This is a genomic window from Amycolatopsis sp. NPDC104819, assembly GCF_055583145.1.
Genome location: NZ_JBVJON010000021.1, coordinates 28,903 through 84,620, shown reverse-complemented (window position 1 = coordinate 84,620; position 55,718 = coordinate 28,903). Strand labels below are relative to the sequence as shown.

Sequence of the window (55,718 nt, the reverse complement as noted above, 5' to 3'; positions counted from 1 at the left end):
GGCGGGCAACCAGCGCCGCTATTCACGCTCGGTGCTGCGGCGGATCGCGTTCATCCGCGCCGCGCAACGGGTCGGGCTCTCCCTCGAGGACATCAGCTCCGCGCTGGCCACGCTGCCCGCCGACCACGCCCCGACGAAAGCCGACTGGGCGCGCCTGTCCCGCGACTGGCAGCACGAGCTCGACGCGCGCATCGACGCCCTCCAACGTCTTCGCGACCGGCTCACCGGCTGCGTCGGCTGCGGGTGCCTGTCGCTGCGCAGCTGCTCGCTCTACAACAACGACGACGAGCTGGCGCGCTTCGGCCCGGGGGCCGGCAAACTGCGTCCCGCCGTCGAGGGTGGCATCTAAATCGGTTGCCCCGGGCGGGATCCTGGGGAGGAAATGAACGAGAAAGAAATGATCCGCATCTCGAAGCGGCTGGCGCTGCACCTGCGTCACGACCCCGCCGCGATCGGGCTCACCCTCACCCCGGACGGCTGGGCGCCGGTCGACGCGCTGCTGCGCGCGCTGGGGATCACCCGCGAACAGCTCGACGAAGTCGTCGAGACGAACAACAAGCGCCGCTTCGCCTTCGACGAAACCGGCACGCTGATCCGCGCGAGCCAGGGCCACAGCATCGCCGTCGAGCTCGGCCTGCCGGACACACCGCCGCCGGACGTGCTCTACCACGGCACGGTGGCGAAGTTCCTCACCCCGATCCTGCGCGAGGGCCTGCGCCCGATGAAGCGCCACGCGGTCCACCTGTCGGCAACGATCGACACGGCGCGTGTTGTCGCCGCCCGGCGCGGAAAGCCGGTGATCCTGCGGGTGGACGCGGCCGCCATGGCCGCCGCGGGTCACGCATTCCAGGTGAGCGCCAACGGAGTCTGGCTGACGGCCACAGTCCCCCCGAACTACCTCGACCAACTCACCTAACCCGCCCCCAGCCGGACGACACGCGTCCCTGCACGGACGACACGCGTACCCAGCCGGACGACACGTCGTGTCGACCCCACAATCACGCGTGTCGACCCCCTAATCACGCGTGTCGACCCGCCAATCACGCGAGTTCCGCCTTCAGACACACGAGATCCGCCCGAGATCACACGAGATCCGACTCGGATCACACGAGATCCGCTCGGGTCACGTGTGTCATCCGCCTGAGTACGCGTGTCGTCCAGTCAGGTACGCGTGTCGTCCGCCGGGGTTCGCGGAACTCGCGTGACTGGGCCCGGGACTGGCGTGATCAGAGACGGAACTCGCGTGATTGAGCCCGAAACTCGCGTGATTGGGCGCGGAACTCGCGTGATTGAGCGGGCATCTCACGTGATTGGGAGGGCATCTCACGTGATCGGAGGGGCATCTCGTGATTGAGGGGGCATCTCGCGTGATTGAGCGCGGGACACGCGTGATTGGGCGGGCATCTCGCGGGTGATTGGGGGTCGACACGTGGGAGGGGAGGGTCGACACAGGGTGGAGGGGCGAAAGGGGGTTAGGGGGTTGAGAGGGGGGTTAGGGTTCGGCGGCGGGGGCGGCCGAGGAGGCGGCGGCCTACGTCGAGCAGTTCCGTTCGGAGCTCTTCGTCGCCGAGGCGGGCCAGGTCGGGGGAACCGCCGGCCATTGCGATGCCCGTCAGGGTCACCATCGCGTTGACGCGGGCCGCCGCGTCCGGGTCCGGGCCCGCCAGGATGCCGAGCAGCGCCTGGCCGAACCCCTCCATGCCACCGTGCGCGGACTTCTCGATCGCGCGGATCAGCCCCGGGTCGCTCGAGAACAGCGCCACCAGCGCCCGGTGGCGGATCACCAGGTCGATGAACCCCTCCAGCAGCAGGTCCACCTGCGCACCCCGGCGCTTCTGCGCGGCCGCGCGCAGCACCAGCTCGTCCAGGTCGCGGACACCGGGCTCGGCCACCGCCTCGGTGATCTCCGCCTTCGTCTTGAAGTGGTAGTACACCGCCGCCTTCGTGATCCCCAGCGCGTCGGCGATCATCTGCAGCGACGTGCCCTCGACCCCGTGTTCGGTGAACAGCCGCAGCGCGGTGTGCAGCAGTCGGGTCCGGGTGTCCTCGGCCGGGCCGGCGGTCATTCTTCCTCCTCAGCGAGCGGTCGGAGCGTACGTCACTCCCTGTCGATCGGCAAACCGCTTACTTGCCGATCGGCTGGGATAAACCTTGCTGTTCGGCAAGTCACATACTTGCCGATCGGCTTGGAGGTCTCCTTGCCGATCGGCTAGCGTGGGTTGCAACCAGATGGAGTGAACCGACCCCTTTCGGGGGAAACGGAGCTGACGCGTGGCGACCTTCCTGTACCGGCTCGGCCGGTTGTCCTTCCGACGGCGAGCGCTGGTCGCCGCCGTCTGGGCGGCCGTCCTCGTGGCGCTCGGGCTGGGCGCCCTCACGCTTTCGGGCCAGCTGTCGAACTCGGTGACGATCCCCGGCACCGAGTCGCAGCGGGCCATCGACCAGCTGACCGAGAAGTTCCCGCAGGCCAACGCCGGAGGCGCGACCGCGCGCGTCGTGATCGAGGCCCCGGCCGGCACCTCGGTGACCGACACGAAGGGCAAGGCCGCCGTCGAGGCCCTGGTCGGGCAGCTGAAGACCGCGCCCAAGGTCGCCGGCGTCGTGGACCCGTTCCAGGCGCAGTCGATCTCCCCCGACAAGCGCGTCGCGCTCGCCCAGGTCAGCTACGGCGCGAAGGCCTTCGAGCTCACCGACGGTGACCGCGAAGCCCTCCTGAAAACCGCCAACGCGGCCCGCGACGCCGGGTTCACCGTCGAGTTCGGCGGTGACGCCGTGCAGGGCGTCCCGGCCACCGGCGCCACCGAAGGCCTCGGGGTCGCGGTCGCCGCCATCGTGCTGATCATCACCTTCGGCTCGCTGATCGCGGCCGGGATCCCGCTGCTCACCGCCCTCGTCGGCGTCGGCATCGGGATGGCGGGCATCCTGCTCGCCTCCGGCGTCACCGAGCTGAACTCGAACACGCCGATCCTGGCGCTGATGATCGGCCTGGCCGTCGGCATCGACTACGCGCTGTTCATCGTCTCGCGCTACCGGCACGAGCTCAGCATCGGCCGCGAACCCGAGGAGGCCGCCGGACGCGCCGCGGGCACCGCCGGCTCGGCCGTCGTCTTCGCCGGGCTCACCGTCATCATCGCGCTGGCCGGGCTCACCATCATCGGCATCCCGTTCCTCGGCCAGATGGGCGTCGCGGCCGCGGTCACCGTCGCGATCGCCGTGCTCATCGCGTTGACGCTGCTGCCCGCGATCCTCGGTTTCGCCGGCGCGAAGGTCGCCGGGAACCGCATCCGGCTGCGTCGCAAGCCGGTCGAACCGACGCACGGTGAGCGTTGGGCGCGGTTCGTCGCGCGCCACCGCATCCCGGTGCTGCTCGTCGCGCTGGCCGGGATGGCCGTGGTCGCGCTGCCCGCGCTCGGCATGCAGCTCGGCCTGCCCAACGACAGCACCGCCGCGCCGGAGTCCACGCAGCACAAGGCGTACGAGATCGCGAGCCGCAGCTTCGGCGAGGGCTCGAACGGGCCGCTGCTGGTCGTCGTCGACGTCGGCTCGAGCACGAACCGCCAGGCCGCGCTCGGCCAGGCCGCGGCCGACATCCAGAAGCTGCCCGACGTCGCCGCCGTCACCCCACCGAAGGTCAACCAGACCGGTGACACGGCGTTGCTCACGGTGATCCCGAAGAGCGGCCCGAGCAGCACCCAGACCGAGGACCTGGTCGCGGCGATCCGCACCGAGTCGGGCACGCTGGAGAACGCGACGGGCGCGAAGCTGGCCGTCACCGGGCAGACCGCGGCGAACATCGACGTCTCCGCGAAGCTCTCGGACGCGATGCTGCCGTACCTCGCGCTGATCGTCGGGCTGGCATTCGTGCTGCTGATGCTGGTGTTCCGCTCGGTCGTCGTCCCGTTGAAGGCGACGATCGGCTTCCTCGGCTCGGTCGCGGCGACGTTCGGCGCGGTGGTCGCGGTGTTCCAGTGGGGCTGGCTGACCGACCTGCTCGGTGTGGAATCGACCGGGCCGATCATGAGCATGCTGCCGATCCTGCTGATCGGTGTCCTCTTCGGACTCGCGATGGACTACCAGGTGTTCCTGGTGACGCGGATGCGCGAGGAGCACGTCCACGGCGCGGAGCCGCAGGAGGCGATGGTCACCGGCTTCCGCCACGGCGCGCGGGTGGTCGTCGCGGCGGCGCTGATCATGATCAGCGTGTTCGCCGGGTTCGTGCTCGCGGAGTCGTCGCTGATCCAGTCGATCGGCTTCGCGCTGGCGTTCGGGGTGCTGGTGGACGCGTTCGTGGTCCGCATGACGCTGGTGCCGGCGGTGATGTCCCTGCTCGGCCGCGGCGCCTGGTGGCTGCCGAAGTGGCTCGACCGCATCCTGCCGGACGTCGACGTCGAGGGCGAAAAGCTCACGAAGCAGCTCGACGCCGCTCCGGACGACGATGAGCGCGAACTGGTGGGCGCGAACCGCTAGCCGAAAGGCCCCTCCGCACCCGGAGGGGCCTTTTTCGGTTGCCGGCCGGGGGATTTCCGCGAGGATGACGTAGATGACGGGTCACCGCCTCCTCGACCTCCTTCGCGAGCTCCGGGCCACCGGCGCCGGACCGAGGTGGCAGCTCGCCGGACGGACGTGGCGGGCCACTGTGGTCGTCGATCCGCAGCGCTGGCTGGGGTTGGAGTTCGAGGCGTGGGACCCGGTGTCCGGCCGGCGCACCACCTACGACATCGACACGGACCTCTACGACATCACGCGGGACGATCAGCGCGAGTTCGCGGCGGAGATCGAGCGCGACATCGTCGAGTTCCTCGACAACCTGCGGAAGGGGCTCGTGCTGCGCGGAAACGACGGGCGGAAGTTCGTGCTCGTCTTCCCTCTCGACGGGTCCTTCGTCCGGGTCGTCCAGGGCCGCTTCATGACCAGCGCGTCGACGCACCCCGATCTCGCCACGACTCGGGCCGGGGGCGACTACGTTCCGCTGGAGTGACCGGCCGGGGCGGGGACGCCGTCGAGGATGATCACCGGGAACACCCGGGCGAAGGGTGGGGGCTGTTCGAGGCGGACCGTTAGCTGGCAAACCAGAAGATCGCGCCGCCGATGGCGAGCAGGGCCGCGATGCCGAGGACCACCGCCATGAACTTGGCCGTCTTCCACGCCGAGTAGACCCCGCCCACCAGGAAACCGCCCAGGGCCAGCAGCAGGACGCCAACGACTTCTTTGCTCACGCCGGTTAGGGTGCCACATGCCGTTCGACGTGCTCGTGCTGGGCAGCGCCAGCCCCTACCCGCGCCCCGGCGAACCGTGCTCCGGTTACCTCGTGCGCGGTGCCGGCACCACAGTCTGGCTCGACGCCGGGCCCGGCACCCTGGCCGCGCTGCAGGAGCACACCACGCTGACCGATGTCGACGCGATCTGGGTCTCGCACCTGCACGCCGATCACGTCGCCGACCTGCTGCCCGCCGTGTACGCGCTGCTGTTCGCCGACCTGCGGCCGGTGCGGCCGATTCCGCTGTACGGGCCGCCCGGCGTCGGCGAGCGGCTCGGCGCTTTCCTCACCAACGCCGCGGCGGCGCCGATCGGGGAAGCGTTCGAGGTGCACGAACTGCACGATGGTCACGTCACCGCCGCCGGCGGGCTCACGCTGGCGACAACCGCGGTGGAGCACGGCTTTCCGGCGTTCGGCGTGCGCGTGACCGACGGCGACCGGGTGCTGGCCTACTCCGGGGACACCGGCCCGTGCGCCGCGCTCACCGGACTGGCCACCGGCGCCGACCTGTTCCTCTGCGAGGCCGATGGGCCCGAGCCGTCGGAAGTCCACCTGACGCCCGAGGACGCCGCACGGGCCGCCCGTGGCTCCGGGCGGCTCGTGCTGACCCATCTCGGCCCGTTCCTCACCGCCGGGGACGCCGTCGCGCGCGCCTCGGCCGTCCACTCCGGACAGGTCGACGTCGCGACGCCCGGCGCGGTGTTCGCGGTTTAGAGCACGCCCTTCGTGGAAGGGATGCCGCCCGCGCGCGGGTCGGGCTCGGTCGCCGCGCGCAACGCTCGTGCCACCGCCTTGTACTCCGCCTCCGCGATGTGGTGCGGGTCGCGGCCGTGGATCACCCGGACGTGCAGCGCGATCTGCGCGTGGAACGCCAGCGAGTCGAACACGTGCCGCGTCAGCACGAACGGGTAGTTGTTACCGATCGTGAAGGTGGTGAACTGCTCCGGCTCCCCCACGTGCACGCAGTACGGCCGCCCGGAGACGTCGATCGCCGCGTGGGCCAGGGTTTCGTCCATCGGGATCCACGCGTCGCCGAAGCGGCGGATGCCGCTCTTGTCGCCCAGGGCCTGGCGGATCGCCTGGCCGAGCACGATCGCCGTGTCCTCCACCGTGTGGTGCGCGTCGATGTGGACGTCGCCGGTGGCCTCGACCTTGAGGTCCAGCGAGCCGTGCACGCCGAACGCCGTCAGCATGTGGTCGTAGAACGGCACGCCGGTCGAGATGTCGACCTCGCCCGTGCCGTCGAGGTCCAGCTGCACGAAGATCGAGGACTCCTTGGTGGTCCGTTCGACCTTGCCGATGCGGCTCATCGGGCCACTTCCTTACTCGCCTCGAGAAAGGCGTCGTTCTCTTCCGGGGTGCCGATGCTCACGCGCAGGTGTCCGGGAATACCCGGGTCGCGGATCAGCACGCCCTTGTCCAAATAGGATTTCCACGCCGCCGAGGGCGACGCGAACCGTCCGAAGAGGACGAAGTTCGAGTCGCTCGGCACCGGGTCGAACCCCAGGCCCGCCAACGCCTCCACGACGCGGTCGCGTTCGGCGGCCAGCTTGTGCACACTGTCCAAAGTGGCGTCCGCGTGCCGCAGCGCCGCCCGCGCCGCCGCCTGCGTCAGCCGCGAGAGGTGGTATGGCAGGCGCACCAACTGCAGCGCGTCGACAACCGCCGGAGCCGCCGCCAGGTAGCCCAACCGGCCGCCCGCGAAGGCGAACGCCTTGCTCATCGTGCGGGAGACGATCAGCGAAGCCGGGTAGTCGGCCAGCAGCTCGACCGCGCTGGGCTGCGACGAAAACTCCGCGTACGCCTCGTCGACCACGACGATTCCGGTGGCCGCGTCCAGGATCGCCCGGAGCTCGGAAAGCGGGATCGAGCCGCCGGTCGGGTTGTTCGGGCTGGTGACGAACACGATGTCCGGACGCCGCTCCGAGATGACCGCCGCCGCCGCGGCCGTGTCGAGCGTGAAGTCGTCCCGGCGCGGCGCTGGGACCCACTCAGTGCGGGTGCCGGATGCGATGATCGGGTGCATCGAGTACGACGGCTCGAACCCGAGCGCGCTGCGCCCGGGACCGCCGAACGCCTGCAGGATCTGCTGCAGCACTTCGTTGGACCCGTTGGCGGCCCAGACGTTCCGCTCGGTCAGCACCACGCGCGTCGACACGCTGAGGTAGTCGGCCAGGTCGTGCCGCAGGGCGAGCGCGTCGCGGTCCGGGTAGCGGTGCAGCTCGGCCGCCTCCGCACGGACCGCCTCCGCGACGTCCGCCACCAGCGAAGGCGGCGGCGGGTACGGGTTTTCGTTGGTGTTGAGCCGGACCGGGACGTCCAGCTGCGGCGCGCCGTAGGGCGACTTGCCGCGCAGGTCGTCCCGCAGCGGCAGCTCGTCCAGGGTCACCTCTTCGCCGATGGTCATCGGACCGAACCTCCGAAACGCGCCGTCACGGCCTCGCCGTGCGCGGGCAGGTCCTCGGCGTTCGCCAGCGCGACGACGCGGCCGGCGACCTCCCGCAGCGCGTTCTCGCTGTAGTCCACGACGTGGATGCCCTTGAGGAAGCTCTGCACGGACAGGCCCGAGGAGTGGCGGGCGAACCCGCCGGTGGGCAGGACGTGGTTGGAGCCGGCGCAGTAGTCGCCCAGCGACACCGGGGCGTACGCCCCGACGAAGATCGCGCCCGCGTTGCGGACCCGGGCGGCGACCTCGCGCGCGTCCGCCGTCTGGATCTCCAGGTGCTCGGCGGCGTACGCGTCGACCACACGCAGGCCGTCGTCCACTGTGGACACCAGGATGACGCCGGACTGCTTGCCGCCCAGCGCTTCGGTGACGCGCTCGGTGTGCTTGGTCGCCGAGACGCGGCCCACCAGCTCCTTGTCAACGGCGTCGGCCAGCTCGACCGAAGTCGTCACCAGGACGCTCGCGGCGAGCGGGTCGTGCTCGGCCTGGCTGATCAGGTCGGCGGCGACGTGCACCGGGTCGGCCGTCTCGTCGGCGAGGATGGCGATCTCGGTCGGGCCGGCCTCGGAGTCGATGCCGATCAGGCCGCGCAGCAGCCGCTTCGCCGCGGTCAGGTAGATGTTGCCCGGCCCGGTGACGACGTCGACCGGGGTGAGCTCGGTGCCGTCGGTGTCCGTGCCGCCGTAGGCCAGCAGCGCGACGGCCTGCGCGCCGCCGACCGCCCACACCTCGTCGACGCCGAGCAGTTCGGCCGCGGCGAGGATGGTCGGGTGCGGCAGCCCGGCGAACCCGGCCTGCGGCGGTGAGCAGACGACCAGGGAGCCGACCCCGGCGAGCTGCGCCGGGACGACGTTCATCACCACGGTCGAGGGGTACACCGCGAGCCCGCCCGGCGCGTACAGCCCGACGCGCTCGACCGGCACCCACTTCTCGGTGACCGTGCCGCCGTCGACGACCGTCGTGGTCACGTCGGTGCGGCGCTGCTCCGCGTGCACCTTGCGCGCGCGGGTGATCGACTCCTCCAGCGCGGCGCGCACGGCCGGGTCGAGCTGCGCGAGGGCCTGCGTGAGCCGCTCCCGCGGCACGCGCACGCTCATCGGGCGGACCTTGTCGAACTTCTCCGTGTACTCGAGGACGGCTTCGACACCGCGGTCACGGACCGCCTCGACCACCGGGCGCACGTGATGCAGCGCCGCGTCCACGTCGTATTCGGCACGCGGCAGCGTGGCGCGCAGTTCGGCGGCGGTCGGGACCTGCCCGCGCAGGTCGGTGCGGTTCAACATGCCCCCAGGGTACGAGGTCACGCCGAGCGGGTTTTCAGCGATACTCCCCGGTGACGGCGGATCCCAGCATGCAGGAGGCAGCGGTGGCGCGAATCGCGTTGTGCCAGGTCAACTCGGGTGACGAACCGGAGGCGAACCTGAAGCTGGTTCGCTCCGGGGTCGAGGCGGCCGCGGCCGAGGGCGCGCGGATCGTCGTCTTCCCCGAAGCGACCATGGCCCGCTTCGGCCGTCCGCTGGAGCCGGTCGCGGAGCCCCTCGACGGGCCGTGGGCGTCCGCGGTCGCCGCGGTGGCCGCCGAGCACGACGTCGTGGTCGTCGCCGGGATGTTCACCCCGGCCGACGCCGGGCGCGTGCACAACACGCTGCTGATCACCGGCGGCGGGCACCACCGCGGCTACGACAAGATCCACCTCTACGACGCGTTCGGCTTCGCCGAGTCCGACACGGTGGCGCCCGGCGCCACCTTGGCGACGTTCGAGCTGGACGACGTCGTCTACGGCGTCGCGACCTGCTACGACGTCCGCTTCCCGGAGCTGTTCCGCGCGCTGGCCGACGACGGCGCCGACGTCGTGCTGCTCCCGACGTCGTGGGGCGCCGGCGAGGGCAAGCGCGAGCAGTGGGAGGTGCTGGTGCGGGCGCGGGCCCTGGACTCCGGCTGCTGGGTGCTGGGCTGCGGCCAGGCCGACCCGGCGGCGACGGGCGTCACGGTGAACCCGAAGGCGCCGACCGGGATCGGCCACTCGCTGGCCGCGGACGGCTTCGGCCGGGTGCACGCCGCCGCGGGCGCGGCCCCGGAGATGCTGCTGGTGGACGTCGACCCGGCGCTCGCCGCCCGGGCCCGCGCCGCCACCGGAGCCCTCGCCAACCGCAGGCTCTGACCCGAGCGCGAGCTAGCGGAGCAGGCCTTCGCGGATCGCGACCCGGACGAAGCCCGCCCGGCGCCGTTCGCCCGTCTTGTCGCGGATGCGGTCCAGGTAGGACCGCACCGTGCGGACGCTGATGTTGAGGATCTCCGCGACGTCGACGTCCCGCTCGCCCGCCGCCACCAGCCGGAGCACCTGCTTTTCCCGCTCCGACAACACGATCTTCGGGCCCGCGTGGCGCTCTTCGCTGTCCTGGATGATCATCCCGGCCAGCGTCGGCGACACGTACGCGTTGTCGTCGGCGATCGTGCGGATCGCGCGCAGCAGCTCGTCGCCGTCGACGTCCTTCGACAGGAAGCCCTTCGCGCCCGCCTGCATCGCGCCGAGGACCTCCGGCTGCTCCGCGTGCGCGGACACCACCAGCACCTTGTGCCCCATGTGCCCCACCTCCAGGACCGCGGCCGCGTCCTGGACCCCGCGGAGCTTGAGGTCGAGCACGACCACGCTGCCGGCCGGCTGGTCCTGGACCGCGAACCGGGCCACCGAGTCGGCGACCGCGCCGAGCTCGATGTCCGGGGCCTCGGTCAGCACGCGGGTGAGCGCGTACCGGTAGAGCGGGTGGTCCTCGATCACGCCGACGCGGATCGACCGCGGCCGGCTCATTTGCGGCCGCCGCGCCGGGGGCCCGCGCCGCCGATGAGGCCGCGCCGGATGGCCTCCTTGACCAGGCCCGGGCGCCGCCGCTCGCCCGTCTTGTCGCGGATGCGGTCGAGGTACCCGCGCACCGTGCGGACGCCGATCCCGAGGATCAGGGCGATGTCGACGTCCCGCTCCCCCGCCGCCACCAGCCGCAGCACCTGTTCCTCGCGCGGCGAGAGCTCGACCTCGGCCGACGGCGCCGGCCGGTCGGCGTTGTCCTTCATGATCATCCCGGCGACCACCGCCGAGACGTACGCGCCGCCGCCGGCGACCGTCTTGATCGCGATCAGCAGCTCGTCGGCGTCGACGTCCTTCGACAGGAAACCGCGCGCGCCGGCGGCGATCGCGCCGAGCACGACCTCCGGCTCGGCCTGCGCCGACACCACGAGCACGTGGTGGCCGAGCTCGCAGACCTCCAGCACCGCCGCCGCGCCCGCCACCCCGGGCAGGCCCAGGTCGAGCAGGACCACGCTGCCCGGCGGCTGCCGGTGCACGTGGAACCGGGCGACCGAGTCGACCACCGCGCCGAGCTCGACGAAGTCGGCTTCGGCCAGCACGCGCTCCACCGAAACGCGGTACAGCGGGTGGTCTTCGATGACGGCGACCCGGACGCGCCCCTGGCCCAAGTCGTCTTCGGTCGAACGCTCTTCTGTCATGTGCACGACTTTCACCCCGTTCCACCCGACGGAGCCGGCTGCCCGGCCGTGGCCGGGTCCAGCGCGGGGCCCGTCGGCACCAATGCCAGCAAACTACCTGTGACCGGTGACTTGGCCACGCTTCCGTAGCCGAGCGACGCCAACGCCTGGGCGTTCACCACCGGGTACTTCCGGCCTGAGTCGGTCACCAGGTAAGTGGTGGCCGAGCCGGACTCGACGACGACGGCGCCCCCCGACGGAGGCACGAACACCTCGTCCGCCACCCGTGCTTCGGTCCGCGTCGGGACCTGGATTGCCTTGGCGCCGGCGGGAAGCGGGAATTCGGCCGAAACGAGCAACCGGTTGCCCTGGATGCACAAAACCACCGAGTTCCCGGTGATCGGCGCCTTCCCCGGGATGCGGTCGGGGAAGGCCGCCGGGTCCGCTCCGCCCGCGCGAGGCGCCCCGGCCTTCGGCGCGGCGGCGACGTCGGCCGCGCGCACCTCGACCGGCGCCGGCGGGCCCGGGTAGGCGGCGGCGTTGGCTTCGGTCGTCACCAGCAGGCTCGCCTCGGTCTGGCCGACCGGCTCGAGGCCGTCGCGGCGGACGACGTAGTACGAAGCCGCGGCGCCGGGCGCGGCCATGGCGTCCACGACGGCGAGCACCTGGCCGACGCGGGAGTCGTGGCCGCCGATCGACGGGCCCCGGTCACCGGCGCCGTCGACCGGCAGCGCGGTGAGGTCACGCCCGGCCGGGACGGTGTCGATCCAGCGCGCGGACACCGCGATCGTCGGGTAGCTGTCGAACTGCAACGCCGTCGCGGCTTCGTCGGACAGCTTGTACCGGCGGCCGCCGGCGAGCAGGAACCGGTCGCCCTTCGGCAGCCGGACGATCACACCCTGGTCCCGCGGCAGCTCGACCCCGGACGCGGGCGCGGCGAGCAGCACGGCGGTGCGCGGCTCGGCCGACGCGGGCGCGTCCTGCGTGGTGCGGCTGCAGCTCGTCCACGGCGTGGTGACCAGCGCGGCCGCCACCGGCACCGAGTCGGGCGCGCCCGGGATGCCGATCTGGGCGCCGCGGCCGGCCTTGCCGAGGTTCTCCGACGAGACGGACACGGTCGCGTCGCCGGCGCCACCGGCCAGCAGCCGCGCGGAGGCGTAGTTGAGGACCGGGTGCAGCACGCCGTCGGCGCCGAGCACGAACCGCGCGCCGGTGCCCTCCTCGACGATCACCTTGCCGCCTTCCAGCCAGTCCTTACCGCCGGAGGGGTTCAGCAGGCCGATGATGCCGAAGACGGCGGTGACCAGCAGCGCGGCCACGAGCCCCAGCACGGTGCCGAGCACGAGCCGGCGGCTGGGCGAGACGGGGTGGTTGGCGTCGGCGGCGACGAGCGCCGAAACGAGCCTGCGGCGGAGGAACTGGTACGCCTGGATCTGGTCCCGCTGCGTCCACACGCTGCTTAGCCCCCGGCTGTGTGCGTCGTCCCTGCTCGGCCCTCAGAGGCCTCGATGCTAGGCACCCGGTTGGCCGAAGGGGAGGGTAATTTTTACGCCCACGCGACATCTGGGGAGGCAGTAGCGTCGGAGACCCGGGGAAAGGGGAGCCCGTGTCCGTCCAAACCGCCGGCGCCGTCCGCCCGGCCCCGGCCCGGCCCGCGTCGGCGCCGCTGCCCTGGCTGCTGCCGGTCCGGCCGCTGCAGGCCGCGCTGTGGGAGATCGCCGCGATCGCCGTCCTGCTCGTGTGGACGGTCGACACCGCCGGCCAGCCGGTGCGGATCGGCGTGAGCGTCGCCGCCGGGCTGCTCGTGCTGCTGACGTCGGTGCGTTTCGCCGGGCGGCACCTGGCCGGCTGGGCGCTGACCTGGACGGCGTACCGGCTCCGGCGTCACGACACGCGCCGCGAGAGCCCGGACCCGCTGATGTGCGTGGCCGGGCCGGTGAAGGTGCGCCAGCACGTCGACCGCGCGGGCAACCGCTTCGGCGTCGCGGAGGTCGACGGCGGCTGGAGCGCGCTGGTGCGCCTGACCCCCGGCACGGGCGCCCCGACGGCGCTGGTGGACATCCTGCGCGAGGCGTACCGCCGCACGGACGTCCCGCTGGCGTCGGCCCAGCTGCTGACGTGGGCGATCCCGCGCGGTGAGCAGGTGCTGCGGGTCCGCTGGCTGGCCGTCCGCTACCGCCCGGACCAGGCCCCGATAGCGGCCCTCGCCCGCGGCGGCGGCGACCTGGGCGCGCTGCGGAGCACGGCGTCGGCGGCGTTGAGCTTGATGGGCTCGCTGGCCGAGGCGGGGTACCAGAGCACGGTGCTCGAAGCCGGCGAGCTGGCACAGGAGCTGCGGGTGGCGCTCGGTGTCCAGGGTGAGGCTTCGGGTGCGCCGGACCGGTGGAAGTCGTGGACGTGGGGCGAGGCGGCGCAGATGTGCTTCACGCCGCGGTCGTCGCGGGTGCTGGACGCGTCAGTGGCGGGGGCGGCGTTCACGGCGACGTCTTACACGCTGACGCGGACTCCGGGTGGGCGGGAGAAGGCTGAAGTGACGATCCGGGTGGGGGGCCGGCCGGGGGCCGCGGTGCCGGTGCCGGGGGCGGCGGTTCCGCTGCACGGGCGGCACGGGGCCGCGGTGCGGAAGACTCTTCCGCTGGCGCTGGACAGCTGAGCAGCGCCCCAAGGTGGCCTTGGGGCGCTCGGCGTCAGCCGCGGACGGCTTCGTAAACCCCCGCGATCATCCCCACAAAAGGCACCAGCGACAGCAGCACCAGGAACTCCGAGACGTCCAAAAGCCGCGACCAGTAAGGCGAACGCAACCCGCGCGCCACCCGCGTCGCGTAAACCAAACACACCGCCGCGGCCAACACCACCGCGCAGCCGGCCGCGAAGATCGCCGTGCGCTGGCCCGAAGCCACCAGCCACACTCCCGCGGTCACCAGGCCGACGATCCCGAAACCGATGAGCACCAGCCGTTGCGCTCGGCGCGCGTACGAGCGGGACCGCAGGATCCACGCCACCCCCAGCAGCGCCGCCAGGCCCGCTTCCCACGGACCACCCGTGGAAAGCACCACCGACGCCGCCAGGACGACCAGGCCCAGGCCCACCAGCAACCCCGTCAGCACACCCTGCGCGTGGGACGTCCGGCCGAACATCTCCGTGCCGAGGGACGGCTGTTCGTCCGCGCGGAACGCCTCCATGTCGTCCGGGACGCGGGGCAGCGGCAAGCGGGCCAGGCGCAGGGCCAGCATCGGGGCCACCGCCGCCAGCGCCGTGGCCAGCACTGCCACCACCGACGCCGCCGCCACCGGGCGGACGCCCGACAGGAGCACCACGCCCGTGGTCACCGCGCCGAAGCCGGCCGCGACCGTGATCGCCACGAACCACGGCAGGCGGTCGGCCACCGAGACCGCCGCCAGGACGCCGTACACCGTCACCGCCGCGAGCCCCGCCGCCAGCGGGCCCGCCGACAGCGAGAACAGCGGGTGCGGCGGCAGGATCGACATCCCCGCCAGCAGCGCCACGCCGACCCCGGCCAGCGACCCGGCCGCGCCCGCTTCGGCGTCGCCGTACGCGCGGCTCAGCGCGCCGCCGCCCAGGAGCAGCACCAGCGCCAGCAATCCCGTCCCCACCGGGGCCAGCACACTGCCGGACGCCGCCGACTGCACCAGCAGCCCGCCCGCCAGCAGCAGGACCACCGCCGCCACCAGGCCGGAACGCCGTGCCACCGAAGGACTCCAGCCCCCGGACGAGTCGGCGACGCTGGCGATCGAGTCGACGACGTCGTCGAACAGCAGCGGACCCCGCGGGCGTTCCCGCGGGGTCAGGTGGAGGACTTCGCCGTCGCGGATCTGGGCCGCGGCGACGCTCAGGCCGAGCGCCAGTGGCGCGCCGCCGAGGCGGGAGAGCACCCAGCCCGGATGCTCGGCCGACGCCTGCCCGGCGGCGCCGGCCAGGCGGACCAGCTGCGGCACCAGCTCGGCGAACGTCGACTGCTGCGGCAGCGCGACGTCGACGCGGGCCCGGGGCGTGACCACCGTGACCCGGCGCGTCGTCCCCGTGAGAGACGCGGTGGTCATCAGACGTTCTTCGCGGCCGAGATCACCGGAGCGAACTTCGCGTTCGAGGCTTCGGCGAGCTTCGAGAGCCCGGCGTTCACCGCCTCCAGCACGATCTCCGAGAGGTTGCGGGCGTCGTACTCGCGGATCGCGCGGGGGTCGATGTCGATGGCGGTGAACCGCCCGTCGCCGCGGAGGGTGACGGTGACCTCGTTCTGCCGCGAGTGCGCCTTGATCTCCATCGCCTCGACCGTGCGCTGGATGCGCTGGACCTCTTCGGTCTGCTTGCGCACCTGCGCCAGCAGTTCGTCCATGTCCGGCACCGCGTACGGATCGGTCATCGCGTCTTCCCTTCGTGCTGGCGGACGTGGACGCTGCCCACGAACCGCTGGAAACCGGGTGAGAGCGCCCGCGCGGTCGCGGGCGCGGCCGTGCAGGCGAGCTCGAGCACCAGCCGCTCTTCCGGCGTCGCGCCGGGGACCGTCAGGTGCACCTGCGTCTGGATCAGCTCGTCGCCTTCGCCGGTGCGCAGGTGCAGCAGCTGCATGACCCCCGGCGCGGCCGGGGCGCCGACGTCGCGGCGGCTCAGCACGTCGAGCCCGGCCGTCGTGCGCGAAAGGCGTTCGACGGCTTCGGCGGCGATGGCGTCGATCGAGGCGTCGTCCGGCCGCTGCTGCACGCTCACCGTGATGTTCGGGACGAACTCGCCCGGCGAAGCGTCGTGCACGGCGACAAAAACCGCGCCGGAGTCACCCGGGTCGACGGCGGTCCAGCCGTCCGGGATGACGAAGTCGAGGGGAAGGGTCATCAGAGCCCCACGTAGGAAACGGCGTCGTCCCAAGCGGATCCGACGGCGTTCGCCGCGTCGGAAGCCGCGGTGCCGACGTAGTCGACGGCCGCGCCGCCGTACTCGCCGATGGTGTGGCCGAGCTTCGGCAGGTCGATGTCGATCTTCGCGCCGACTCCCGCGCCGAGGCCCAGCGCCGCGCCCGCCTTGAAGTTCACCTTGAGGTGCCCGGCGTCGTAGACGGCCTGGGCGTCGAGCTGCGCGCCGACGCCGTACTGCAGCGTGCCGTTCGCGCCGACGCCGATGCCCGCGACGTCCGCCGCGACCTCGCCTTCGACCTTCCCGCCGGCGAAGGCGTTCAGGTGCGCGCCGACCCCGTGCGCGCCGATCGTGCCGGACGCGCTCGCCTCGCCGCCGGCGAAGACCGTGCCCTTGGCGTGCGCCGAAGAGACCCCCCAGTCGCCCTTGAGCTCGGCCTCTTCCTTCACCGCGGCCAGCTCGGTGTGCCCGGACGCGCCGACGTCCCAGCCCTTCGACGTGATCTTGCCGTCGTACTCCGGGGTGAGCCCGTCCTGCTCGTGCTTGAACTTGTAGTACGTGATCTCGGTGTTGTTGCCCAGCTTGTCCTTGAGACTCTCCGGCTTCGGCTGCCCGAACGGCGTGTCCGCCTTCTTCGGCGCGCGCGTGCCTTCGAGGCCGTCCCAGGTGAGCTTCTTCCAGCCCGAGTTCTTGAACCACGACGGCGCGTCGCGCGGCCGCTTGCGCCCGTCGAGCGGGCTGCCGTTGAGCCAGCCCAGCGGACCGCCGGTCTTCTTGCCCAGCTTGTACTCCAGCCGCTGGGTGCCCTCGGGCGGGAACAGCTCGGCGAGCGCCTCGGAGAACTCGTCGACGACCTGACGAGCCGCCTGCACGCTCTGTTCGCCGAGCTGGCGCGCGGCCTGGATGAACGCGCCGACCGAGCCGGAGTTCACCGCGCGGGCCTGCGCGGTCAGCTGCTGGGCGTACTGGTCGAACTGCGCGATGACGGAGTCGACCGCGGCCTTCGCCGACTGCACCAGCTGGGACGCCGTCGCGAGCCGCTTCGCCTGGTCGTCGAGCTTCGTGGCGGCGTCCGTGAGCTCCTCGCCGAGCTTCTGGGCCGCCGTCGCGAACGCGGTGTAGGCGTCGCCGTCCCAGTCCGCGTGCAGGCTCTTCGCGGAGTCGCCGATCTCGCGGGCCTTGCCCGAGACCGTCGACGCCTGGGTGCCGACGCGCTGCGAGGCCGCGCTCAGGGCGCCGGGGTCACCGGTCACCCGTCTCTGGCATTCGACGAGCACCTGCCGGTACCCGGACAGCACGGAGCTGACCACCCCGGACGCGTCGGCGACCCCCGAGCCCCACACGGGTCAGTTCCCGGCCGCGTCGTAGCCGACGTGCTGGCTGAAGTGCTTCCCGTTGTAGTCCAAGGCGATGTCGAGGTCGAAGTCCTGGCCGCCCGGAGCCTCCACAGTGGACTCACCGGTGGTCAGGTTCGTGTGGATGGTGACCTCGTTCGCGCCGCCGCCGCCGACCGGGGCGGGCTGGGTGACCGGCTGGGTGACCGGCGCCGGCTGGGTCGGCACGGTGGCGCCGTGCTGCGCCGGGTCCACGGCGATCCAGCTGTTCGACGGGTCGAGCGGGGTGCCGTTGGCCGTCACCGGGACGGTCGCGCCGGTGCCGCTGGAACCGCCGCCGGTGGCGAGCGCGGGCGGGGTGTAGTCGGTGAACGAAGGCTGCTGCTGCGGGATCCCCCCGCCGCTCCCGCCCGCCACCGCCTGCTGCCCGGCCGGGCTTGCCACCGACGGCGGGGCCTGGGGCGCCGTGACCGGGGTGTTCCCGATCGACGGCGTCGTCGCGCCCGCGCTGCCGGAGTCGTGGTGGAACAGCTTCTCGATCGCGCCGATCACCTGCGCCAGCTGGGTGACCTGCTGGGCGAGGTCGACCGCGCCGAGGGCCTTGAGCAGCGCGCCGATCGCGGTGATGAACGCCCGCAGCGACGCGCTCGTCGCGGTCGACAAAGCGACCGCCGCGCCGTAGGTCCACGGGTTCGACATCAGCGACGCGACCGTCGGGTTCACCGCGGCCACGACCGAGCGGTAGGCCTGCTGCGCCGTCTTGATCAGCGTGCCGGACACCCCGAGCAGCTCGGCGCCCTTCTGCACGACGGTGATGATCGTCTCGAGCTGCTTCAAGGAGTCGGAGATCTTCTTCAGCGCCGACTCGCTCGCCGCGCCCGACCAGATCTTGCCGAGCTGGTCGGCGGCCTTGGTGAGCTCGGTGTACATGCTCAGGAACTGCTCGGCCTTCTTCACCAGGTCGAGCACGTGCTGCGCGATCTGCTCCGGCTGGCCGGTGACGATCTGCGGCAGGATGGTGATCGGCCCGCCCGAGGACGCGGTCGCGTCCATCGCGCTGGAGTTCGGGAAAGTCAGCATCGGACCTCGCAAGTTCTCAAGGAGCGGACGATCAGACGACGGACGCGGGCCGGTAAACGCTGACCTTCGCCAGCCCGCTGATGCGGGCGTCGAGGAGCCCGTGGTTGTAGAGGCGGCCGCCGTCCCCGGCGACCCCGATGACCGGCTGGCGGTCGGAGAACAGCAGCGGCTCCACGACCACGACGTCACCGCTGTGCACGCCGCCTGGGACGTCGGAGAACGCGCGGGCGGTGCCGGCGTAGACCTCGATCAGCCCGACCCGCGCCTGGTTGCCGGCGTCCCCGGCGAGCCAGTCGTTGAAGTCGGCGACCCCGTGGAAACGGGCGTCGGTGATCGGGTGGTCGCCGAGCCTGCCGAAGCTCGCGTCGCCGAGGTAGCGCAGCACGTTGCCGACCGACGACGGCTCGCCGTGGGCGCCCGCGCTGTCGTTGATGGCCACGGTGGCCAGCTCGGACGCGTGCGAACTCCCCCAGATCGACGACGCGGGGGGCGTCGACCCGCTCCCGGTGCCTCCGCCGTACCCGGCGGCGGCGTCCTGGTCGGCCGCCTGGTAGGCGTCGGCACTGGCCTTGACGAGCCCGTTGACCTGCTGCAGCAGCTGCAGGAGCGTGCGGACGGCGGTCACCTGGCTGGAGTGCAGCGCGGCGTTGGCGGCCGCGACCGCGGTGCCGAAGCCGGCGAACGACGTCGGTTGCACGATGAGCCGTTCGAGGTCGGCCACGGCGTTGATGCCGTTCGCGATGATGCCGCCGACGTTGCCGACGGACGAGCGCATCGCCTCGGGCTCAGCCCGGTACTCGCCGACCATGGCTCTCCTTCCGCGGGTGGCTGCTCGGCAGAGCGTAAGTTCGCGCCAGGAAGCGGGCGGACGGCAAAAGTACCCACCGCGAGCGGGCGGTGAGTGGCCAAAATACCGGTCAGAGCATCCCCGAGTCCGGAGCATGTCCCGATGAGCCTGTCGCCCGAACGACCGAGCGAGATCGTGCTGCAGTCCCCGCCGATGCTCCCGAAGAGCTCGTCCGGCGGGATGATGCAGCTGATGATGTTCCTGCCGATGATGCTCGGCATGGGCGCGATGTCGTTCGTCTACATCGGACGCGACGGCGGCGTGATGACCTACATCTTCGGCGCGCTGTTCATCTGCGCCATGGGCGGCATGGTCGTGATGTCGCTGGGCCGCGGCGGCATGGCGAAGAAAGCGCAGATCAACGACGAGCGCCGCGACTACCAGCGGTACCTTTCCGGGCTGCGGGCCCAGGTCCGCGACATCGCCGACGGCCAGCGCGCGGCCATGGTCGCCGTCCAGCCCGACCCGGCGGACCTCTGGGCCTACGTCGAAACCGGGAAGCTGTGGGACCGCCGGCGCACCGACGCGCAGTTCTTGCAGGTGCGCGCGGGGTCCGGGCCGCAGCGGCTGGCGACCCCGCTCAAGGCGCCGCAGACCGTGCCGCTGGAGGACCTGGACCCGGTGTCCTCCACCAGCCTCAAGCACTTCATCCGCACCTACTCGACGGTCGACGGCCTGCCGGTGGCGTTGTCGCTGCGCTCGTTCGCCGCGGTCACCGTGGCCGGCCGGCGCCCGGCCGTGCTCGGCCTGGTGCGGGCGCTGGTGTGCCAGCTCGTCACGTTCCACTCCCCCGGCGACCTGCGTGTCGCGCTGTGCGTGCCGCCGGACCGGCAGCACGACTGGGAGTGGGCGAAGTGGCTGCCGCACGCGACCGCGGCCGGCGCCACGGACGCCGTCGGCTCGCGGCGGCTGGCGGCCGACTCGGCGGCGGGCCTGGCCGAGCTGCTCGGCCCGGACCTCGGCGAACGCCCCGCGTTCAGCCGCCGCGCCGCGGCCGAGCTGGACCTCCCGCACCTGGTGGTCGTCGTCGACGGCGGCAACGCGCACGGCGAACCGCGGCTGATCGGCGAGGACGGGCGGCTCGGCGTCACGGTGATCGAGATCGGGCAGGAGCACCCGCGGACGTACTCGACCGAGCGGCTGCTGAGCCTGCAGACGTCGGCCGACTCCCTCGGGATGGTCGTCGGCGACGCCAGTGAGCAGCGCCTCGGGTTCCTCGGCCGCCCCGACGTCCTCGACCGCGGCGCCGCCGAAGCGCTGGCCCGGATGCTGACGCCGTTGCACACGCCGGCCGCGATCGTCGGCGAGAAGCCGATGTCGGCGACCTTCGGCCTGTCCGGGCTCCTCGGCATCGGCGACCCGCGCGACACCGACACGACCGTGACGTGGGCGCCGCGCGCGGCCCGCGACCGGCTGCGGATCCCGCTCGGCATCAACCCGGAGGGCCGGCCGGTGGAGCTGGACCTCAAGGAGTCGGCCGAAGGCGGGATGGGCCCGCACGGCCTGGTGATCGGCGCGACCGGGTCCGGCAAGTCCGAGCTGCTGCGGACGCTGGTGACCGCGCTGGCCGTGATGCACTCGTCGGAGACGCTGAACCTGGCGCTGATCGACTTCAAGGGCGGCGCGACCTTCGCCGGCATGACGGACCTGCCGCACACCTGCGCCGTGATCACGAACCTGTCCGACGACCTCGCGCTCGTCGACCGCATGGCGGACGCGCTCAACGGCGAGCTGCTGCGGCGGCAGGAGCTCCTGCACGCGGCCGGGAACTACGCGTCGGTGCGGGACTACGAGAAAGCGCGCGCGGACGGCGTCGCGCTCGAGCCGCTGCCGTCGCTGCTGGTGATCATCGACGAGTTCAGCGAGCTGCTGTCGGCGCGGCCGGAGTTCATCGACCTGTTCGTCGCGATCGGCCGGCTGGGGCGCTCGCTCGGCATCCACCTCCTGCTGGCGTCACAACGGCTCGAAGAAGGACGGCTGCGCGGGCTGGACTCCCACCTGTCGTACCGGATCGGCCTGCGGACGTTCTCGGCGTCGGAAAGCCGGACCGTGCTGGGCGTCGCCGACGCCTACCACCTGCCGCCGGTGCCGGGGTCGGCGTACCTGAAGTCCGACACCGACACGCTGATCCGGCTCAAGGCCGCCTACGTTTCGGGTGAGCTGCCGCCGCGCAGCACGGTCGTGCGCGAGGACGGGCAGGAGCTCGGCGTGCTGCCGTTCTCCCTGGCGCCGGTGGAGATCCCGGTGACGACCGAGATCTCGGACGCCCCTGTGGCGCCCGACGGCACCGGCGAGACGATCATCCACGCGATGCTGTCCCGGCTGGAGGGCCGCGGGCCGTCCGCGCACCAGATCTGGCTGCCGCCGCTGAACGAGCCGCCGACCCTGGACCAGCTCCTGCCGCCGCTGGGCGAGGACGCCGCGCGCGGCCTGTGCCCGCTCGGCTGGGGCGGCAACGGCAAGCTGACCGTGCCGGTCGCCCTGGTGGACAAGCCGTTCGAGCAGCGCCGCGACATGCTGTGGGCCGACTTCTCCGGCGCGGGCGGGCACGCGTTGATCGTCGGCGCCCCGCAGACCGGCAAGTCGACGCTGATGAAGGACATCGCGGGCATGCTCGCGCTGACCCACACCCCGGCCGAGGTGCAGTTCTTCGTGCTGGACATGGGCGGTGGCGCGCTGGCGCCGATCTCCGGCCTGCCGCACACGTCCGGCTACGCGACCCGCCGCGACGCGCAGCGCTGCCGCCGGGTCGTCGCCGAGCTGACGACGTTGCTCGAACAGCGTGAGGAGTTCTTCTCCGCCAACGGGATCGAGTCGGTGACGACGTTCCGCCAGCGGCGGGCGGAGTTCACCGAGAGCACCGACGGCCGCGAGTTCGGCGACGTGTTTCTGTTCGTGGACAACTGGACCACGATCCGGCAGGAGTACGAGCAGCTGGAGGAGCAGATCACCGGGCTGGCCGCGCGCGGGCTCGGGTTCGGCATCCACGTGATCGTCTCGCTCAACCAGTGGATCGGCGTCCGCGCGCAGCTGCGTGACGCCATCGGCACCCGCTTCGAGCTGCGGCTCGGCGACCCGATGGACTCCTCCATCGACCGCAAGGTCGCGGTGAACGTCCCGGCCGACCGGCCCGGGCGCGGCATCACCGCGGAGAAGCTCCACTTCCTGGCAGCGCTGCCGCGCATCGACGGCGACCAGCGTCCGGAGACGATCGGCGCCGGCGGCGTCGACCTGACGCGCCGGATCTCCGACGCGTGGAAGGGCCCGCGCGCGCCGAAGGTGCGGCTGCTGCCGCCGGAGGTCCCGCTGGACACGCTGCCCGCGGCCCCGTCCCGGCAGGTCACCCTGGGCATCGCGGAGTCGACGTTGCGCCCGGTGTGCCTGGACTTCGCGGCGGACCCGCACTTCGTGGCCTTCGGCGACGTCGAGTCCGGGAAGTCTTCGCTGCTGCGGGCGATCGCTCGCGGCATCACCTCGGCGTACACGCCGGAGGAGGCGGCGATCATCGTCGCGGACTACCGCCGCGGCCTGCTCGGCGCGGTCTCCGAAGACCACCTGCTGGGCTACGCGGGCGCGGAAGGCAAGCTGACCGAGCTGATCACCGAGTGCGCCACGGCGATGCGCAACCGCCTGCCGGGCCCGTCGGTGACGCCGGAGCAGCTGCGCAACCGCTCGTGGTGGCGCGGCCCGGAGCTGTTCGTGCTGGTGGACGACTACGAGCTGGTGGCCACGGTCGGGCGCAACCCGCTGCAGCCGCTGCTGGAGTTCCTGCCGCAGGCGCGTGACATCGGCCTGCACGTGATCATCGTCCGCGGTTCCGGCGGCGCCGGGCGCGCACTGTTCGAGCCGGTGCTGCAGCGGCTGCGGGAGCTGGGCTCACCGGGGTTGATCATGTCGGGCACGAAGGACGAGGGCGCGCTGCTGGCGGACGTCAAGCCGTCCCCGCAGCCGCCGGGCCGCGGAACGCTGGTGTCGCGGCGGCACGGGACCGGGCTGGTCCAGGTGGCGTGGACCAAACCGGCGGAGTCCTGAGGGGTCAGCCCCGCGCGAGGTCCCTCAGCCCGGCGACGAACTCCTGCGCGGCAGCGCTGTCCGGGAACGCGGCCGCCACGGCCGGCAGCAGCGGGCCGAGGATCAGGTCGAGCACTTCCTGCCGCCGATCGGGTTCGAGGGTGCCGAGGTCGAAGGTGCGGAAGCCGTGCACCGACACGGCACGCAGCTCCTCGGCCAGCTCCCGGTCGGTGACCGCGGCCGCGAGGTAGTCGACGACCCAGTAGTAGACGCCGCTGGAGGCGGACCACAGCCGTCCGTCCGGCAGCACGAGGTTCCCGGACACGGCTCAGCGCACGGGCGCGGTCAGCTCGGCCGCGAAGTGGTAGTAGCAGACCGCGCGGTGCTTGCCCTCGGCCCACCACTGCGACGTCAGCGTCACGACCTGGACGCGGACCTCGGGGACCGGCCGGGCGTCGGCCTGGCAGCGGGCCAGCGTGCGCTGGTAGACCTCGACGATGTCGGGCATCGGGCCGTCGCCGAGCGGGAGCACCTCGAACGCCTCGGCGGTGTGCCGCTCGGTGCAGGACGCCCGCAGCACGTCGACGCCGCCCGAAGCCGCCGGGGACCAGAAGCAGTCGCCGGCCGCGAGGTCGCTGCCGTGGGCCACTCCCTCGGGCAGCCGCTCGCCGGACGCGAGCGCGGCGCGTTGCTGCCACCACGTCGTCCCGGTCGAGATCTGGTAGGTGAGCACGCCCATCCACCCGGCGAAGGCGACCAGGCCACAGATCACCAGCACGCGCCCGCGCTGCCGGTGCTTCCGGATCCGCACGAGCGCGACGACACCGAAGACCGGCGCGAGCAGCCCGCCGAGCAGCCCCGCCACGAGCGTGGCGATGGCGTAACGACTGATCGGCTGACGGCGCAGCTCGGTGCGCATCAGCTCGTCGAAGAGCACAGGATCGTGCTCGGGTGCGGCCATGGTTCCCCCGGGATGAAGTCAGCGGGCAGCGTATACCCGCCCCGGCGCTTCGGGCTCAAGCGGGAGCCTGAACCTCGACATCCTGGCCGAGCTCACTGTCGAAGTACGTGACTCGCCAGTCAGGGCTCACCTGCGCGCGCACCTCTTCCGCCAGGCGGCGGCCCTGGGCGACGAACTCCCGCTTCCGCGCTGCGGACGGAAAGCCGGAGTCTGCCGGGTCGTCACGGTTCAAGGTCGCGGTGTACTCGTCCGCCCAGCGGTTCAGCTCGCCCACCAGAGCCGGGCTCAGCTCCAGCCTCGGATCCGCGGGATCGAGGTTCTCCATTCTCGGTGGAGCGAACGCCCACAACGCCCAGCAGTCGTAGTCCGCCAGCACTCTGAGTGTCTTCTCTACTGTCACCACGAACCCACCGGGTTCGATGCGACAACGAATCCATTGCTCCCGACCACGATACTCAACCGGTACTCCTTGCCCTTGTAGGTGAATTGGTAGATAGGCCGCCCTGTCCCCTTGCCCTGATAGCCGACTATACGACCGGTTGCGGCACCGGTCAGAACGAAGTCACCGACCTGGTCCGGCGCGAAGCCGAGCTGCGCGAAATCGCGGCCGTGGCGAACCAGGATGTGGATCAGGCCGGCATTCGCATTGCCGATCTCGAGAAAAATCAGCTTTCCGTTCGCGTCGAGCTGCATCCCCCAGCAAATCCTCGCGCGAGAAGTTGACACCGCTGAATCGTCAGCTGCTCCAGCAGCCCCGCGTCGAGCAGCGACTGCGGCCGGGACAAAATACCGGTCAACGCCGCCTGAGTCGTCTGGGCGGTAATGCCGGCCTCCTCCATCAGCCCGGCCACCCTGGACGTGATCAACGCATCCCCCGCGGCCAGTGCTATCCATGCAGTGGAGGCGGTGCCTTCGGGAACGATGGAGGCGGCCAGAAGAGCGCAGGGCTCGAAGGCCGCGCACAGAGCGCCACCGACAACCGCAGCCTCTGTGGTAGCCAGCGCGCCGTAGATCACGCCGAGCTCATTGAGGGCCTGAGCCGCCGCCGTGAAGGCCAGGTCGGTGGCGAAAGTCGGACTCGTCTCGGCGGCGAAGCACTGCTGCTGGAATCCGCGCCCCATGTTCTCGGTGTGCCGGCAGAGCCAGTCGTTCTCCAGGACACGCATCGCCTTGTCGGCGTCGGACATCTGCGCGAACTGGATGCATTCGTCATAGCCGATGCCGCCGGGAAGTTTCTTACAGTGATCCAACAGGATCGCGTTGGCTTCTTGCTGCTTCCGCTTGACTGTGGCGAGCGGAAGCAGCCTCGTTCGCAGCGCCTTGTCAGCGCCACCTCCGGCCGCGAAAGCCCTGCTGATCCCGCAGAACGAGGACTTCCGCTGCGGCAGCGATGGATGCGAGCCCGATCAGTGCGCTTGCGCCACGGTGCTGGCGTCGAGACGACGGGCCCCGTGCCGGACACGCGGCGCCAAACGCCGTGTCCCGGCGATCTCGGCCGACGCGCGACGCGTTCACCATACGCCTTAGACAAACAACAGATTATCCCGAACTTCCACTTTAGGCGCCAGCTTTAGTTCCATGTGACCGGCCAACGAATCCGTTTCAAATCGAATACCAATCGACTTGCGATCGCCGCCTCGTTGAAATTCGATCGACGTTGCACCTTCCCGAAACAGATCGAGAATAACCTCCCCCTGCACCTTCCATCGAATTCTGATCGATCGTCCGGCCACATCGTAGGAGAAGTCGACCGAGTTCCGGTCGTCGACTTCGAGCGAAAGCAACCAGGCAGTGGACCCCGGTTCCGCCACGACAGGTTCAGCGCCGAATTTTTCTACAACGTCTTGCACACTCGGCACAACAAGCTCGCGATACACCACTACCTTAACCTCTCCTGTCGCTTACCCACGCAGGATAGCACTCACGAACCGATACGTCCCATCCGGCAGGATCTCCCACGTGCTTTCAACGCCGCGCATTCCATACGGTCCATAAAGAACAGAATTCGCAACGCCGAACCTTCCGAAATCATCGACGTAGGTTCGATCAAACCCTCGGACCGTGGCAGCTTGAAGCTGCTCAGCAACGTAAGCTCGCATCTCGGGAGAGTCTTCGATGCCAATCTTGAGCAACTGCAACATGTTCTGCATAGCGCGCGGGGAATTGTGATCGTCGGCCTTGATGTTCACGTTGAACAGATAGTCAAGCTTTCGCGGGTCCACCAAGCAGTTTGTGTTGTGCACAAGCACAGCACCCGCATTGCCACCGACGTAGTAGGTGTGCAGGTCGGCGACCGAAATATTATACACCTTGGCCTGCTCTTGATGTTCACGAACATCCGAGTCGACGACAGCTTCACCGTTCGTCGTTCGAAGCCGATCTCCGCGCCGGAGGTCCTTCGCATCGACCCACCTTCCGAGGTTCTGAACCCAGAACGGATGATTCGAAGTCGCTTGGATTACTGTCGACGATTCTTGTGCGTCGACAGTAATCGGCGCGATGTTCTTGATCCCCTCGCCGGTGATCAGCCGGGTGACCTGCTCGGGCGAGGGCCTGCCGTCGTGCGGATCCGCCGCGAGGACCAGGTCGCCGACAACAACGTCCTTGATCGGCTTCGCACCACCGTTGGCGAGACGGACCGGAGTATCGCCGGAGAAGCTGTTGGGCGCACACCATGTGAAAGGTTTGTTGAACTCGTTCAGGAAGTTCGGCCCCGACGCCCGCTGCTCGACCAGTTCGTTCTCGACGAAACCACCAACTCGCGCCGTGACGAGAGCGTCACCGGTGGCGATCGCCATCCAGGACGTGAATGCCGTCCCCTCCGGGATGATGGATGCGGCGAGCAACCCACACGGCTCGAACGCAGCGCACAACGCACCACCGAGCAACGCCGTTTCGGTGGTGGCCAGCGCGCCGTAGATCGCGCCGAGCTCGTTGAGGGCCTGAGCCGCCGCGGTGAAGGCCAGGTCGGTGGCGAAAGTCGGACTCGTCTCGGCGGCGAAGCACTGCTGCTGGAATCCGCGGCCCATGTTCTCGGTGTGCCGGCAGAGCCAGTCGTTCTCCAGGACACGCATCGCCTTGTCGGCGTCGGACATCTGCGCGAACTGGATGCATTCGTCGTAGCCGATGCCGCCGGGGAGGCTCTTGCAGTGCAGCAGCAGGATCCCGTTCGCTTCCTCCTGCTTCCGCTTCACGGTGGCCAGCGCCGCGGACACTGCGTCGTTCGCCGCCGTCTTCGCCTTCTCGACGCTGTCTCCCGCCGCCAAGGCGCTCTTGAACGCGTCGCGCGCCGAGCCGTAGGCGTCCGCGGCCATGCGTGCGGCGAAGTTCGCCGAGGAGTTCGCCCACGCCGCCGACAGCGCGGCACTGCGTGACGACTTCTGTGCGTTCGCCGCGGCGGTGTTGGCGGTCGCTGCGGAATGCGCCGCGCGGGTGGCGGCGTCCTGGGCGGCCAGAGCCGATTCGTGAGCCTGCTGTGCGCTGGCCGCAGCCCGCTGCCGATCGGTTTCGGCTTGCGTGGCGTAGCCGGCGGCTTCGGCAGCGGCGCCGCGCGCCGTGGCGGCCACCTGCTGTGCGAGATCGGCGTTCTGCGTCGCGGTCTGCGCGGACTGCATCGCCTGGGCGAGGTAGCCGGTGACCTGGGCGTCATGGGCGGCGGCGTCCTGGTCCTGCTGGGCCGCGGTGTACTGCCCGGACACCAGGAAGTCGCTGACCATGGCCGGGGTGCCGTCGAGCGCGATCTGCGCCGCTGCCTTCAGCTGGGGGCCGCTGGTGGCGGCGGCCAGGATCTGGTTGGCCTTGATCCGGTCGTCGTTGACCGCGGCGCCGGTCTTTCCGGAGTCGAGGAACTGCCGCAGCGCCTGGTCGGTGTCGGCGTCCAGGGCCTTCTGCGCGGCAGCCTGCGTCGCGAAGTTCCCGGCCTGCTGAGCGGCGGCGAGGATGCGGTCCACCGCGATCCGGTCGTCGAGCTCGCGGTTCGGGTAGTCCTGGCTGCGCAGGAAGGCCTGGACGTCGGCATCGGTTCCGGCGAGAGCGGCGTCTGCGGCCTTCTTGAACCCGTCGGTTCCCGTCCGTTCGAGGTTGGCCAAGGTGACGCGGTCGTCCTGGCCGGCGGCAAGGACCAGGCCGGTGCGGACGAAGTCCATCGCGATGACGTCAGGACCCGCGAGCGCGTTCTGCGCCGCGGCTTGCGTCCACGAGCCACCGCTGGTGGCCAGAGCCAGAGCTGCCTTGCGGGCGTAGGCCAAGGCGAGAGCGGCGTTGGTGCCGGGGGCGTTCGCTTCGGTGATCAGCCGGTTCGTCTCGGCCGTCCGGAGATCGGTCTGGGTCTTGTTCCAGCGGTCGGCGACCGACATCTGGTCGGCAACGGCGCCCAGGCGCAGCGCGAGTTCGTCGTCGCGGTCGGTTTCGGCGGCGAGGCGGGCCGCGTCGGCGGTCCGGGCGGCGTCGTAGACGGTCTTGGCCTGGTTGGCCGCGGTGATGGCCGCCTGCGCCGCCTGGGTCGCCGCGTTCGCGTGGGTCGTGGCGAGGTTGGCGGCCTCGGTGGCGTTGTGGGAGTGGTTTGCGGCGTCGAGGGCGGCCGCTGCGGCGGCGTCCGCGTCGGTGGCGGCCCGCTCCGCGGCGGCTTGCGCCGAGTAGGCGGCAGTGGCCGCAGTGTCGGCGAACGCCGAGGCAGCCTGGGCGGCGCGGGTCGCGCGAGCGGCGTTCGCGGCCGCACTGGCCGCGGCCTGCCGCGCCCGGGCGGCTTCGGCCTTAGCGACCGAGGAGTTCTTGCTGGCGGCTTCGGCCGCGCGAGCCGCGGCCGCGGCGTTGTTCCCCGCCGACCCGGCCGCGGAGATCGCGTTCTTGGCCGCGGTGACGGCGTCGCCGGCGGATTTGGCCGCCGCGGCGGCGTCACGGGCACCTCGAGCGGCGTCGCGCGCCGTCTCAGCGGCCTGGCGAGCGGTGTCCGCGTTCTTCGCGTCGGTGGCCGCGGCGGAAGCGGAGTTGTACGCCTGGGACGCTGCCTGTCCCGCCTTGGTCGCCGCGGTCGCCGCGCGGGTGGCCGCACCGGACGCGACACGCGCGGCGACGCTGGCGGCGTTCGCCGCGCCGACCGCCTCCCGAGCGGCCGAGGCGGCCTTGTCGGCGGCGTCGGCCGCCTGCACGGCCGCGGCGGAGGCGGCGGTCGCGTCGTTGTGCGCGTTCGCGCTCGCGGTGGCCGCCGCCTCGGCTGCCTGCTTGGCCAGCTGCGCCTCGGTGACCGCGCGGGCCGAGGCGTCCTTGGACGCTTGAGTTTCCCGTGCCGCCTCTTCACCGGCGTCCTTGGCCGCGCCGGCCAGCTGCGCGATCGTGGACGTCTCCAGGTCGCGCGCTTCGGCGATCTCGCGATCGTGGGTGAGGAACTGGGCGTAAGCCTGCGTGGTGTCGGCGTCGAGCGCCCGCTGGGCGGCCGCGCGGGTCTCGGGTCCTCCGACCGCGAGAGCCTGGTCCACCCGGATCCGCTGGTCCAGCGCGTACGGCTGCTTCCACCCGGTGTCGAGGAAGTCGTCCAGAGCCTCGTCGGTGTCGGCGTCCAAGGCCACCTGCGCGGCCTTCTGCAGCTGAGGCCCGCCGACGGCGAACATCTGGTCGACGCGGATCCGCCGGTCCTGGCTCGACGGGAGCTGCCAGCCCGACGCCAGGAAAGCGCCGATCGCCGTGTCATCGGTCGCGTCGAGCGCCTGCTGGGCGGCGTGCTGGACGGTCGGACCGCCGGAGGCCAGCATCTGGTTCACGCTGATCCGGTCGTCGACCTTCCGGTCCTGCGGCAGTTTCACGGTCAGGAACGCCGTGATGTCCGTGTCGGTGCCGACCAGCGCGCTCGCCGCGTCGGCCTTCACCGTCGGGCCACCCAGGCGCCACAGCTGCACGACCCGGTCCCGGTCGGTCATCGGCTGAGGCGGCGTGCCCGGCGGCTCGGAGTCGGCCAGGGCGGCCGGCGCGGTCAGCATGGCCGCGAAGAGCGTGATGACCAGCACGACCAGACTGACGGCTGTCCGGCCGGTTTCTCGGCGCACGAACATCACCCAGTTCCCCCTCAATCGAATGCGGTTCATGCCGCCGAATGGCGTACTCGACCCCCGACGCGGCTACGCAAGAAAGCGACCGCGTCGTACACGCTATCCACCCGTCTACGGCCGGAAAATATGGTCTAGATCACTTCCGTTTCTGGTAAAGAATCGACCTTTGTGCCCGATAGGTCTGGCGGTGCATGCTGCGAAAAGTCGCACGTAACAGACAGATCGGACATCGATGAGAACGCGATCGAAGGCCCTGCCGACTATCGTTGCCGCGCTCGTGGCCACGACGTTCATCGGCACAGCGGTTCCCGCCGCGGCAGCGGATCAGCAGACCGCCCCGCTGGAGGACTTCGCCTATCCCGGCGCGGCCGACATCCTCGCGAACAAGGGAATCACCCTGATTTCGGGGGACGGACACCTGATTTTGGTGGATTGCACAACACCACCCGACGGAAATCTCGGTTTGATCCGCGTGCGGACGACCGACGACCCGGTGACCACTCCGAACAAGACCATCTGTTTCAAGGCTTTGGCGCCCACCGCGCAGCTTTCGCTGAAGGTGCCCGCCGTCTTCGAGATTCGCGGCGACGGCCAAGTCTCGGGAGCGGGACACCAAGCGACCGCGGACCTGACCACGGACACGGGCCAGCACTCCACCGTGACGGTGAACCCGAGCGGGAACACCCCCGTCGGAGTCGGCGCGAACCCCACGGGCCAGCCGACGACCCTGCTCCAGCTCGTCGTCACCGGCGTCCTGCCCGGCTCGTCGGAGCCCACGGACCCCGGCGGCGACGGCACGCCCGGCTCGGCCGCGAAGATCTCCGCTGACGGCCGCGCGTGCAGCGGAGTGCTCGTCGAGCCCACGCTCGTCCTGACCGCGGCGAGCTGCTTTCCCGAGAACCCCCAGGGCGGGACGCCGGCCAAGCCGGCCACCGTCACCGTCGGGCGCCCCGATCTGTCCGGGACCGGCGGACACGTCGCCAAGGTGACCAGCCTGACCACCCGGTCGGACCGCGATGTCGCGCTGGCCCGCATCGACACCACGATCACGGACGTGACGCCGCCGGCCCTGCCGGCGACCGCGGGAGCCCCTGGCACGGCGGAGAACCTGTCAGTCGCAGGGTGGGGACGCACGGCGGACGAATGGGTCCCCAACCATGTCCACGTCGCGGCCTTCACCGCGCCGTCCAGCACCTCGAGCACCCTGGCATTGACCGGCGCCAACGGCGCGGACGCTTGCCGGGGTGACGCCGGCGCGCCGGTCTTCCGCCCCAACGGCACGGTGGCCGGTGTGGTCAGCACGTCCTGGCAGCACGGCTGCCTCGCCGAGACCGAAACCCGGCAGGGCACGACCGCCGCCCGGGTCGACGACCTCAGCGGCTGGATCCGCGGCCAGGCGATCATCGGCACCGCCAAGGCTGTCGGGCACGGCGTCACGCTCTCCTGGACTCCGCTGGCCGCCTCCGACGATGCCACCTACTCCATCTATGCCAGCTCGGCCGGCCCCGCGACCGCCAGCGCGACCCAGCTGATCGGCACGACGAAGGCCGCCACGTTCGTCCATTCGGCCACCGCCCGCAAGACGTGGTCGTACCTCGTCGTCGCCTCGGGCGGCGCAGCCGGCCCGCAGTTCTCCGCCACCACCGGCGCGCGGTCGCTGACCGACTTCACCGGTGACGGCAAGGCCGACATAGCCACCTTCACCCGCGGCTCGGCCGGAGACGTCTTCGTGGCGGCCTCGGACGGCACGAAGTTCAACGGCACCAGCGCCCTGTGGCACGACCGGTTCTCCGTGGGCAGCGAAATCCCGCTGTCGGGCGACTTCAACGGTGACGGCAAGGCGGACGTCGCGACGTTCAGCCGTGGGAGCACCGGCGACGTCTACGTCGCCCTTTCCGACGGAACGAAGTTCGACGGCAACGGCGTGCTGTGGCACGACTACTTCGCCGCCAACAGTGAGATCCCCGCGGTCGGCGACTTCAACGGCGACGGCAAGGACGACATCGCCACCTTCACCCTGGGCACCGCGGGCGACGTGTATGTGGCACTTTCCGACGGAACCAAGTTCGGCGCGAGCTCGATCTGGCACGGCGACTTCGGCTACGGCAGCGAACAGCCCTACGTCGGGGACTTCAACGGCGACGGCAAGGACGACATCGCCGTGTTCACCCGCGGCAGCGGCGGCGACGTCTACGTGGCTCTTTCGGACGGCACCAAGTTCGTCGGCAACGGCGTGAAGTGGCACGACAACTTCGCCTTCAACAGCGAGATCCCCGCCATCGGGGACTTCAACGGCGACGGCAAGGACGACGTCGCGGTCTTCACCCGAGGCACCGCCGGCGACGTCTTCGTCGCGCTGTCCGACGGCACCAAGTTCACCGGCGTCTCGGTGAAGTGGCACGAGTACCTGGCGGCCAACGACGAGATCCCCGCCACCGGGGACTTCAACGGCGACGGCAAAGCGGACATAGCCACCTTTACGCGCGGCACCGCCGGTGACGTCTACGTGGCGCTCTCCGACGGCGCCAAGTTCGGAACCAGCTCGCCTTGGCACGCGAACTTCGCGTTCAACACCGAGGTCCCGCTGCCGAGAGCGATCGCGATCCTGTAGCCGACGGTCGGACGGGCCCGGCGCCGGGGAACTCCCCGGAACCGGGCCCGTTTGCGGTTGCTAGGCTCCAGGACCGGCAGATGATCACCGTCGGCCCCGTTACCAGCTGATCCCCGCCTCCGGCGCAGCGCCGATGGTGCCCCCGGCCACGAGGAGCCTTCCCGAGATGAGCACGGCCGTCGCCGGCGGAGCAGCCACCCCGCTCGTCGAGCGTTCCGCCGGCAGCCGCGCGCGGTTCGCGAACTGGCTGGCGCTCGGGATCACGGTCGCGGTGTTCGCCGTCCTGGCCTGGAACCGGCGCTGGATGAGCGACGACGGCATGATCGTCCTGCGGACCGTCCGGCAGATCCTCGCCGGGAACGGGCCCGTTTTCAACGCCGGCGAACGTGTCGAGTCCAACACCAGCACCCTGTGGACCTACCTGCTGGTCGCGTTCGGCTGGATCCCCGGGATCCGGCTCGAATGGCTCGCGGTGATCCTGGGTCTGCTCTGCTCCGTCGGCGGTCTGCTGCTCGCCGTCGACGGCACCCGCCGCCTGGTCGCCGCCACACGCACCACGCTCGTGGCCCCCGCCGGGGTCCTCGTGCTCATCGCGCTGCCGCCGTTTCGCGACTTCGCGACCTCCGGCCTGGAGACCGGCCTGATCACCCTGTGGCTGGGCACGGCCTGGTGGCTGCTCGTCCGCCACGCGCGTCGCATGCCCGCCTGTCCGGTGCCGGTCACCGCGCTCGTGATCGGCCTTGGTGTGCTGGTCCGGCCCGATCTGGCTTTGTTCAGCGTCTTCGCCGGAGCCGGCCTGCTGATGCTGGAGTGGCAGAACTGGCGCCGAGCCCTGCTGTGGGTTGCCGCCGCCGCGGCCCTGCCGATCGCCTACCAGCTCTTCCGGATGGGCTACTACGGCCTGCTCACCCCCAACACGGCCCTGGTCAAGGAGGCTTCCGACGCGCTGTGGAGCCGCGGCTGGGCCTACCTGACCGACCTCGCGACGCCCTACCACCTGTGGATTCCCGCGCTCCTGTGCGCGGTGCTCGGCGGGTTCGGCCTCTGGCGGACCCGGGCAGATCGGGCGACCACGATCGTCGTGGCCGTGCCTCTGTGCGGCGCGATCGCCCTGGCCCTCTACGTCGTTCGTGTCGGGGGCGACTTCATGCACGGCCGGATGTTGCTGCCCGCGCTCTTCAGCTTGCTGCTCCCGGTCATGGTCGTCCGGCTCACCAAGGCCACCGTGCTGCCCGTTGTCGCTCTCGCCGTCTGGGCTGTGGTCGCCGCCGGCTGGCTACGCACCGGATACGCCGGTCTGGCCGATCCCATGGACCAGACCTCGGGCATCAACGACGAACGGGCCTCCTACGTCATCGCCAGTCATCACGAGCACCCCATCCTCGCCGAAGACTTCGACGAGTTCACCGCGTTCGCCGACCCGATCAACGCCATGATCGCCACCGGCCAGGAACCGGCTGTCCTCGTCCAGAACAAGGAAGGCGTCTGGCACCGGTACCCGACGACCAACCACCGCACCGTCGCGAACTTCTTCAACATCGGCGGCCCCGGGCTGCTCCTGCCGTTGGACATGTGGGTCCACGACCCGATCGGCCTGGCCAACCCGGTCGCCGCCCACACCACGCCCTACCCCGGCCGCCGCGTCGGCCACAGCAAGTACGCCGGCAACCCGTGGGAAGTCGCTGAACTGAGCAGCGAAACGCCCGCCGAGCTGGCCAGGAACGGCGACTTCACCGTACCCAGCATCGAGGCCATCCGCGGCATCTTCGCCTGCCCGCCCAACCGGGAAATGCTCGACTCGGTCCGCGCGCCCCTGACCGCCGGACGCTTCTGGCAGAACGTCGTCCACGCTGCCGCCCGCACCGGCCTGCGCTACGACTACGACCCGCGCCACGCCCAGCGCTGCGGCTGACCCACGATCAGAAATGCGTGGCCACGCCGAAGGCCTCACGGAGGTGCCCCATGTCCGCGAGGTCGTGCGGCCGCGGCTCGTACCCCTGGTGGAAGAAGACCTGCTGCGCCACGGACACGCACGGCACCTCGGCGCCGTCGATCCGCCCGGTGACAAAACAGTCCGCGGGATAGGGGAAAGCCGCGCCGTTGTCGTCGGCTGCCTGCGTGGCGGAACCGTCGTGAGCGAAGACGAGCGGGTGCAGGTCCAGCTCGGTGCGGCCGTCGGAGAGGACGAACCGGACCGGGCGCAGGTCGAGGGTTTCGCGGTAGCCCAGCGCGCCGAGCCGCGTCAGGACGGCGGGCTCTTCCTCGAGGCGGTGCAGCAGGTCCAGGTCGCGGTGTTCGCGCGTCTGACGTCCCAGCAGGGCGTCGACGCCCCAGCCGCCGGCCAGCCACACCCGGGCCGGGGCCAGTGCCGCGAGCACCCGCCGGACCGTGCGGGCGTCCATCACTTCCCGGCGCGCAGGTCCGTGATCACCTTGGCGACCCGGCGCTGCCGCGTCTCCTCGGTCTTCGCCTGGCCGATCGGCAGCACGAACCGCTGTTTCCCGCTGTAGGACAGGCTTTCGAACCGGGCCTGGGCGGCCGGGTCGGCGGCGAGGGCCGCCGCCAGGTCGGGCGGGATCTCCAGCTCGCGCGGCGCGGTGTCGAGGACGATCGCCACGTCGACGTCGTCCCCGGCGGCAACCCCGGCCTTCTCGCGGTTCTCGGCGCTCAAGGGGACGAGGTACTGCCCGCCGCGGCTCGCGACCGTCGTGCGGTAGCTGTGGCCGCCGAGTGTCACCGTGACGGCGGGCTTCTTGCCGGCTCCGAGCGCCTCGACGACGTTGTCCGGCACCGGCAGGCCGGTCGCCGTCTTGCCGCCGAGCAGGACCGTCGTGCGGAACTCCATGGGGCGAGTATGCCCCGTGCCGGCCTCCCGGGCGGTGAGGCCGGCACGGGACGCGCGTCAGACGCCCGCGGTCGTGCGGATCCAGCTGCGGCTCGACGCGACGCTCGCGTAGTTCTGCGTGCCCTGCGGGTTCGAACCGGAGTTGTTGCCCGTGGAGCAGACGCCGACCTGGACGCCGCCCGAGAGCTGCGGGCCGCCCGAGTCGCCGTGCCACGCCGAGCCGTTGACGCCCTGGCTGGCGATGGCCGTGCCGCCGAACGCGTCCGTGCTGGTGCCGGTGACGCGGACGTTGGCGGTCTTGAGGGTGCTCGACGGCGGGCTGGTGCCCTGCGTGCGGCCCCAGCCGTAGATCTGGTTGGTGGACCCGGTCGGCGGGTTGCCGGTGCCGAGCTTCATGTAGGTCGTGTTCACCGCCGTGGACAGGTGCAGCAGCGCGATGTCGCCGTTGGGCGACGCCTTCTGCTGGTCGACGTTGGCGTTCGTGCCCTGCTGGAGGGTCACGTTGCCGACCTTGACGTGCATGCCCGGCGAGTTCAGGCAGTGCTGGGCGGTGAGCACCCACTGCGGGGCGATGATCGTCCCGGAGCACTCGAAACCGCCGTAGGTGGTGACGTTGTTCCAGTAGATCTGGGCGCCCCACGGAGCGGAGGAGACGGTGCTCCCGCCGATGATGTCCTCCTGGGCGTCCGCAACCCCCACCGAGACCATGCTCAGTACCGCGGCGGCGGCGCCGACCGCGGTGACAGCCCTCGACATTCGCATGAAAATGCCCTTCGGCCAGGTGATCCGGATGTCCGTCCCGAATTCGGGCGACGAGCCCAAAGTAGGTTCGTGAGAGGTTTGTCGGAACCTACCGAAGTCGGTAACTTGCCGACCGTGACCGGCGGTACTGCTAGTCCAGTAGGGACGCCCGCAGCGCCGCCTTGTCCGGCTTCCCCGACGGCGCGACCGGAACCGACGCCACCACGGCGAACCGCGCGGGCACCGCGGCCTCCCCCAGCTCGGCCGCCACGCCCTTGCGCACTTCGTCGAGGTCCGGCGAGCGCCCGGATGACGGCACCACGAACGCGACCGCGGCCTCGCCGGTCCGCGCGTCCGGCACCGCCACGACGTAGGCCTGGTCGACGTCCGGGTGCGCCGCGATCGCCCGCTCGATCGGGCCGGTGTAGTGGATGATCGCGTTGACGATCACCACGTCCCGCGCCCGCCCGGACAGGTGCAGGTACCCCGCGTCGTCCAGGTGCCCGAGGTCCTGGGTGCGCACCCAGCCGCCGTCCAGCACCTCGGCCGTCGTCACTTCGTCGCGCCAGTAGCCCGCGAAGGCCGACGGCGTCCGCACCCAGATCTCGCCTTCGGTCCCGGCCGGGAGCGGCACGCCCGAAGCGTCGCGAACCTCGATCTCGACGGTGTCGCAGGCCTTCCCGACGGAACCGGGCCCCTCGGCCGCGCCGGAGATCGTCAGCATCCCGGTCTCGGTCTGGCCGTAGGCGTGGTGCATCGCCGGCCCGACCAGCTCGGCCGCCTCGGCCAGCTTGTGCGGCGGCACCGGCGAGCCGGCCACGATCAGCGCCCGCAGGTCGCTCAGGTCGACGTCCTCGGCGCGCAGCACGTCCAGCACCTGGTGCAGCCGCGGCACGGTCATCAGCGCCGCGCTCACCCGCAGCCGCGGCAGCACCCACGGGAAGTCCGGCAGCTCCTCCGGGATCACCGCCGTGCCGCCGGCGAACAGGCACAATGCCAGCTGTTCGAGCATCACCGCGCTGGTGAGCGTGCCGAACAGCAGGAACCGGCCGAACCCCGCGCCGAGCCGCTCGTGCGCCGAGCCGGGGACCGGGGCCCGCCAGACGCGGCCTTCGGTCAGGGCGCGGTAGCTGAAGGCGACCCCCTTCGGGACGCCGGTGCTGCCGCTGGTGAACACGACCGTCGCGGTGTCGTCCGGCCGCCCGCACGGCTCCGGCTCTTCGTACGCCGCGAGCAGCTCCGGCCCGATCCGCAGGATCACCGCCCCGGCGACGGTGCCGAGCAGCTCCGGTGACTCGGAAGCCTCGTCGACGACCAGCGCCCGGACGTCCCCGACGACGTGCCGCAGCTGCGGCACCGGCAGGCCCGGCCGCACCCCGACGACCCGGCAGCCGAGCACCTGCGCGGCGATGATCGCGGCGAACCCCTCGGCGGTGACGGCGGTGGCGATCCCGACGCCGTCCCCCGGCGACAGCCCGGCCGCCCGCAGGCCCGCGGTGAACCGGCCGACCAGCTCCCGCAGCTCGCGGCGCGACGTGACGCGCGAGCCGTGTTCGAACGCGGGAACGCCGGGGGCGCGCCCCAGCTCGTCCAGCAGAGCCTGCGGGTGGACCATCTCGACCGCCTTTCGCCCGGGGCTCCCGGTCTACCGGGCGGATCTCAGAATTTCGGCAGAGGCGGGTTGACCGAGGTGCGATCATCAACGGGCAGCGACCCGGCGGCGCGACATGGCCGGTGCGTGAACAGCGGCTTTCCGTTGTCCGCCAGGGTTTGCCCCGGGCCGGAACCGCGACCGCGGACACTGCCGCGCGCCCCCGTCCGGCGGCTCGGTGTCCTCTGTGGGTATAAAAGCCGTCACCGCGACCGGCAGTTGTGCCGTTTGACCACACCGCCCTTCTTTCTAGCGTGACTTTCACACCGCGCGGACCACCGCGCCAGGGGAACTCGCTTGAGGAAGGGAGGTGGCCCGTCGATGTCCAGTCCGGGATTCCAGGCAGATTCCGCTGCCATGACGCGCGCCGTCCAGGGTTTCGAGGAAACCGCGACGAACGCCAAGTCCACGATGGCCAGCTTGGAGTCCGAGCTGACCGAGGCGCTCCGCAACTACAAGGGTGACCAGGCCGTCGCGTTCTGGGACCTGCAGCGCCGGCTCCAGGAGAAGATGACCGTGGCCGTGAAGGAGCTCGACACCATGTCGCAGCTCGTCCACACCAGCCACCAGAACTACGGCCGCGGCGACGCCGACGTCCACCAGAGCTTCCAGGGGGTCGGCAACACCCTCGAGGGCTCGGGCGTGATCCCCCGCCTCAACCCCTGACCCGAGAGGACGCCCACGATGGCCGACGTCGTCGAAATCAACTTCGCCGCGCTGCAGCACAGCTCGGCTTCCCTGGCCGCCAAGGCCAAGGCGCTCACCTCGCAGCTGGAGCAGCTGCACCAGAACCTCCAGCCCATCACCGCGACCTGGTACGCCTCCGGCAGCTCCGCCGGTGACGCCGCTCGCCAGTCGGAGACCCGGCTGCGCCAGGCCACCGCGGACATCGTCGCCATCATCGCGCAGTTCGGCGGCAAGGTCGGCGAGGCCCACGACCTCCAGCAGAGCCTGGAGAACCGCAACCAGGGGCTGTTCGCGGGCTGATCCGCGCCCAGACGTCGGTCGGCCGGTGCGGGAAACCCCCCGCTCGCACCGGCCGACCGGCTTGCCTTCTTCACGTGCGACGAGAGAGCCGGGACCCGATGCACGACCAGTCGTACTACGTCCACCTGGAATCGCTGAAGGACTTCGTGCGGGAGCTGGAGACCCAGATCCACGCGATGGCCAAACCGAACGACTTCCTGCTCACGCTCGGCGAAGAGCCGCTGCTGTTCGGCGAGTTCGGCGAGGCCGGGTCGCTGGCCGACGCCCACCGCGCCGCCGTCTCGGAGATGCAGGGCCTGCTCGACCAGGTCCGCAGCGCGATCGGGTTCGCCCAGGACGTCACCACCACGGTCGCCGACGGGTACCAGAACGCCGACCAGACGGTGGCCGGGGACCTGCACAGCTCCGGTGCGGTCACCGGGCTGCTCGACCCCGTGCTCGGCCTGCTGGGCCTCGGTGACTCGAACGGGAGCCGCAAGGGATGACGAACACCGCGCACACCAACTTCGCCGCGTACAGCCACCAGCAGCTCTACGCGATGCTGCAGGCGGGCGACCCGAACAGCGCGCGGCACGCCGCCGACAAGTGGAAGTCCGCCGCGCTGCACCTGCACGAGCAGGCCCACAACCTCAACTCCGAGCTCACCGAGTTCAAGGACGAGTGGACCGGCGGCGCGGCCGACCAGTACCAGCACATGATCGTCGACCTGGCGAACGGCATCTCCAAGGTGGCGCAGACCGCCGAGGCGATGAACGTGATGCTCGACGACGCCGCCGACGCGCTGGTCAAGGCCAAGAAGGAGATGCCGCCGCCGGTTTCGGTGCCGGACGTCTCCCCCGCCGACGTCGCGCTCGCGGTGAACCCGCCGCTGCTGCCGCCGGACGCCTCGCCCGCCGTCATACAGGCCGCCGCGCAGCAGCGGCAGCAGGCCATCTCGAACGTCGAGGCGCAGCAGTCCGCGGCCAACGCCGCCGGGTCCGCGCACGGCAAGGCGATCGTCGTGATGACCCAGCTGGCCGGCGACTACACCACCGCCGAGGACTCGATCCCGGCGTCCCCCAACGCCGTGCAGACGCCGACGGCCCCGCCCGCCGGCGGTGGCGCGGGCACCGTGGGCTCGCCCGGTCTGGTCGGCAACGGCGGCACCGACCCCGGCGTCGTCGTCACCCCGACCGACGGGCACCCGCTGCCCGGCGGGGGCACGACGCAGCAGCCGGGGACGACCGTGCCGACGTCCAACCCGCTCTTCGGCGACATGTTCACCGCCGGGCTCGCCGCGGCCTCGGCCGCCGCGTTCGGGCGGTTCGGCTCGATCATGCCGAAGGTGCCGTCGTGGGCCAGCGGCAAGGATCCCAAGGACGGCAAGGAAGAAGCGCCCGGCACGAAGCTCGGTGGCGGCGCGGGTGTCGAAGGCGGCGCCGGCGGCGGCATCCCGATCGGCGGGGGTGACGCGCCGTCGATCGGCGGCGGTGTCCCCGGCGGGGCCGGGATCGGCGGGGGCGGCGACGGCCCCGCGGCGCACTCCGGCCTGGCCGGTGACGGCGGCGCGGGCAACGCGCTGTCCGGGCTCGCCGGCGGCGCGGCCGGGGCCGTGGGCGCGGCGGCCGCCAAGGGCGCGATGCCGATGATGCCCATGATGCCGATGGGCATGGGCGGCGGCGGGGACATGGGGTCCGGGCGCCGGATCCCGGCCTGGCTGGTGGAGACGGAGAACGTCTGGGGTCAGTCGGCCCCGGTCGCGCCGCCGGTGATCGGCGAAGAGCCGGAAGCGTACTGAGCAACTTCTGACCATGGAGGCGGGCCGTGACGGCTGCTGGATACCGCGTCGCCCCGGCCCGCCTCGACACCGTGGCGGGCGAGTTCGGCACGAGAGCGGACGCACTCGCTTCGGCGCAGTCCGCGGTGGCGGGTGAGAAGGTGCCGGCGGCCGCGTTCGGCAAGGTCGACGCGTCGGCCGCCGCCGCGAAGACGTTCGAGAAGACCATGACGGAGCTGGGGTCGAAGCTCTCTTCGGAGGTCTCCCGGCTGCGGACGCTCCAAAGTGGACTGACGTCGTCGGCCGCCGGGTACCGCCGGGCCGACGCTCAGGTGGCGGCGATGTACCGCTCACTGCTTCCCGAGGATCCGTTGCCGGCGGCGGGAAACCCCGCGGGGATCGGCGGCGCGGCCGACACCGGCGCGTGGGGCCAGGCGATCGCGGCCAACCGCACGAAGGTGTCCGACGCGTTGACGGCCGAGCGTTCCCGGCTGGCTTCGTTGACCGACGCCGACGAGATCAAACGCTCCCAGGCGCGGATTTCGCTGTACGAAGACATTCTCGCGAACAACCGGCAGATCCTGAAGTTCGACCCGGCGGGCAACGGCCGGATCGCCGAGCTCGTCGGGCACATCGAACCGGGGACCCGCAACGTCGGGCTGTTCGTGCCCGGCGTCAACACGCAGATGTCCAACTTCGACTCCTACGCCGGCCTCGGGCGCAGCCTGGTGGCCGCGGACCCGACCGGGCGCACCGCGATAGTCGTCTGGGCCGACGGGGTGTTCCCGCAGAACCCGGTGGTGCAGGGGCCGTCCGCGAGCTACGCGGAGGCGATGGCGCCGGACCTCAAGCACTTCACCGACGACCTGCGCGGCGAGATCGGGAGCCACGCCGGCTCCGACGTCACGCTGACCGCGATCGGGCACAGCTACGGCGGCGCGACGGTCGGGCTGGCCGAGACGCAGGGTCTCGACGTCGACCGCGTCCTGCACGTCGAGTCGGCGGGCATGGGCCACGGCGTCTGGTCGCCCGCGGACCTGCCGGCGAGCCAGGCGGGCGTCCAGCGGTTCTCGATGACGGCGCCGCTCGACCCGATCGAGATCGCGCAGGGCAACGCGTGGGGTCTCGAGTGGACCGGCATCGGCCACGGCGCGGACCCGGACACCTTCCCCGGCGTCACCGAGCTGGAGACAGGCCGCTCCGCGTCCGGGGACCAGCTGTGGGGGCTCTCGTCGCACAGTGACGTGCTCAAGCCGGGTTCGGAGTCGTGGACGAACATGTACCGCGTCATCACCTCCGGGCCGACCACGCCGAACGGCTCCTTCCAGCCGGATGGCATCCTGGAGCACGGCGTCGAGTTCCTCAACGACGGAGGCGTGCTGCGGTGACTTCTTCGGACCTGGACCGCCTGGCGGCCGAGCTGACGGACGTGATCAACAGCGTCGCGGCGGTGTTCGGCCCTTCGGCGGACCCCACGGTGAACGGCGAGCTGGACTGCGACCCCACCCAGCCCGGGAACCTGCTCTGCTGGCAGTACGGCGTCCGGCTCGACCACCCCGGCGAGCCGGAACGCCGGCTCGCCGAGGTCGTCCTCCCGACGTTGGAGCAGAGTGGCTGGCAGGCCCACGACCGCAGCACCCCGCGTGAGCTGATCGCCCGCTTCAGCCGGGAAGGCGCGGACTTCACGGTGCACGTCGCCCGGGCGAGCCACGCGGTGGCCATCATCGGCTCCACCCGCCCCGTCCCCGCCTGACCCCTCCCTCCCGCGTGATGCCCCTCCAATCACGCGTGATGCCCTTCCAATCACGCGAGATCGCTCCCCAATCACGCGAGTTCCGCCTCCAGACACGCGAGTCCCGCGTCTGATCACGCGTGTCGTCCATCCAGGTGCGCGTGTCGTCCGGCTGAGTACGCGTGTCGTCCGGTCCGGTACTCCGAACTCGTGTGATCAGGGACGTAACTCGCGTGATTGGGCGCGTATCTCGCGTGATTGAAGGGACGACACGCGTACACCGGCGGACGACACGCGTGCCTGGACGGACGACACGTGGGTTAGGGGGTGAAGCGGGAGGGGCGCCAGTTGCGGCGGCGAGCCCGGCGGACCGCGGCGACCGTCAGGCCGGCGGCGGCCGCGAGAGCCACGCCGGCCAGCGCGATCGTGCCCGCCGCGAGGTCCGACGGCGCGGGGGCCGGGGCCGCGGCCGGGACCACCGCGGGTCCCGCCGCCGGCTGGACGACCGAGCCCGGCGGGGCCGCGTCGGCCGGCAGGGTCGAGGACACCGCCGCGTAGGCGTCCAGGACTCCCCAGCCCAGACGCGGGTCGTGGCCGCCCGAAGCCGGGCGGTGCGCGGTGAGCGTGAGGCGGGTGAGGACCTGGTCGCCGGTGAGGTCCGGGTGGTACGCGCGGACCAGCGCCGCGACGCCGGCGACGTACGCCGCCGCCAGTCCCGGGTCGGTCACCGGGAAGCGGTGCGCGACCGCGCCGCCCGCGCCCGCCGACGTGCTGACCAGCTCCGCGCCGGGCGCGGCGATCCCGACGTAGTCCCCGGCTTCGGTCTGCACCGGCTCGCCCGCGGGGTTCACCGACCCGACGGCCAGCACACCGGAGGTCGCCGTCGGGTACGTCCGCGCGCCCTGCTGGGTCGCCGACGCCGCCGAGACGACCACCGCGCCTGCCGACCGCGCCCGCGCCACCGCCCCGGACAGCGCCGGGTTGTCGAACGCCGCGGGCACCGCCACGAGGATGACGCCCGCCCGCCGGTCGAGCGCCGTGTCGATCGCGCCGGCCAGCGCGCCCGGGTCGCCGCCGTCCTTCGCCGAGCTGTCGGTGTACCGGATCGGCAGGAGACGCGCGCCCGGTGCGACACCGGCGAACGTCGTCGACGGATCCGGTTGCGCCGCGACGATCCCGGCCGCGATCGTGCCGCGGCCGTCGCAGTCCGAGGATTCCGTGCCGGCGCCGCCTTCGAGCTGCCCGGGCGCGAACTGGCCGTTGAGCCCGTCGACGCCGGTGCCGATGACGGCGACCAGCTGCCCGTCACCCCGGGTCAGCGGCCAGAGCCGCGCCGGGTCGACCAGGCGCTGGCCCCAGGGGACCGCGCCGGTGTAGGTGCCGGATGGGTTCGCGCACTGCGCTTCGGGCGCCGCGTCGGCCACTGCGGGCAAGGCGGCGAGCACGAGGCCCGCGACCGCCAGCGCTGCCGGAAACCGCACCCGATCCCTCCCGAAAGACGGTGGCGGGAAAGAACTTCCCACCACCGCCAGTCTAGCTCGGAAAGCCCGTTCAGCGAAGGTCCATGCCCAGATCCAACGCCGGTGACGAATGTGTCAGGCCGCCCACCGACAGATAGTCCACACCGGACTCCGCGTAGGCCTTACCACGGTCGAGGGTGAGCCCACCAGAGGATTCCAGCCGCGTCTTCGGGGAGACGTCGTCGCGGCGCGCCACCGCCTGCCGGCACTGCTCCGGCGTGAAGTTGTCCAGCAGCACCTCGTCGGCGGCCGCAGCCAGCGCCTCCTCCAGCTGGGAAAGCGTGTCGACCTCCACCTCGCACGGCAGCTCCGGCGCGTGCTCCCGGGCCGCGGCCAGCGCGGCCGTCACCGACCCCGCCGCGACGACGTGGTTGTCCTTGATCAGCACCGCGTCGCCCAGCCCCAGCCGGTGGTTCACCCCGCCGCCGCAGCGGACGGCGTACTTCTGCAGCAGCCGCAGCCCCGGCAACGTCTTGCGGGAGTCCCGGATCGCGCAGCCGGTTCCGTCCACTTCGGACACCCAGGCGGCGGTCGCGGTGGCGACGCCGGAAAGGTGACACAGCAGGTTCAGCGCCGTGCGCTCGGCGGTGAGCAGCCCGCGGACCGGCCCGCGCAGCACCAGCGCGGGCTCCCCCGCCACCAGCCGCTCGCCGTCCTCGCGCCCGGCCAGCACCTCGACGGAAGAACCGAGCACCATGTCGAACACGGCCAGCGCGACCGGCAGCCCGGCCACCACCCCGTCGACCCGCGGGGTCAGCTCGGCCACCGCGGAAGCGGACGCGGGCACCGTCGACGCGGTCGTCGCGTCCGGCCCGTACCGCAGGTCTTCGCCCAGCGCCGTGGTGACCACGCGCCGCACGTCTTCGACGTCGAGACCGGACGCCGCGACCAGGCGCAGGACCGGTTCGGAGATCGGGAACGTCATGCCACGCCCTCCAAGGGGATCGGGTCGGCCAGCACCGGCTGGCCGGACGGGCTGAGCCGGATCAGCTGGCTGCGCCGCCAGGTCTCCGACGGCGCCGGGAAGTCGGTGCGCACGTGGCAGCCGCGCGACTCGGTGCGCCGGACGGCCGCGGCGAGCAGCGCCTGCGCCACCACGGTCAGCGCCGCGTCCTCCACTGCCACGTGCGTCCACAAGGGACTGTCCTGGACGGACAGGTCGAGCACGGAACCGGCCGCTGCCAAGCCATCGGCGTCTCGGCCGATCGCCGCGTACCGGCTCATCACCCGCTGCAATGAGTCGCGGTCGGCGGCCGGCGCGGTCGTCCACGAGGGCAGCCGTCCCCGCGACGGGTCCGCCAGCAGCCCCGCGGCGAGGTCCGCCGCGACGGCCTCGGCGACGCGCTGCCCGACGACCAGGCCTTCGAGCAAACTGTTGGACGCCAACCGGTTCGCGCCGTGCAGGCCGGTCCGCGCGACCTCGCCGGCCGCGTAGAGCCCGGGCACCGACGAGCGTCCGTCCACAGTGGTCACCACGCCGCCGCACGAGAAGTGCGCCGCCGGGGTCACCGGGATCGGGTCGCGGGCCGGGTCCAGCCCCAGCACGCCGCAGGCCGCGAAGACCGTCGGGAACCGCTGGGCGAACCCGGCGATCGACGTCGCGTCGAGGAAGACGTGGTCGTCGACGCCGCCCGGCGCCGTCCCCATCCGGCGGGTGATCGCCGCGGAGACGACGTCCCGCGGCGCGAGGTCGCCGAGCGGGTGCACCCCCGCCATGACCGAAGCGCCGGCGCCGTCGATGAGGGTCGCCCCCTCGCCGCGCACCGCCTCGGTGACCAGCGGGCAGCGGCCGCGCGCGCCCGGGGTGTAGAGCACGGTCGGGTGGAACTGGACGAACTCGACGTCCGCGACGGTCGCCCCGGCCCGCAGCGCGAGCGCGAGCCCGTCTCCGGTCGCGATCTCCGGGTTCGACGTCGCCTGGTAGAGCTGCCCGATCCCGCCGCTGGCCAGCAGCACGGCCGAAGCGCGGACGACGCCGAGAACGCCGCCCGAGTCGAGCACGGTGACCCCCGCGACGCGCCCGCCCGGGGTGCGCAGCGCGTCGACGGCGATGTGGTGCTCCAGCACCGGCACCCGCGCCTGCCCGGCCTGCGCGACCAGGGCCCGCTCGACCTCGGCGCCGGTGGCGTCGCCGCCCGCGTGGATGACGCGGAACGCGCTGTGCCCGCCCTCGCGGGCCCGGGCCAGCAGGCCGTCTCCGGCCGAGTCGAACCGCGCGCCGTCCGCCCGGAGCTGGGCGATCGCGGCCGGGCCGCCCTCGAGGATCGACCGGGCGGCCGCCTCGTCGACCAGCCCGGCGCCCGCGGTGAAGGTGTCCTCCGCGTGCTTCGCGACCGAGTCGTCGAGGTCGTGCTGGTCTTCCAGGACCACGGCGACGCCGCCCTGGGCCCAGCGGGTGTTGCCGTCCGCGACCGTCGCCTTGGTGACCACCAGGACGTGCAGCCCGAGGGCCTGCGCGCGCAGTGCCGCCGTCAGCCCGGCGACACCGCTGCCGACCACGACCAGATCCGCACGGGCTTCCCAAACCGGGGTTTTCGCCCGTAAGTCATTAACCGGCGTGGTCATTCTCCGCCGCCAGGCTGCCCGATTTCGATCATCCGCTGCACCGACGCCTTCGCGCGGGCGGCGGTTTCGAGGTCGACGTGGACCTCGTCGAGACCCTCACGCAGGCACCTCAGCAGCGCCGCCGGCGTGATCATCTTCATGTACCGGCAGGACGCGCGGTCGTTCACCGCGCGGAAGTCGATGCCCGGCGCGGCCTTGCGCAGCTGGTGGATCATGCCGATCTCGGTGGCCACCAGGACGGTCTTGGCCTTCGTGTCGCGGGCCTCGTGGACCATATCGCCGGTCGACAGGATCTTGACCCGCTCCGGCGCCACGGCACCCTCGCCGGCCAGGTAGAGCGCCGACGTCGCGCATCCGCACTCGGGGTGGATGAACAGGTCCGCGTCGGGGTTCGAAGCCGCGCGCTCGGCGAGCTCGGCGCCGTTGATCCCGGCGTGGACGTGGCATTCGCCGGCCCAGATGTGCATGTTCTCCCGGCCGGTGACGCGCTTGACGTGCGCGCCGAGGAACTGGTCCGGCAGGAAGAGAACCTCCTGGTCAGCAGGAATGGAGGCGACGACGTCGACCGCGTTGGACGAGGTGCAGCAGATGTCGGTCTCGGCCTTCACCTCGGCCGTGGTGTTGACGTAGGAGACGACGACGGCGCCCGGGTGCTCGGCCTTCCAGGCCCGCAGCTCCACGCCGGTGATGGAGTCGGCGAGCGAGCAGCCGGCCCGCGCGTCCGGGATCAAGACGGTCTTCTCCGGGGCCAGGATCTTCGCGGTCTCGGCCATGAAGTGCACACCGCAGAAGACGATGGTGGACGCGTCGCTGCTCGCCGCGATGCGGCTGAGCGCGAGCGAGTCGCCGGTGTGGTCGGCGATGTCCTGGATCTCCGGGACCTGGTAGTTGTGCGCGAGCAGGACCGCGTCGCGCTCCTTCGCCAGGCGCCGCACCTCCTCCGCCCAGGCCGCGTTCGCCTCGACCCCGCCGAACGGGGTGAGACCTTCCGGAACCAACGTGGTGGTCATGTGGCCCTCCTGGACCGGTCGCGGGTTTTCGCCTTATAATCGAAAACCGTGCGAAGTCATCTTAACACCCAGGCCCCCCTGGCCCACGAGGTTTTGGGAGCGGTCCTTCAAGTGCGCTCGGACACACTCCGGGTGCTCCTGTGGCGCCGCGCGCTCGACCCGCACCTCGGCCGCTGGTCACTGCCGGGCGGCCGGCTGCGGCCCGACGAGGACGTCGAGACGTCGATCCGCCGCCAGCTCGCCGAGAAGGTCGACGTCGGGCGGCTCAAGCACGTCGAGCAGCTCGCGGTGTTCAGCGACCCGCACCGCGTCCCCGGCCCGCGCGTGGTCGCGACGGCGTTCCTCGCCCTGGTCCCCTCCGACGTCGACCCGGAGGTGCCCGAGGACACCGAATGGCACGACGTCGCGAAGCTGCCGCGCACGGCGTTCGACCACGAGGCGATCGGGCTGCGGGCGCGCGACCGGCTGCGCGCGAAGCTCTCCTACACCAACGTCGGGTTCGCCCTGGCCCCCGACGAGTTCACGATTTCCGCGTTGCGCGGGCTTTATTCGGCGGCACTGGGCTACCGCGTCTCGGCGACCAACCTGCAGCGGGTGCTTTCCCGGCGCGGGCTGCTGGTTCCCACTGGTCACACGGCCGCGCCGGGCCGCGCGGGCGGGCGTCCGGCGGCCCTGTTCTCCTTCGCCGGCAAGGGCATGCAGATCACCGATCCGTTCGCGGTGTTCAAGCCGCCGAACCGGTGACCATCCTGCGCCGAACCGGTTCTCCCCTTACGGTTGACCCGTGACCGAGCCGGAACCGGAAAGCAGCGCGACGACGACGATCCTGCCGTTGTTCCCGTTGCAGACGGTGCTGCTCCCGGGCACCCGGCTCCCGCTGCACATCTTCGAACCGCGGTACCGGCAGCTGACGGCGGACCTCGTCAGCGGCACGGTGCCGGGCCGCGAGTTCGGCGTGGTCGCGCTGCGGTCGTCCCTCACGCGGGAGGTCCGTGGTCTGGACCAGCTGTACGACATCGGCTGCAGCACGATCCTGCGCGAGGCGCAACGCCTGCCGGACGGCCGTTTCGACGTCGTGACGCAGGCCCAGCGCCGCTTCCGGCTGACCGACCTCGACTGCGTCTCGGCGCCGTACCTGATCGCGTCGGTGGAGTGGGTCGACGACGACCCGGTGGCCCCGGCCGGCGACATGGCCGAGCGCCTGGCGACGGTCGCGCGCGGAGCGCACCAGCGCTACTGCGAAACGGCGTGGCGCAGCGACGACTGGACCGCCCCGGCGGCCGACACCGAGCTGGCGGAGCTGGCCTACCAGCTGGCCGCGGACTGCCTGCTGCCCCTGGAGGACCGCCAGCGCCTGCTCGAGGAGCGGCATCCGCTACGCCGGCTGCGCATCGCCTGCCGCCTGCTGACGCGTGAGGCGGGGTTCCTGAACACGCTCGGCGCGGTGCCCCTGCCGCCGAGCGAGTTCACGGACATGAGCCGCCCGGCCAGCCTGAACTGACCCCGCGGTCAGGCGTCCTCCCCCGAGCCGTTCCCGGTGCCGAACTTGGTCCACACCTTGCCCGCCGCGCCGGAAACCGCCTCGCCGACGTCGCTGAACACCTTCGTCAGCGGGTCGGCCGAGCTGTTCCACGAGTCCTTGTACGACTTGGCCGCCGACTTCAGGTCGTCCTTCCAGTCCGACGACGGGGTGTCCTCGTCGCGGCGCGGGTAGTCGCCCGCGAGGATCGCGCGGTACTCCTCCGACGCCGCCCAGCGCTGCAGCTGCGCCGCGCGGACCACCGCGAACGGGTGGGTCTCCGTCTCGACGAACTTGAGCTTGAGGAAGCTGTCGCGGATGTCCTCGACCGACTCGTACTCGGTCGCCTGCTGCAGGAACGACGGGATGTCGATGCGGGACGGGTCGACGCCGCCGGCGATCTGGATCTGCGCGCGCAGCGCCGCCGTCGGGTCCTGGCCGCAGAGCAGCCCGGCGCGATCGCACGACAGCTCGGCCTTGCGGTACCACTCGCGCAGCGCCGCGATGACCGCGCGGATGCCGAGCGCGCTCACCGGCGTCCACGACATCGACAGCTGCAGACCGATCAGGCGCACCATGATCGTGCGGTAGACCGTGTGCCCGGACAGCACGTGCCCCATCTCGTGCCCGATCGCGAACCGCAGCGACTCGTGGCTCATCAGCTCGACGAGCCCGGTGCTGACCCGGACGAACGGCTCGTCCATGCCGACCGCCGACGCCTGGATCCGCGGGTCCTGGTAGACGAACAGGTTCGGCACGGCGGGCAGGTCGAGCGTCTCGGCGCACTCGTGGCGCAGCCGGTCGAGCTCCGGGTACTGCTTCGGCCCGACGCGGATCGACGACGCCAGCGCCATCAGCCGCTCGCCGCGCTCGTTGTAGAAGCCCGAGACGGCCTTGACGACCTGGGCGAACCCGGGCACCGCGCGCAGCGTGGCGAGCGCGCCGCGGTCCACCGGGTGCTCGTAGGCGCGCGGGCTGACGCCCGGGAAACGGACGGCGTTGTGCCGCGAAGCCTCGATGTCCTCAGTCACTGAACCCCCCTGTGTCGAGGGCACCCAGAGTAGGGGAAAACGCTCAGCCGAGGCGGCGGCCCAGGTCGTCGCGGCCGTTCCAGGTGGTCAGCATGGTGTAGGTGACCGACACACCGAGCGGGCCGGTGAGCAGCACCCACCACGACTCCAGCCGCGGCGCCAGCTCGATCACCGAGCCGAGCGCGGGCGCGCTGTCGATGGCGTAGTGGGCGTTCGCCCAGCCGACGCCGAGCAGCATGGCCAGCGCGCTCGCGAGCGCGACCCCGAGCACCGCGCCGAGGAACACGACCGGCCCGCGGCGCTCGCGCAGCAGCCACACCACCACCCCGACCACGATCCCGACGCCCAGCGTCAGGAAGCCGAACACGGCGAGGTCGTCGAAACGGTGCCAGCTCTCCAGCTCCAGGGACCCCTGGGTGCCGTCGGTGGCGATGATCCGGACGCGCTCGGGCGGCGCGATCCGCGACCAGACGAACGCGAGGGGGAAGCTGAGCAGGCTCAGCACGCCGAACACGCTCACGGCGGGCAGGATGTCGCCCTTGACGACGACCCGGGGCCGCCGCTCCCGGACCAGCACGGGCACCGACCACGGGCCGGCCACGGCCGACGGCCGGTGCGCGGGCCCCGACGACTCACTCACCCGGACTCCCTCCTGCGCCGCGCTCCTGCGACACGGTGCGACCGAGGGTAACCGGTCGGTGCGTGACGAGCGTCAGCCGCTCGCCGTGTCGCCGTGCCTGCTGCACTTGGCCGTCCACCCGAGCGGGCTCACCTGGACGACGAGCCGCCGCGCGCAGAACGTGCAGTAGCGCGGCGGCTCCAGCGCCGTCCTCGGGTTGTGGCACGCCGGGTGGTCCGCCCCGCCGGCCGATTGCTGTCCACAGTGGACACAGAACGCGGGTGCGTCAGAGGCTGTCACTGAGGGCCTTGATGGGCATCTTGAGCTCGTCGAGCATCTCGAGGTCCGCCGAAGCCGGGCGGCCCAGGTTGGTCAGGTAGTTGCCGACGATGATCGCGTTGATCCCGCCGAGCATGCCCTGCTCCGCGCCGAGGTCACCGAGGGTCAGCTCCCGGCCGCCGGCGAAGCGCAGCATGGTGCGCGGCATCGCGAGCCGGAACGCGGCGACCGTGCGCAGCGCGTCCTTGCCTTCGACGATTTCGTAGTGCTCGTACGGCGTGCCCGGCTGCGGGATGAGGAAGTTCATCGGCACCTCGTGCGGGCTCAGCTCGGCCAGCTGCACGGCGAACTCCGCGCGCTGCTCGACCGTCTCCCCCATGCCGATGATGCCGCCGCAGCAGACCTCCATGCCCGCGTCGGCGACCATCCGCAGCGTGTCCCAGCGCTCTTCCCACGTGTGGGTGGTGACCACGTCCGGGAAGTGCGAACGCGCGGTCTCGAGGTTGTGGTTGTAGCGGTGCACGCCCATCTCGACGAGCTCGTCGACCTGCTCCTGGGTGAGCATGCCGAGCGAGCAGGCGATCTGGATGTCGTTGCCGTCCTCGCGGATGGCCTTCACGCCCTCGCGGACCTGCGAAAGCAGCCGCTGGTCCGGCCCGCGGACGGCGGCGACGATGCAGAACTCCGTCGCGCCGGTCTCGGCGGTCTGGCGGGCGGCCTTGACCAGGTTCGGGATGTCGAGCCACGCCGAGCGCACCGGCGTCGGGAAGCGGCCGGACTGGGAGCAGAAGTGGCAGTCCTCCGGGCAGCCTCCGGTCTTGAGGCTGATGATGCCCTCGACCTCGACCTCGGGGCCGCACCAGCGCATCCGCACCTCGTGGGCGAGCGCGAGCAGGTCGGGCAGCCGGTCGTCGGGCAGCCGCAGCACCTCGAGGACCCCGGCTTCGTCCAGGCCGACGCCGTTTTCGAGGACCTGCTCGCGTGCGTAGGCGAGGACATCGGTGTCCGGGACTGCGGTCACGGCGTCTCCTTGATCGTGGGGGCAGCGTCCCTCATCGTGCACGAAGGCGCAGCGAGGGGACAGCGACGCAGGTCACTTCTCGGCGGAAGCGCACCCTGCGAACAGTTCGGGGTCGAACTCACCGCCGAACCACGGCGAGAGCCCGGCCCGCGCGGCGGCCAGGAAGTCCGCCGGCGAGGCGGCGCCGAGGCCCGTGGGCAGCACGCCCAGCAGCGGCGCCCCGGCCGCGACCGGCAGGTCTTCGAGGTTGGACAGCGCGGCGAGGTCCGGCTCGGCCGGCCAGGAGCCGATGATCACCCCGGCGACGGTCAGGCCGCGCTTGGTGGCGACCTCGGCGGTGAGGGCGGTGGCGTTGAGCGTCCCGAGCCCGGCCTCGGCCACGACGATCACCAGCGACCCGAGCGACCAGGCGACGTCGGCGAGGCTGGAGCCGGTCTCGTCGAAGCGCACGAGCAGGCCACCGGCGCCTTCGATGAGGGTGAGGTCGTGCGCGGTGTCCAGCTCGGACGCGGCTTGCGCGATCTCCCCGGGATGAAGGGAGGGAAGCCCGCTCCGCCGCGCGGCGGCCTCCGGCGACAGCGGGTCGGGGTAGCGCCGCAGCTCGCGGGTGGTGACGTCGCCGCCGGCGAGGCGGAGGACGTCCTGCAGGTCACCGGCCTCATCGGGGCGAACGCCGGTCTGGGCGGGTTTCAGCACGGCGACCCGCTGCCCCCCGGCCACCGCGAGCGCCGCGATGGCCGCCGTGGTGATCGTCTTGCCGACCCCGGTCCCGGTCCCCGTCATCACCAGCATGGTCACGGACCATGAACATAGTGACTGGGTGCACGGCTCCGCACTGCGGGCACCGGGTGACCAGGTCGGCGGCGGATTCGAGCCGACCGGCGGTAGTGGAGGGTTGACGGCGGGACCGCGAACCACACGCCCGCCACCACCACCGCGGACCGGTCCAACCACGCCGCGCAGCAGCGCCCAGGCCGACCGGCGGGACCGCGCAGGCCACCAAAGCACCCGCGCGGCCCCCGACGTCAAGCCCCCGGAGTCACCACCGCGGCCCCAGCGGGCCGGAACGTGCGCTCGGCCGCGTCGAACAGGTACACCTGCGCCGTCCCGACCGCGAAGTACATACCCGTCAGCTGCAACCTTCCCTCCCCCTCGGCCGCCGCCACCGACGGATAGTCGCGCAAATGCTCCAGCTGCTGAAGCACGTTGTGCAGCGCGAGACGGTCGCCTTCGCGATCCGGGACCTTCCCGTCCAGCGTGGCCGAGCCGAGGCGGTGGGCGCTCGGCTCCGCGTGGCGCAACCACACCGACAGCGGGCCCGGGGGCGGCCCGTCGGCGAGCGCCGCCATCGCGCCGCAGCCGGAGTGGCCGCACACCACGATCTCCTCCACCCCGAGGACCCCGACCGCGTACTCCACCGACGCGTTCATCGACGGGTCCGCCTGGCCGGCCGGCACCAGGTTGCCGATGTTGCGGATCGTGAACAGGTCACCCGGCCCGCTCGTGGTGATCAGGTTCGGCACGATGCGGGAGTCGCCGCAGGTGATGAACAGCGTGCGCGGGCGCTGGCCGTCGGCGAGACCGGACAGCGTTTCGCGCAGCAGGGGCGCCGCGCGGCGGTGGAACTCCGTCGCGCCGCGGCGGGTCTGCTGGGCCGGGATCCCTTCCACCGCCTGCCATTCCGACCACGGCGCGAGCCAGCGCGGCACGGCCCGGCTCGCCGCCAGCCGGGACCGCGTCGGACGGCCCGCCTTGCCTTCGCCGAACCACGGGTGGCCGACCTCGTCGACGTCCACCGTGCCGCCGGCGCGTTCGTGCGCCTGCTGCCACGTCGTGAGGCTTTCGAACGCGGCGTGGTCGAGGTAGTCGACGACCAGCTCCAGCCGCACCGGCACCCCCGCGGGGATGTCCCCGAGGATCTTCGACAGGCGCGGCACCGACAGGAACGTCAGGACACCCTCGACGACCACGCGCCAGTTGCGGTCTTCGGTCTCGACGTGGATGCCGGACCACAGTGTGCGGCGCAGCATCAGCACCAGGGCCAGCCCGATGCCCGCGAGCACGCCGGTGAGCAGGTCGAACACCACGACACCGGCGAGTGTGAGCAGGTAGACGGGCAGGTCGCCGTGGGCGAGCACCTGCTTCATGTGCCCGGGGTTGACCAGCTTCGCGCCGACGTGCACCAGCAGCCCGGCCAGCGCCGCCAGCGGGATGTCCTGGATCACCCCGGCGAGCAGGACGACGAACACCAGCACCCAGACGCCGTGCAGCACCGCGGAAAGCCGGGTCTTGGCCCCGGCCGCGACGTTCGTGGAGCTGCGGACGATGACACCGGTGACCGGCAGCCCGCCCAGGGCGCCGGAGACCATGTTGGCCGCGCCCTGGCCGACCAGCTCGCGGTCGAGGTTGGCGCGCGGGCCGGTGTGCATCTTGTCGACCGCGACCGCCGACAGCAGGCTTTCGACGCTGGCGATCAGGGCGATGGTGACGACGGCGAGCGCGAACCCGCCCCAGCCGCCGTCGGGCAGCTGCGGGACCAGGTGGACGTTCAGCAGGTCACCGGGCAGTTCGACGCGCGGCAGCGTCATCCCGAACACCAGCGACACGACCGTGGCCAGGGCGATCGCGGCCAGCGGGCCCGGCACCTTGCGGACCGCCGCCGGCAGCCTCGGCCAGACCAGCAGGATGACGATGGTGAGCAGGCCGACGACGGTGGCGGAGTCGTGGTGGGCGACGATCTGGCCGGGCAGCTCGGCGACGTTCTCCACCGCCGAGCTCTGGGCCTTGCCGCCGAGGATGACGTGCAGCTGGCCGAGCACGATCGTGACGCCGATGCCGGCCAGCATGCCGTGCACGATCGCCGGCGAGATGGCCAGCGCGGCACGCGCGATGCGGCTCAGGCCCAGCAGGATCTGGCACGCGCCGGCGGCGACGGTGATCGCGCAGGTGACGACCCAGCCGAACGTCTGGATGGTTTCGGCCATGACGACGGTCAGGCCGGCGGCGGGCCCGCTCACCTGGAGCGCGGAGCCGCCGAGCGCGCCGGCGACCACACCGCCGACGACGGCGGCCACCAGGCCGGCGGCGACCGGCGCGCCCGAGGCGAGGGCGATGCCGAGGGACAGGGGGACAGCTACGAGGAAGACGACCAGTGAGGCCGGCAGGTCGTGGCGGAGCACGGCGAGGGGTCTCATGATCGCCATGCAACCGGAAATCGTGTGAAATGTCCGCTATGCGCCACCCGATCGAGTGAACAACTGGCCATATTTAGCACTAATGCCACAAATCGGACAGGTTGTTAACGTCCCGTTCACAAGATCAAGTACCTGTCACGCGATAGTTGAATCCCGTACGACACAAGGGGTTCCGCTCGGTGCCAGGTGTCGGGGGGGGGGGGGGGGGGGGGGGGGGGGGGGGGGTGATAAGCGCGGAACCAACCCCAGCAACCACCCCCGACATCTATCCCCCCCCCCCACCCCAACCACCGAACCACCCTCTCCTCCCCCAA

Annotated in this window: 53 protein-coding genes (1 of these 53 running past the window's edge); 18 read left to right on the top strand and 35 right to left on the bottom strand. The window is 71.6% G+C overall.

The features are described 5' to 3' along the window. Positions 1–349, top strand: the 3' portion of a protein-coding gene (gene soxR, locus ACZ63E_RS43025; protein WP_465308030.1) for a redox-sensitive transcriptional activator SoxR. Its footprint begins 113 nt before the window's first position; only the last 349 of its 462 coding nucleotides appear in the window; its start codon lies off the left edge, out of view; it ends in the stop codon at positions 347–349. Between the two features lie 33 nt (positions 350–382). Then, positions 383–916, top strand: coding sequence for an RNA 2'-phosphotransferase (locus ACZ63E_RS43020; RefSeq protein WP_465342085.1), 534 nt, complete (start codon positions 383–385; stop codon positions 914–916). A 556-nt stretch (positions 917–1,472) separates the two neighbouring features. Here ACZ63E_RS43020 and ACZ63E_RS43015 read toward each other — a convergent pair. Continuing rightward, positions 1,473–2,066, bottom strand: a complete 594-nt coding sequence (locus tag ACZ63E_RS43015) for a TetR/AcrR family transcriptional regulator (protein ID WP_465308034.1) — start codon at positions 2,064–2,066, stop codon at positions 1,473–1,475. A 205-nt stretch (positions 2,067–2,271) separates the two neighbouring features. Here ACZ63E_RS43015 and ACZ63E_RS43010 point away from each other — a divergent pair, with 205 nt between their 5' ends. Together ACZ63E_RS43010 and ACZ63E_RS43005 are read left to right on the top strand one after the other, a co-directional pair. Then, positions 2,272–4,467 (top strand): MMPL family transporter, encoded by a 2,196-nt coding sequence (locus ACZ63E_RS43010; protein WP_465342084.1) that lies wholly within the window; start codon positions 2,272–2,274, stop codon positions 4,465–4,467. Positions 4,468–4,540: 73 nt separating this feature from the next. Beyond that, on the top strand, positions 4,541–4,978 hold the full coding sequence (locus ACZ63E_RS43005) for a hypothetical protein (RefSeq protein WP_465342083.1): 438 nt from the start codon (positions 4,541–4,543) through the stop codon (positions 4,976–4,978). A gap of 79 nt (positions 4,979–5,057) precedes the next feature. On the opposite strand, the gene ACZ63E_RS43000 is transcribed toward ACZ63E_RS43005, so the two are convergent. Then, the gene (locus tag ACZ63E_RS43000; protein ID WP_465308042.1) at positions 5,058–5,216 is read right to left on the bottom strand and encodes a hypothetical protein; all 159 of its coding nucleotides are present in this window, start codon (positions 5,214–5,216) and stop codon (positions 5,058–5,060) included. Between the two features lie 17 nt (positions 5,217–5,233). Here ACZ63E_RS43000 and ACZ63E_RS42995 point away from each other — a divergent pair, with 17 nt between their 5' ends. Continuing rightward, positions 5,234–5,971, top strand: coding sequence for an MBL fold metallo-hydrolase (locus ACZ63E_RS42995; RefSeq protein ID WP_465342081.1), 738 nt, complete (start codon positions 5,234–5,236; stop codon positions 5,969–5,971). Here ACZ63E_RS42995 and hisB read toward each other — a convergent pair. Genes hisB through hisD form a run of 3 tightly spaced genes read right to left on the bottom strand, consistent with a single transcriptional unit; the run spans position 5,968 to position 8,986 of the window. Next, entirely contained in the window at positions 5,968–6,567 is a 600-nt protein-coding gene (hisB, locus tag ACZ63E_RS42990) for an imidazoleglycerol-phosphate dehydratase HisB (RefSeq protein ID WP_465342080.1), read from the bottom strand. The genes ACZ63E_RS42995 and hisB overlap by 4 nt on opposite strands. Beyond that, a complete protein-coding gene (locus tag ACZ63E_RS42985) occupies positions 6,564–7,664 on the bottom strand; it encodes a histidinol-phosphate transaminase (RefSeq protein WP_465342079.1) in 1,101 nt (366 codons plus the stop codon). Before ACZ63E_RS42985 ends, hisB begins: the two co-directional genes overlap by 4 nt. After that, a complete protein-coding gene (gene hisD / locus ACZ63E_RS42980; RefSeq protein ID WP_465342078.1) occupies positions 7,661–8,986 on the bottom strand; it encodes a histidinol dehydrogenase in 1,326 nt (441 codons plus the stop codon). Before hisD ends, ACZ63E_RS42985 begins: the two co-directional genes overlap by 4 nt. A gap of 83 nt (positions 8,987–9,069) precedes the next feature. Here hisD and ACZ63E_RS42975 point away from each other — a divergent pair, with 83 nt between their 5' ends. Then, entirely contained in the window at positions 9,070–9,864 is a 795-nt protein-coding gene (locus ACZ63E_RS42975) for a nitrilase-related carbon-nitrogen hydrolase (protein ID WP_465342127.1), read from the top strand. A 12-nt stretch (positions 9,865–9,876) separates the two neighbouring features. Here ACZ63E_RS42975 and ACZ63E_RS42970 read toward each other — a convergent pair whose 3' ends face one another. From ACZ63E_RS42970 to eccB, 3 genes are read right to left on the bottom strand one after another with little or no spacing between them, the layout of a single operon-like run. Then, positions 9,877–10,512, bottom strand: coding sequence for a response regulator (locus ACZ63E_RS42970; RefSeq protein WP_465342077.1), 636 nt, complete (start codon positions 10,510–10,512; stop codon positions 9,877–9,879). Then, on the bottom strand, positions 10,509–11,204 hold the full coding sequence (locus ACZ63E_RS42965) for a response regulator (protein ID WP_465342076.1): 696 nt from the start codon (positions 11,202–11,204) through the stop codon (positions 10,509–10,511). Before ACZ63E_RS42965 ends, ACZ63E_RS42970 begins: the two co-directional genes overlap by 4 nt. Before the next feature lie 11 nt (positions 11,205–11,215). Beyond that, positions 11,216–12,637, bottom strand: a complete 1,422-nt coding sequence (eccB, locus tag ACZ63E_RS42960; RefSeq protein WP_465342075.1) for a type VII secretion protein EccB — start codon at positions 12,635–12,637, stop codon at positions 11,216–11,218. Positions 12,638–12,789: 152 nt separating this feature from the next. Here eccB and ACZ63E_RS42955 point away from each other — a divergent pair, with 152 nt between their 5' ends. Continuing rightward, positions 12,790–13,836: a type VII secretion protein EccE gene (locus ACZ63E_RS42955; RefSeq protein ID WP_465342073.1), complete on the top strand. Its 1,047-nt coding sequence runs from the start codon at positions 12,790–12,792 to the stop codon at positions 13,834–13,836. A gap of 34 nt (positions 13,837–13,870) precedes the next feature. Here the strand turns inward: ACZ63E_RS42955 and eccD are convergent, their stop codons facing one another. From eccD to ACZ63E_RS42925, 6 genes are read right to left on the bottom strand one after another with little or no spacing between them, the layout of a single operon-like run. After that, positions 13,871–15,244 (bottom strand): type VII secretion integral membrane protein EccD, encoded by a 1,374-nt coding sequence (eccD, locus tag ACZ63E_RS42950; protein ID WP_465342071.1) that lies wholly within the window; start codon positions 15,242–15,244, stop codon positions 13,871–13,873. Next, positions 15,244–15,564 carry a YbaB/EbfC family nucleoid-associated protein gene (locus ACZ63E_RS42945; protein WP_465308066.1) on the bottom strand — a complete coding sequence of 107 codons (321 nt, stop codon included), beginning with the start codon at positions 15,562–15,564 and terminating at the stop codon, positions 15,244–15,246. The genes eccD and ACZ63E_RS42945 overlap by 1 nt, the downstream gene beginning before the upstream one ends. Continuing rightward, on the bottom strand, positions 15,561–16,031 hold the full coding sequence (locus ACZ63E_RS42940; RefSeq protein ID WP_465308068.1) for a hypothetical protein: 471 nt from the start codon (positions 16,029–16,031) through the stop codon (positions 15,561–15,563). The genes ACZ63E_RS42945 and ACZ63E_RS42940 overlap by 4 nt, the downstream gene beginning before the upstream one ends. After that, entirely contained in the window at positions 16,031–17,392 is a 1,362-nt protein-coding gene (locus ACZ63E_RS42935; RefSeq protein ID WP_465342070.1) for a WXG100 family type VII secretion target, read from the bottom strand. The genes ACZ63E_RS42940 and ACZ63E_RS42935 overlap by 1 nt, the downstream gene beginning before the upstream one ends. 3 nt (positions 17,393–17,395) lie before the next feature. Continuing rightward, positions 17,396–18,463, bottom strand: coding sequence for a WXG100 family type VII secretion target (locus tag ACZ63E_RS42930; RefSeq protein ID WP_465342069.1), 1,068 nt, complete (start codon positions 18,461–18,463; stop codon positions 17,396–17,398). A gap of 31 nt (positions 18,464–18,494) precedes the next feature. Next, positions 18,495–19,271: a WXG100 family type VII secretion target gene (locus tag ACZ63E_RS42925; RefSeq protein WP_465342068.1), complete on the bottom strand. Its 777-nt coding sequence runs from the start codon at positions 19,269–19,271 to the stop codon at positions 18,495–18,497. 141 nt (positions 19,272–19,412) lie between these two features. Between ACZ63E_RS42925 and eccCa the strand changes: the two genes are divergently transcribed. Further along, on the top strand, positions 19,413–23,342 hold the full coding sequence (eccCa, locus tag ACZ63E_RS42920; RefSeq protein ID WP_465342066.1) for a type VII secretion protein EccCa: 3,930 nt from the start codon (positions 19,413–19,415) through the stop codon (positions 23,340–23,342). A gap of 4 nt (positions 23,343–23,346) precedes the next feature. Here the strand turns inward: eccCa and ACZ63E_RS42915 are convergent, their stop codons facing one another. From ACZ63E_RS42915 to ACZ63E_RS42885, 7 genes are all read right to left on the bottom strand, one after another. Next, the gene (locus ACZ63E_RS42915) at positions 23,347–23,646 is read right to left on the bottom strand and encodes a hypothetical protein (protein WP_465342064.1); all 300 of its coding nucleotides are present in this window, start codon (positions 23,644–23,646) and stop codon (positions 23,347–23,349) included. Between the two features lie 3 nt (positions 23,647–23,649). Continuing rightward, positions 23,650–24,282, bottom strand: a complete 633-nt coding sequence (locus tag ACZ63E_RS42910) for a DUF4190 domain-containing protein (RefSeq protein ID WP_465342063.1) — start codon at positions 24,280–24,282, stop codon at positions 23,650–23,652. Positions 24,283–24,337: 55 nt separating this feature from the next. Beyond that, positions 24,338–24,658: a hypothetical protein gene (locus ACZ63E_RS42905; RefSeq protein WP_465342062.1), complete on the bottom strand. Its 321-nt coding sequence runs from the start codon at positions 24,656–24,658 to the stop codon at positions 24,338–24,340. Between the two features lie 20 nt (positions 24,659–24,678). Next, positions 24,679–24,975 carry a hypothetical protein gene (locus ACZ63E_RS42900; protein WP_465342061.1) on the bottom strand — a complete coding sequence of 99 codons (297 nt, stop codon included), beginning with the start codon at positions 24,973–24,975 and terminating at the stop codon, positions 24,679–24,681. Further along, complete coding sequence (locus ACZ63E_RS42895) at positions 24,948–25,532, bottom strand: hypothetical protein (RefSeq protein WP_465342059.1); 585 nt, start codon at positions 25,530–25,532, stop codon at positions 24,948–24,950. The genes ACZ63E_RS42900 and ACZ63E_RS42895 overlap by 28 nt, the downstream gene beginning before the upstream one ends. 273 nt (positions 25,533–25,805) lie before the next feature. Beyond that, positions 25,806–26,162, bottom strand: coding sequence for a hypothetical protein (locus ACZ63E_RS42890; protein ID WP_465342057.1), 357 nt, complete (start codon positions 26,160–26,162; stop codon positions 25,806–25,808). A 21-nt stretch (positions 26,163–26,183) separates the two neighbouring features. After that, entirely contained in the window at positions 26,184–30,254 is a 4,071-nt protein-coding gene (locus ACZ63E_RS42885; protein ID WP_465342056.1) for a polymorphic toxin-type HINT domain-containing protein, read from the bottom strand. A gap of 301 nt (positions 30,255–30,555) precedes the next feature. On the opposite strand from ACZ63E_RS42885, the gene ACZ63E_RS42880 reads away from it, so the two are divergent. Beyond that, entirely contained in the window at positions 30,556–32,934 is a 2,379-nt protein-coding gene (locus ACZ63E_RS42880; RefSeq protein WP_465342054.1) for an FG-GAP-like repeat-containing protein, read from the top strand. 166 nt (positions 32,935–33,100) lie between these two features. After that, positions 33,101–34,846 carry an arabinofuranosyltransferase AftB family protein gene (locus ACZ63E_RS42875; RefSeq protein WP_465342053.1) on the top strand — a complete coding sequence of 582 codons (1,746 nt, stop codon included), beginning with the start codon at positions 33,101–33,103 and terminating at the stop codon, positions 34,844–34,846. Between the two features lie 7 nt (positions 34,847–34,853). On the opposite strand, the gene ACZ63E_RS42870 is transcribed toward ACZ63E_RS42875, so the two are convergent. From ACZ63E_RS42870 to ACZ63E_RS42855, 4 genes are all read right to left on the bottom strand, one after another. Next, complete coding sequence (locus tag ACZ63E_RS42870) at positions 34,854–35,336, bottom strand: nucleotidyltransferase domain-containing protein (protein WP_465342052.1); 483 nt, start codon at positions 35,334–35,336, stop codon at positions 34,854–34,856. Then, a complete protein-coding gene (locus tag ACZ63E_RS42865; protein WP_465342051.1) occupies positions 35,336–35,779 on the bottom strand; it encodes a YdeI/OmpD-associated family protein in 444 nt (147 codons plus the stop codon). The genes ACZ63E_RS42870 and ACZ63E_RS42865 overlap by 1 nt, the downstream gene beginning before the upstream one ends. Positions 35,780–35,836: 57 nt before the next feature. Beyond that, positions 35,837–36,541: a S1 family peptidase gene (locus ACZ63E_RS42860; protein WP_465342050.1), complete on the bottom strand. Its 705-nt coding sequence runs from the start codon at positions 36,539–36,541 to the stop codon at positions 35,837–35,839. 130 nt (positions 36,542–36,671) lie between these two features. Beyond that, entirely contained in the window at positions 36,672–38,135 is a 1,464-nt protein-coding gene (locus ACZ63E_RS42855) for a class I adenylate-forming enzyme family protein (protein WP_465342049.1), read from the bottom strand. 357 nt (positions 38,136–38,492) lie between these two features. Here ACZ63E_RS42855 and ACZ63E_RS42850 point away from each other — a divergent pair, with 357 nt between their 5' ends. The 6 genes from ACZ63E_RS42850 (at position 38,493) to ACZ63E_RS42825 (ending at position 42,667) form a co-directional block, all read left to right on the top strand. Then, entirely contained in the window at positions 38,493–38,837 is a 345-nt protein-coding gene (locus tag ACZ63E_RS42850; protein WP_155541946.1) for a WXG100 family type VII secretion target, read from the top strand. Between the two features lie 18 nt (positions 38,838–38,855). Next, a complete protein-coding gene (locus tag ACZ63E_RS42845; RefSeq protein ID WP_020644701.1) occupies positions 38,856–39,158 on the top strand; it encodes a hypothetical protein in 303 nt (100 codons plus the stop codon). A gap of 98 nt (positions 39,159–39,256) precedes the next feature. Then, positions 39,257–39,643, top strand: a complete 387-nt coding sequence (locus tag ACZ63E_RS42840; protein ID WP_465342126.1) for a hypothetical protein — start codon at positions 39,257–39,259, stop codon at positions 39,641–39,643. Continuing rightward, entirely contained in the window at positions 39,640–40,935 is a 1,296-nt protein-coding gene (locus ACZ63E_RS42835) for a WXG100 family type VII secretion target (RefSeq protein WP_465342048.1), read from the top strand. The genes ACZ63E_RS42840 and ACZ63E_RS42835 overlap by 4 nt, the downstream gene beginning before the upstream one ends. A 26-nt stretch (positions 40,936–40,961) precedes the next feature. Continuing rightward, positions 40,962–42,302 carry an alpha/beta hydrolase gene (locus ACZ63E_RS42830; RefSeq protein ID WP_465342047.1) on the top strand — a complete coding sequence of 447 codons (1,341 nt, stop codon included), beginning with the start codon at positions 40,962–40,964 and terminating at the stop codon, positions 42,300–42,302. Then, complete coding sequence (locus ACZ63E_RS42825; RefSeq protein WP_465342046.1) at positions 42,299–42,667, top strand: hypothetical protein; 369 nt, start codon at positions 42,299–42,301, stop codon at positions 42,665–42,667. Before ACZ63E_RS42830 ends, ACZ63E_RS42825 begins: the two co-directional genes overlap by 4 nt. 299 nt (positions 42,668–42,966) lie before the next feature. On the opposite strand, the gene ACZ63E_RS42820 is transcribed toward ACZ63E_RS42825, so the two are convergent. The 4 genes from ACZ63E_RS42820 to nadA all read right to left on the bottom strand — a co-directional run bounded on the left by ACZ63E_RS42820 (position 42,967) and on the right by nadA (position 47,741). After that, a complete protein-coding gene (locus tag ACZ63E_RS42820; protein WP_465342045.1) occupies positions 42,967–44,127 on the bottom strand; it encodes a S8 family serine peptidase in 1,161 nt (386 codons plus the stop codon). Between the two features lie 70 nt (positions 44,128–44,197). Further along, positions 44,198–45,091 carry a carboxylating nicotinate-nucleotide diphosphorylase gene (nadC, locus tag ACZ63E_RS42815; RefSeq protein WP_465342044.1) on the bottom strand — a complete coding sequence of 298 codons (894 nt, stop codon included), beginning with the start codon at positions 45,089–45,091 and terminating at the stop codon, positions 44,198–44,200. Beyond that, on the bottom strand, positions 45,088–46,731 hold the full coding sequence (locus ACZ63E_RS42810) for an L-aspartate oxidase (protein WP_465342043.1): 1,644 nt from the start codon (positions 46,729–46,731) through the stop codon (positions 45,088–45,090). Before ACZ63E_RS42810 ends, nadC begins: the two co-directional genes overlap by 4 nt. Next, on the bottom strand, positions 46,728–47,741 hold the full coding sequence (nadA, locus tag ACZ63E_RS42805) for a quinolinate synthase NadA (protein WP_465342042.1): 1,014 nt from the start codon (positions 47,739–47,741) through the stop codon (positions 46,728–46,730). Before nadA ends, ACZ63E_RS42810 begins: the two co-directional genes overlap by 4 nt. 111 nt (positions 47,742–47,852) lie before the next feature. Here nadA and ACZ63E_RS42800 point away from each other — a divergent pair, with 111 nt between their 5' ends. Together ACZ63E_RS42800 and ACZ63E_RS42795 are read left to right on the top strand one after the other, a co-directional pair. Beyond that, entirely contained in the window at positions 47,853–48,485 is a 633-nt protein-coding gene (locus ACZ63E_RS42800) for an NUDIX hydrolase (protein ID WP_465342041.1), read from the top strand. Positions 48,486–48,525: 40 nt separating this feature from the next. Continuing rightward, positions 48,526–49,242 (top strand): LON peptidase substrate-binding domain-containing protein, encoded by a 717-nt coding sequence (locus tag ACZ63E_RS42795; RefSeq protein WP_465342040.1) that lies wholly within the window; start codon positions 48,526–48,528, stop codon positions 49,240–49,242. An 8-nt stretch (positions 49,243–49,250) separates the two neighbouring features. On the opposite strand, the gene ACZ63E_RS42790 is transcribed toward ACZ63E_RS42795, so the two are convergent. The 6 genes from ACZ63E_RS42790 to ACZ63E_RS42765 form a co-directional block, all read right to left on the bottom strand. Further along, entirely contained in the window at positions 49,251–50,291 is a 1,041-nt protein-coding gene (locus tag ACZ63E_RS42790; protein WP_465342039.1) for a M48 family metallopeptidase, read from the bottom strand. A gap of 43 nt (positions 50,292–50,334) precedes the next feature. Further along, positions 50,335–50,931 carry a DUF2567 domain-containing protein gene (locus ACZ63E_RS42785; protein WP_465342038.1) on the bottom strand — a complete coding sequence of 199 codons (597 nt, stop codon included), beginning with the start codon at positions 50,929–50,931 and terminating at the stop codon, positions 50,335–50,337. A 72-nt stretch (positions 50,932–51,003) separates the two neighbouring features. After that, complete coding sequence (bsaP, locus tag ACZ63E_RS42780) at positions 51,004–51,210, bottom strand: biotin synthase auxiliary protein BsaP (RefSeq protein ID WP_465308111.1); 207 nt, start codon at positions 51,208–51,210, stop codon at positions 51,004–51,006. Further along, positions 51,197–52,210, bottom strand: a complete 1,014-nt coding sequence (gene bioB, locus ACZ63E_RS42775) for a biotin synthase BioB (protein ID WP_465342037.1) — start codon at positions 52,208–52,210, stop codon at positions 51,197–51,199. The genes bsaP and bioB overlap by 14 nt, the downstream gene beginning before the upstream one ends. A gap of 72 nt (positions 52,211–52,282) precedes the next feature. Further along, positions 52,283–53,002: a dethiobiotin synthase gene (gene bioD, locus ACZ63E_RS42770; protein ID WP_465342125.1), complete on the bottom strand. Its 720-nt coding sequence runs from the start codon at positions 53,000–53,002 to the stop codon at positions 52,283–52,285. A gap of 233 nt (positions 53,003–53,235) precedes the next feature. After that, positions 53,236–55,413, bottom strand: coding sequence for a SulP family inorganic anion transporter (locus ACZ63E_RS42765; RefSeq protein ID WP_465342036.1), 2,178 nt, complete (start codon positions 55,411–55,413; stop codon positions 53,236–53,238). Positions 55,414–55,718 lie beyond the last annotated feature (305 nt).

What these genes read in the sequence shown, in the direction of transcription:
- ACZ63E_RS43020 (WP_465342085.1), top strand. Translation starts at nt 383, where the DNA reads ATGAACGAGAAAGAAATGATCCGCATCTCGAAGCGGCTGGCGCTGCAC.
- ACZ63E_RS43015 (WP_465308034.1), bottom strand. Translation starts at nt 2,066, where the DNA reads ATGACCGCCGGCCCGGCCGAGGACACCCGGACCCGACTGCTGCACACC.
- ACZ63E_RS43005 (WP_465342083.1), top strand. Translation starts at nt 4,541, where the DNA reads ATGACGGGTCACCGCCTCCTCGACCTCCTTCGCGAGCTCCGGGCCACC.
- ACZ63E_RS42995 (WP_465342081.1), top strand. Translation starts at nt 5,234, where the DNA reads ATGCCGTTCGACGTGCTCGTGCTGGGCAGCGCCAGCCCCTACCCGCGC.
- hisB (WP_465342080.1), bottom strand. Translation starts at nt 6,567, where the DNA reads ATGAGCCGCATCGGCAAGGTCGAACGGACCACCAAGGAGTCCTCGATC.
- ACZ63E_RS42985 (WP_465342079.1), bottom strand. Translation starts at nt 7,664, where the DNA reads ATGACCATCGGCGAAGAGGTGACCCTGGACGAGCTGCCGCTGCGGGAC.
- hisD (WP_465342078.1), bottom strand. Translation starts at nt 8,986, where the DNA reads ATGTTGAACCGCACCGACCTGCGCGGGCAGGTCCCGACCGCCGCCGAA.
- ACZ63E_RS42970 (WP_465342077.1), bottom strand. Translation starts at nt 10,512, where the DNA reads ATGAGCCGGCCGCGGTCGATCCGCGTCGGCGTGATCGAGGACCACCCG.
- ACZ63E_RS42965 (WP_465342076.1), bottom strand. Translation starts at nt 11,204, where the DNA reads ATGACAGAAGAGCGTTCGACCGAAGACGACTTGGGCCAGGGGCGCGTC.
- eccD (WP_465342071.1), bottom strand. Translation starts at nt 15,244, where the DNA reads ATGACCACCGCGTCTCTCACGGGGACGACGCGCCGGGTCACGGTGGTC.
- ACZ63E_RS42945 (WP_465308066.1), bottom strand. Translation starts at nt 15,564, where the DNA reads ATGACCGATCCGTACGCGGTGCCGGACATGGACGAACTGCTGGCGCAG.
- ACZ63E_RS42940 (WP_465308068.1), bottom strand. Translation starts at nt 16,031, where the DNA reads ATGACCCTTCCCCTCGACTTCGTCATCCCGGACGGCTGGACCGCCGTC.
- ACZ63E_RS42930 (WP_465342069.1), bottom strand. Translation starts at nt 18,463, where the DNA reads ATGCTGACTTTCCCGAACTCCAGCGCGATGGACGCGACCGCGTCCTCG.
- ACZ63E_RS42925 (WP_465342068.1), bottom strand. Translation starts at nt 19,271, where the DNA reads ATGGTCGGCGAGTACCGGGCTGAGCCCGAGGCGATGCGCTCGTCCGTC.
- eccCa (WP_465342066.1), top strand. Translation starts at nt 19,413, where the DNA reads ATGAGCCTGTCGCCCGAACGACCGAGCGAGATCGTGCTGCAGTCCCCG.
- ACZ63E_RS42910 (WP_465342063.1), bottom strand. Translation starts at nt 24,282, where the DNA reads ATGGCCGCACCCGAGCACGATCCTGTGCTCTTCGACGAGCTGATGCGC.
- ACZ63E_RS42900 (WP_465342061.1), bottom strand. Translation starts at nt 24,975, where the DNA reads ATGCAGCTCGACGCGAACGGAAAGCTGATTTTTCTCGAGATCGGCAAT.
- ACZ63E_RS42885 (WP_465342056.1), bottom strand. Translation starts at nt 30,254, where the DNA reads ATGCTGACCGCGCCGGCCGCCCTGGCCGACTCCGAGCCGCCGGGCACG.
- ACZ63E_RS42880 (WP_465342054.1), top strand. Translation starts at nt 30,556, where the DNA reads ATGAGAACGCGATCGAAGGCCCTGCCGACTATCGTTGCCGCGCTCGTG.
- ACZ63E_RS42875 (WP_465342053.1), top strand. Translation starts at nt 33,101, where the DNA reads ATGAGCACGGCCGTCGCCGGCGGAGCAGCCACCCCGCTCGTCGAGCGT.
- ACZ63E_RS42870 (WP_465342052.1), bottom strand. Translation starts at nt 35,336, where the DNA reads ATGGACGCCCGCACGGTCCGGCGGGTGCTCGCGGCACTGGCCCCGGCC.
- ACZ63E_RS42865 (WP_465342051.1), bottom strand. Translation starts at nt 35,779, where the DNA reads ATGGAGTTCCGCACGACGGTCCTGCTCGGCGGCAAGACGGCGACCGGC.
- ACZ63E_RS42860 (WP_465342050.1), bottom strand. Translation starts at nt 36,541, where the DNA reads ATGCGAATGTCGAGGGCTGTCACCGCGGTCGGCGCCGCCGCCGCGGTA.
- ACZ63E_RS42855 (WP_465342049.1), bottom strand. Translation starts at nt 38,135, where the DNA reads ATGGTCCACCCGCAGGCTCTGCTGGACGAGCTGGGGCGCGCCCCCGGC.
- ACZ63E_RS42850 (WP_155541946.1), top strand. Translation starts at nt 38,493, where the DNA reads ATGTCCAGTCCGGGATTCCAGGCAGATTCCGCTGCCATGACGCGCGCC.
- ACZ63E_RS42845 (WP_020644701.1), top strand. Translation starts at nt 38,856, where the DNA reads ATGGCCGACGTCGTCGAAATCAACTTCGCCGCGCTGCAGCACAGCTCG.
- ACZ63E_RS42840 (WP_465342126.1), top strand. Translation starts at nt 39,257, where the DNA reads ATGCACGACCAGTCGTACTACGTCCACCTGGAATCGCTGAAGGACTTC.
- ACZ63E_RS42835 (WP_465342048.1), top strand. Translation starts at nt 39,640, where the DNA reads ATGACGAACACCGCGCACACCAACTTCGCCGCGTACAGCCACCAGCAG.
- nadC (WP_465342044.1), bottom strand. Translation starts at nt 45,091, where the DNA reads ATGACGTTCCCGATCTCCGAACCGGTCCTGCGCCTGGTCGCGGCGTCC.
- ACZ63E_RS42810 (WP_465342043.1), bottom strand. Translation starts at nt 46,731, where the DNA reads ATGACCACGCCGGTTAATGACTTACGGGCGAAAACCCCGGTTTGGGAA.
- nadA (WP_465342042.1), bottom strand. Translation starts at nt 47,741, where the DNA reads ATGACCACCACGTTGGTTCCGGAAGGTCTCACCCCGTTCGGCGGGGTC.
- bioD (WP_465342125.1), bottom strand. Translation starts at nt 53,002, where the DNA reads ATGCTGGTGATGACGGGGACCGGGACCGGGGTCGGCAAGACGATCACC.
- ACZ63E_RS42765 (WP_465342036.1), bottom strand. Translation starts at nt 55,413, where the DNA reads ATGGCGATCATGAGACCCCTCGCCGTGCTCCGCCACGACCTGCCGGCC.